The sequence below is a fragment of the Streptomyces sp. NPDC001851 genome, assembly GCF_040297165.1.
Taxonomy (GTDB): Bacteria; Actinomycetota; Actinomycetes; order Streptomycetales; family Streptomycetaceae; genus Streptomyces.
The window spans coordinates 56672-112846 of sequence record NZ_JBEOYR010000006.1; the positions used below are offsets into that span (position 1 = coordinate 56672).

Annotated in this window: 53 protein-coding genes (2 of these 53 only partly in view); 28 read left to right on the forward strand and 25 right to left on the reverse strand. The window is 69.5% G+C overall.

The window, feature by feature from the left end; genetic code table 11:
• From pheA to ABT171_RS10290, 3 genes are all read left to right on the forward strand, one after another.
• Positions 1–446: the 3' portion of a prephenate dehydratase gene (pheA, locus tag ABT171_RS10280; RefSeq protein ID WP_351241875.1), read on the forward strand. Its footprint begins 490 nt before the window's first position; 446 of the gene's 936 nt are visible here — the last part of the coding sequence; its start codon lies beyond the left edge, outside the window; its stop codon occupies positions 444–446.
• A gap of 527 nt (positions 447–973) precedes the next feature.
• Positions 974–2251, forward strand: coding sequence for a serine--tRNA ligase (gene serS / locus ABT171_RS10285; protein WP_351241877.1), 1278 nt, complete (start codon positions 974–976; stop codon positions 2249–2251).
• Complete coding sequence (locus tag ABT171_RS10290) at positions 2248–3051, forward strand: HAD family hydrolase (RefSeq protein WP_351241879.1); 804 nt, start codon at positions 2248–2250, stop codon at positions 3049–3051. The genes serS and ABT171_RS10290 overlap by 4 nt, the downstream gene beginning before the upstream one ends.
• Positions 3052–3548: 497 nt before the next feature.
• Here the strand turns inward: ABT171_RS10290 and ABT171_RS10295 are convergent, their stop codons facing one another.
• The 5 genes from ABT171_RS10295 to ABT171_RS10315 form a co-directional block, all read right to left on the reverse strand.
• The gene (locus tag ABT171_RS10295) at positions 3549–3800 is read right to left on the reverse strand and encodes an SGM_3592 family protein (protein WP_351241881.1); all 252 of its coding nucleotides are present in this window, start codon (positions 3798–3800) and stop codon (positions 3549–3551) included.
• Positions 3801–3876: 76 nt separating this feature from the next.
• Positions 3877–4596, reverse strand: coding sequence for an ABC transporter permease (locus ABT171_RS10300; protein WP_351241883.1), 720 nt, complete (start codon positions 4594–4596; stop codon positions 3877–3879).
• Between the two features lie 10 nt (positions 4597–4606).
• Positions 4607–5518, reverse strand: coding sequence for an ABC transporter ATP-binding protein (locus ABT171_RS10305; protein WP_351241885.1), 912 nt, complete (start codon positions 5516–5518; stop codon positions 4607–4609).
• Complete coding sequence (locus tag ABT171_RS10310) at positions 5515–6423, reverse strand: ABC transporter permease (RefSeq protein ID WP_351241887.1); 909 nt, start codon at positions 6421–6423, stop codon at positions 5515–5517. Before ABT171_RS10310 ends, ABT171_RS10305 begins: the two co-directional genes overlap by 4 nt.
• Positions 6413–7396, reverse strand: coding sequence for an ABC transporter ATP-binding protein (locus ABT171_RS10315; RefSeq protein WP_351242337.1), 984 nt, complete (start codon positions 7394–7396; stop codon positions 6413–6415). The genes ABT171_RS10310 and ABT171_RS10315 overlap by 11 nt, the downstream gene beginning before the upstream one ends.
• A 252-nt stretch (positions 7397–7648) precedes the next feature.
• Here ABT171_RS10315 and ABT171_RS10320 point away from each other — a divergent pair, with 252 nt between their 5' ends.
• From ABT171_RS10320 to ABT171_RS10350, 7 genes are all read left to right on the forward strand, one after another.
• Positions 7649–8494 carry a M24 family metallopeptidase gene (locus ABT171_RS10320; RefSeq protein WP_351241889.1) on the forward strand — a complete coding sequence of 282 codons (846 nt, stop codon included), beginning with the start codon at positions 7649–7651 and terminating at the stop codon, positions 8492–8494.
• Positions 8491–10245, forward strand: coding sequence for an SDR family oxidoreductase (locus tag ABT171_RS10325; protein WP_351241891.1), 1755 nt, complete (start codon positions 8491–8493; stop codon positions 10243–10245). Before ABT171_RS10320 ends, ABT171_RS10325 begins: the two co-directional genes overlap by 4 nt.
• Before the next feature lies 1 nt (position 10246).
• The gene (locus ABT171_RS10330; protein ID WP_351241893.1) at positions 10247–11194 is read left to right on the forward strand and encodes a MerR family transcriptional regulator; all 948 of its coding nucleotides are present in this window, start codon (positions 10247–10249) and stop codon (positions 11192–11194) included.
• Positions 11195–11314: 120 nt separating this feature from the next.
• Positions 11315–11875 (forward strand): RNA 2'-phosphotransferase, encoded by a 561-nt coding sequence (locus ABT171_RS10335; RefSeq protein WP_351241895.1) that lies wholly within the window; start codon positions 11315–11317, stop codon positions 11873–11875.
• Positions 11876–11909: 34 nt separating this feature from the next.
• Positions 11910–12368 (forward strand): hypothetical protein, encoded by a 459-nt coding sequence (locus tag ABT171_RS10340; protein WP_351241897.1) that lies wholly within the window; start codon positions 11910–11912, stop codon positions 12366–12368.
• A 42-nt stretch (positions 12369–12410) separates the two neighbouring features.
• Positions 12411–13313 (forward strand): LLM class flavin-dependent oxidoreductase, encoded by a 903-nt coding sequence (locus ABT171_RS10345; protein WP_351241899.1) that lies wholly within the window; start codon positions 12411–12413, stop codon positions 13311–13313.
• Between the two features lie 76 nt (positions 13314–13389).
• Positions 13390–14277: a Cof-type HAD-IIB family hydrolase gene (locus tag ABT171_RS10350; RefSeq protein WP_351241901.1), complete on the forward strand. Its 888-nt coding sequence runs from the start codon at positions 13390–13392 to the stop codon at positions 14275–14277.
• Positions 14278–14308: 31 nt separating this feature from the next.
• Here the strand turns inward: ABT171_RS10350 and cydD are convergent, their stop codons facing one another.
• Genes cydD through ABT171_RS10365 form a run of 3 tightly spaced genes read right to left on the reverse strand, consistent with a single transcriptional unit; the run spans position 14309 to position 20487 of the window.
• Complete coding sequence (gene cydD, locus ABT171_RS10355; protein WP_351241903.1) at positions 14309–17887, reverse strand: thiol reductant ABC exporter subunit CydD; 3579 nt, start codon at positions 17885–17887, stop codon at positions 14309–14311.
• 59 nt (positions 17888–17946) lie between these two features.
• Positions 17947–18963, reverse strand: coding sequence for a cytochrome d ubiquinol oxidase subunit II (gene cydB / locus ABT171_RS10360; RefSeq protein ID WP_351241905.1), 1017 nt, complete (start codon positions 18961–18963; stop codon positions 17947–17949).
• 15 nt (positions 18964–18978) lie between these two features.
• Positions 18979–20487, reverse strand: coding sequence for a cytochrome ubiquinol oxidase subunit I (locus ABT171_RS10365; protein ID WP_351241907.1), 1509 nt, complete (start codon positions 20485–20487; stop codon positions 18979–18981).
• Positions 20488–20695: 208 nt separating this feature from the next.
• On the opposite strand from ABT171_RS10365, the gene ABT171_RS10370 reads away from it, so the two are divergent.
• The gene (locus tag ABT171_RS10370) at positions 20696–21073 is read left to right on the forward strand and encodes a cyclophilin-like fold protein (RefSeq protein WP_351241909.1); all 378 of its coding nucleotides are present in this window, start codon (positions 20696–20698) and stop codon (positions 21071–21073) included.
• Positions 21074–21085: 12 nt separating this feature from the next.
• On the opposite strand, the gene hisC is transcribed toward ABT171_RS10370, so the two are convergent.
• Complete coding sequence (gene hisC / locus ABT171_RS10375) at positions 21086–22165, reverse strand: histidinol-phosphate transaminase (protein WP_351241911.1); 1080 nt, start codon at positions 22163–22165, stop codon at positions 21086–21088.
• Between the two features lie 442 nt (positions 22166–22607).
• On the opposite strand from hisC, the gene ABT171_RS10380 reads away from it, so the two are divergent.
• The 3 genes from ABT171_RS10380 to ABT171_RS10390 all read left to right on the forward strand — a co-directional run bounded on the left by ABT171_RS10380 (position 22608) and on the right by ABT171_RS10390 (position 26123).
• Positions 22608–23720: a LacI family DNA-binding transcriptional regulator gene (locus ABT171_RS10380; protein WP_351241913.1), complete on the forward strand. Its 1113-nt coding sequence runs from the start codon at positions 22608–22610 to the stop codon at positions 23718–23720.
• A gap of 282 nt (positions 23721–24002) precedes the next feature.
• Entirely contained in the window at positions 24003–25082 is a 1080-nt protein-coding gene (locus tag ABT171_RS10385) for a metallophosphoesterase (protein WP_351241915.1), read from the forward strand.
• Positions 25083–25262: 180 nt separating this feature from the next.
• A complete protein-coding gene (locus tag ABT171_RS10390) occupies positions 25263–26123 on the forward strand; it encodes a hypothetical protein (protein WP_351241917.1) in 861 nt (286 codons plus the stop codon).
• Positions 26124–26280: 157 nt separating this feature from the next.
• Here ABT171_RS10390 and thiC read toward each other — a convergent pair whose 3' ends face one another.
• Positions 26281–28065, reverse strand: a complete 1785-nt coding sequence (gene thiC / locus ABT171_RS10395) for a phosphomethylpyrimidine synthase ThiC (protein WP_351241919.1) — start codon at positions 28063–28065, stop codon at positions 26281–26283.
• A gap of 250 nt (positions 28066–28315) precedes the next feature.
• On the opposite strand from thiC, the gene ABT171_RS10400 reads away from it, so the two are divergent.
• A complete protein-coding gene (locus ABT171_RS10400; RefSeq protein WP_351242339.1) occupies positions 28316–29794 on the forward strand; it encodes a YibE/F family protein in 1479 nt (492 codons plus the stop codon).
• Positions 29795–29893: 99 nt separating this feature from the next.
• On the opposite strand, the gene ABT171_RS10405 is transcribed toward ABT171_RS10400, so the two are convergent.
• The 4 genes from ABT171_RS10405 to ABT171_RS10420 form a co-directional block, all read right to left on the reverse strand.
• Positions 29894–30331: an SsgA family sporulation/cell division regulator gene (locus ABT171_RS10405; RefSeq protein WP_351241921.1), complete on the reverse strand. Its 438-nt coding sequence runs from the start codon at positions 30329–30331 to the stop codon at positions 29894–29896.
• Between the two features lie 99 nt (positions 30332–30430).
• Positions 30431–31372: an IclR family transcriptional regulator gene (locus ABT171_RS10410; RefSeq protein ID WP_503074678.1), complete on the reverse strand. Its 942-nt coding sequence runs from the start codon at positions 31370–31372 to the stop codon at positions 30431–30433.
• Positions 31373–31591: 219 nt separating this feature from the next.
• The gene (locus tag ABT171_RS10415) at positions 31592–31804 is read right to left on the reverse strand and encodes a DUF5326 family protein (RefSeq protein ID WP_351241925.1); all 213 of its coding nucleotides are present in this window, start codon (positions 31802–31804) and stop codon (positions 31592–31594) included.
• A 151-nt stretch (positions 31805–31955) separates the two neighbouring features.
• Positions 31956–32273 (reverse strand): cupin domain-containing protein, encoded by a 318-nt coding sequence (locus ABT171_RS10420; protein ID WP_023548672.1) that lies wholly within the window; start codon positions 32271–32273, stop codon positions 31956–31958.
• Between the two features lie 60 nt (positions 32274–32333).
• Between ABT171_RS10420 and ABT171_RS10425 the strand changes: the two genes are divergently transcribed.
• The 5 genes from ABT171_RS10425 to ABT171_RS10445 all read left to right on the forward strand — a co-directional run bounded on the left by ABT171_RS10425 (position 32334) and on the right by ABT171_RS10445 (position 36049).
• Positions 32334–32711, forward strand: coding sequence for a phage holin family protein (locus tag ABT171_RS10425; protein WP_351241927.1), 378 nt, complete (start codon positions 32334–32336; stop codon positions 32709–32711).
• A gap of 7 nt (positions 32712–32718) precedes the next feature.
• Positions 32719–33210: a low molecular weight protein-tyrosine-phosphatase gene (locus tag ABT171_RS10430; RefSeq protein ID WP_351241929.1), complete on the forward strand. Its 492-nt coding sequence runs from the start codon at positions 32719–32721 to the stop codon at positions 33208–33210.
• The gene (locus ABT171_RS10435) at positions 33207–34355 is read left to right on the forward strand and encodes a cystathionine gamma-lyase (protein WP_351241931.1); all 1149 of its coding nucleotides are present in this window, start codon (positions 33207–33209) and stop codon (positions 34353–34355) included. The genes ABT171_RS10430 and ABT171_RS10435 overlap by 4 nt, the downstream gene beginning before the upstream one ends.
• 218 nt (positions 34356–34573) lie before the next feature.
• Complete coding sequence (locus ABT171_RS10440; protein WP_351241933.1) at positions 34574–35479, forward strand: LysR family transcriptional regulator; 906 nt, start codon at positions 34574–34576, stop codon at positions 35477–35479.
• 87 nt (positions 35480–35566) lie between these two features.
• Positions 35567–36049 carry an NUDIX domain-containing protein gene (locus ABT171_RS10445; RefSeq protein ID WP_076089889.1) on the forward strand — a complete coding sequence of 161 codons (483 nt, stop codon included), beginning with the start codon at positions 35567–35569 and terminating at the stop codon, positions 36047–36049.
• A 30-nt stretch (positions 36050–36079) separates the two neighbouring features.
• Here the strand turns inward: ABT171_RS10445 and ABT171_RS10450 are convergent, their stop codons facing one another.
• Positions 36080–36715, reverse strand: coding sequence for an HAD family hydrolase (locus ABT171_RS10450; protein WP_351241935.1), 636 nt, complete (start codon positions 36713–36715; stop codon positions 36080–36082).
• Between the two features lie 150 nt (positions 36716–36865).
• Between ABT171_RS10450 and ABT171_RS10455 the strand changes: the two genes are divergently transcribed.
• A complete protein-coding gene (locus tag ABT171_RS10455; protein ID WP_351241937.1) occupies positions 36866–37732 on the forward strand; it encodes a GNAT family N-acetyltransferase in 867 nt (288 codons plus the stop codon).
• A 73-nt stretch (positions 37733–37805) separates the two neighbouring features.
• Here the strand turns inward: ABT171_RS10455 and ABT171_RS10460 are convergent, their stop codons facing one another.
• Together ABT171_RS10460 and ABT171_RS10465 are read right to left on the reverse strand one after the other, a co-directional pair.
• Positions 37806–38225, reverse strand: a complete 420-nt coding sequence (locus tag ABT171_RS10460; RefSeq protein ID WP_351241939.1) for a GlcG/HbpS family heme-binding protein — start codon at positions 38223–38225, stop codon at positions 37806–37808.
• Between the two features lie 116 nt (positions 38226–38341).
• Positions 38342–39550 carry an MFS transporter gene (locus ABT171_RS10465; RefSeq protein ID WP_351241941.1) on the reverse strand — a complete coding sequence of 403 codons (1209 nt, stop codon included), beginning with the start codon at positions 39548–39550 and terminating at the stop codon, positions 38342–38344.
• A gap of 141 nt (positions 39551–39691) precedes the next feature.
• Here ABT171_RS10465 and ABT171_RS10470 point away from each other — a divergent pair, with 141 nt between their 5' ends.
• Entirely contained in the window at positions 39692–40180 is a 489-nt protein-coding gene (locus tag ABT171_RS10470) for a MarR family winged helix-turn-helix transcriptional regulator (RefSeq protein WP_351241943.1), read from the forward strand.
• A 53-nt stretch (positions 40181–40233) separates the two neighbouring features.
• Here ABT171_RS10470 and ABT171_RS10475 read toward each other — a convergent pair whose 3' ends face one another.
• A complete protein-coding gene (locus ABT171_RS10475) occupies positions 40234–41622 on the reverse strand; it encodes a serine hydrolase domain-containing protein (protein WP_351241945.1) in 1389 nt (462 codons plus the stop codon).
• A 117-nt stretch (positions 41623–41739) separates the two neighbouring features.
• Positions 41740–43218, reverse strand: a complete 1479-nt coding sequence (gene dnaB, locus ABT171_RS10480; protein WP_351241947.1) for a replicative DNA helicase — start codon at positions 43216–43218, stop codon at positions 41740–41742.
• 482 nt (positions 43219–43700) lie between these two features.
• Between dnaB and ABT171_RS10485 the strand changes: the two genes are divergently transcribed.
• Positions 43701–45038 (forward strand): MATE family efflux transporter, encoded by a 1338-nt coding sequence (locus tag ABT171_RS10485; RefSeq protein ID WP_351241949.1) that lies wholly within the window; start codon positions 43701–43703, stop codon positions 45036–45038.
• Positions 45039–45197: 159 nt separating this feature from the next.
• Here the strand turns inward: ABT171_RS10485 and rplI are convergent, their stop codons facing one another.
• From rplI to rpsF, 4 genes are all read right to left on the reverse strand, one after another.
• The gene (gene rplI / locus ABT171_RS10490; protein WP_067000461.1) at positions 45198–45644 is read right to left on the reverse strand and encodes a 50S ribosomal protein L9; all 447 of its coding nucleotides are present in this window, start codon (positions 45642–45644) and stop codon (positions 45198–45200) included.
• An 18-nt stretch (positions 45645–45662) separates the two neighbouring features.
• Positions 45663–45899, reverse strand: coding sequence for a 30S ribosomal protein S18 (rpsR, locus tag ABT171_RS10495; protein WP_003949403.1), 237 nt, complete (start codon positions 45897–45899; stop codon positions 45663–45665).
• Positions 45900–45956: 57 nt separating this feature from the next.
• Positions 45957–46535, reverse strand: a complete 579-nt coding sequence (locus ABT171_RS10500; RefSeq protein WP_351241952.1) for a single-stranded DNA-binding protein — start codon at positions 46533–46535, stop codon at positions 45957–45959.
• 75 nt (positions 46536–46610) lie between these two features.
• Positions 46611–46901: a 30S ribosomal protein S6 gene (gene rpsF / locus ABT171_RS10505; RefSeq protein ID WP_014673750.1), complete on the reverse strand. Its 291-nt coding sequence runs from the start codon at positions 46899–46901 to the stop codon at positions 46611–46613.
• Between the two features lie 272 nt (positions 46902–47173).
• On the opposite strand from rpsF, the gene ABT171_RS10510 reads away from it, so the two are divergent.
• The 3 genes from ABT171_RS10510 to ABT171_RS10520 all read left to right on the forward strand — a co-directional run bounded on the left by ABT171_RS10510 (position 47174) and on the right by ABT171_RS10520 (position 49905).
• Complete coding sequence (locus ABT171_RS10510) at positions 47174–47491, forward strand: hypothetical protein (RefSeq protein WP_351242341.1); 318 nt, start codon at positions 47174–47176, stop codon at positions 47489–47491.
• Between the two features lie 177 nt (positions 47492–47668).
• Positions 47669–48790, forward strand: coding sequence for a peptidoglycan bridge formation glycyltransferase FemX (gene femX / locus ABT171_RS10515; protein ID WP_069779853.1), 1122 nt, complete (start codon positions 47669–47671; stop codon positions 48788–48790).
• A gap of 83 nt (positions 48791–48873) precedes the next feature.
• Positions 48874–49905 (forward strand): alanine racemase, encoded by a 1032-nt coding sequence (locus tag ABT171_RS10520; RefSeq protein WP_351241955.1) that lies wholly within the window; start codon positions 48874–48876, stop codon positions 49903–49905.
• Between the two features lie 78 nt (positions 49906–49983).
• On the opposite strand, the gene ABT171_RS10525 is transcribed toward ABT171_RS10520, so the two are convergent.
• Together ABT171_RS10525 and ABT171_RS10530 are read right to left on the reverse strand one after the other, a co-directional pair.
• Complete coding sequence (locus ABT171_RS10525; RefSeq protein WP_351241957.1) at positions 49984–51516, reverse strand: glycosyltransferase family 87 protein; 1533 nt, start codon at positions 51514–51516, stop codon at positions 49984–49986.
• A 129-nt stretch (positions 51517–51645) separates the two neighbouring features.
• On the reverse strand, positions 51646–53937 hold the full coding sequence (locus ABT171_RS10530) for a transglycosylase domain-containing protein (protein ID WP_351242343.1): 2292 nt from the start codon (positions 53935–53937) through the stop codon (positions 51646–51648).
• A 787-nt stretch (positions 53938–54724) separates the two neighbouring features.
• Between ABT171_RS10530 and ABT171_RS10535 the strand changes: the two genes are divergently transcribed.
• Positions 54725–55408 carry a PadR family transcriptional regulator gene (locus tag ABT171_RS10535; RefSeq protein ID WP_351241959.1) on the forward strand — a complete coding sequence of 228 codons (684 nt, stop codon included), beginning with the start codon at positions 54725–54727 and terminating at the stop codon, positions 55406–55408.
• A 43-nt stretch (positions 55409–55451) separates the two neighbouring features.
• Positions 55452–56175 carry the 5' portion of an inositol-3-phosphate synthase gene (locus tag ABT171_RS10540; RefSeq protein ID WP_351241961.1) on the forward strand. The gene runs 359 nt beyond the window's last position, so 724 of the gene's 1083 nt are visible here — the first part of the coding sequence; it begins with the start codon at positions 55452–55454; its stop codon lies beyond the right edge, outside the window.

Consider the following 56175-nt stretch of genomic DNA (forward strand, 5'->3'; position numbering starts at 1 on the left):
AGACCGGGATCCACGACTTCCCGGAGACCGCGCAGACCCGGTTCGTGCTGGTCGGCCGCCCGGCCCGGCCCGCCGCGCCGTCCGGTGCCGACAAGACCTCGGTGGTGCTGTGGCAGCGCGACGACCACCCCGGTGCCCTGCGGGACCTGCTGGGTGAGTTCGCCTCGCGCGGGATCAACCTGATGCTGCTGCAGTCCCGGCCGACCGGCGCCGGCATCGGCAACTACTGCTTCTGCATAGACGCCGAGGGCCATATCTCCGACCGGCGCATGGCGGAGGCGCTGATGGGGCTGAAGCGGATCTGTCTCCAGGTGCGTTTCCTCGGCTCCTATCCGCGTGCGGACATCAACCCGGACGGGGCTCCGGCGACGCGGCCGGGGACCTCGGACGAGGAGTTCATGGCGGCGGCGGACTGGGTGGCGCGCTGCCAGGACGGCCGGTTCTAGCCAGTCCTACCTGCATACCATCGTTATCCACAGAGGTTATCCACAGGTGCCCTTCTCGACCTGGGGACAAGTCGACAGACGAGGGTGACCGGGTCGACAAATCGCCCTGCAGCCCCTAGATCGGGTCACCGTCGCATGGGTCACCCTTCGCCCATCCGTTTCCTTTGGTTCATCTTTTAGGGCGACCGTTTTCCACCCGAAAGCAGGTGTCGAGGCGGTTTGACCCGGGAATTCTTCCCTCCGTTCCTCACTACCGGAGTGATCAATTCCGAAGTCCACAGACCTTCCACACAGCCTGTGGATAACTCTTCGGAGGGTGCGGATTCCTGTGGACAACCGAGCCGCCAAGTCCCCTTCTCCACAAGGGAATCCGGTCAACCCGAGGCCCAGGGCATGCCCCGTCCCAGGGAGTGAGACACTTTTCCTTGACACGCTCGGCAATTACCGCATAACGGACCGTAAGCCGCGAATCGGAACGCTCGGAATAGATTCGTGAGCGGCAACCCGGCACCGGTAGCCTTGGCCCCGTGATTGACCTTCGCCTGCTCCGTGAGGACCCCGACCGTGTGCGCGCGTCCCAGCGCGCCCGTGGAGAGGACGTCGCGCTCGTCGACTCCCTCCTGTCTGCCGACGAGCGGCGCAGGTCCTCCGGCGTCCGCTTCGACGAGCTGCGTGCCGAGCAGAAGCAGCTCGGCAAGCTCATCCCCAAGGCCACCGGCGACGAGAAGGCCGAGCTGCTGAAGCGGGCGAGCCAGCTCGCCGCCGACGTCAAGGCCGCCGACGCCGAGCGCGACGCGGCCGACGCCGAGACCCAGGAGCTGCTGCTCCGGCTCGGCAACCTCGTCCACCCCGACGTGCCCGTCGGCGGCGAGGAGGACTTCGCCACGCTGGAGACGCACGGCACGATCCGCGACTTCGGCGCCGAGGGCTTCGAGCCCAAGGACCACCTGGAGCTCGGCCAGCTGCTCGGTGCCATCGACGTCGAGCGCGGCGCCAAGGTCTCCGGCTCCCGCTTCTACTTCCTCACCGGCGTCGGCGCCCTGCTGGAACTCGCCCTGGTGAACGCGGCGATCGCCCAGGCCACCGCGGCCGGCTTCACGCCCATGCTCACCCCGGCCCTGGTCCGGCCCCAGTCCATGGCGGGCACCGGCTTCCTCGGCCAGGCCGCCCAGGACGTCTACCACCTCGACAAGGACGACCTGTACCTGGTCGGCACCTCCGAGGTGCCGCTGGCGGCCTACCACATGGACGAGATCATCGACGCCGACAGGCTGCCGCTGCGGTACGCGGGCTTCTCGCCCTGCTTCCGCCGCGAGGCCGGCTCGCACGGCAAGGACACGCGGGGCATCTTCCGTGTGCACCAGTTCGACAAGGTCGAGATGTTCTCCTACGTCGCGCCGGAGGACTCCCAGGCCGAGCACCAGCGGCTGCTGGAGTGGGAGAAGCAGTGGCTGACCTCGCTGGAGCTGCCGTTCCGCGTCATCGACGTCGCCAGTGGTGACCTCGGCTCCTCGGCCGCCCGCAAGTTCGACTGCGAGGCGTGGATCCCGACCCAGGGCAAGTACCGCGAGCTGACCTCGACCTCGGACTGCACCGAGTTCCAGTCCCGCCGGCTGTCGATCCGGGTCCGCGACGGCAAGCAGGTCAAGCCGCTCGCCACGCTCAACGGCACGCTGTGCGCCGTACCGCGCACGATCGTGGCGATCCTGGAGAACCACCAGCAGGCCGACGGCTCCGTCCGGGTCCCCGAGGTGCTGCGCCCGTACCTGGGCGGCCGGGAGGTCCTGGAGCCGGTCGCGAAGTGAGCGCCGGTTTCCCGTACCGCCTGATCGCCACCGACCTCGACGGAACGCTCCTGCGCTCCGACGAGTCGGTCTCGCAGCGCACCCGTGACGCGCTCGCCGCGGCCACCGCGGCGGGCGCGGCCCACATCGTCGTCACCGGCCGCGCGGTCCCGTGGACCCGGCACATCCTGGACGACCTCGGCTACGACGGCCTCGCCGTCTGCGGCCAGGGCGCGCAGGTCTACGACGCCGGCGCGCACCGCCTGCTGACGTCCGTGACCCTGGACCGGCAGCTGGCGGGCGTGGCCCTGGCCAAGATCGAGGCCGAGGTGGGCCCGCTGTACCTGGCGGCCAGCCGGGACGGTCTGGACGGCGAGGTGCTGGTGGGGCCGGGGTACGCGGTCACCGGCAGCCTCCCGGCCACCCCGTTCACGGACGCGTCCGACCTCTGGACGGCCCCGCTGGGCAAGATCTACCTGCAGCATCCGACGATGGGCGACGACGAGCTCGCGGAGGCCGCCCGGCAGGCTGCCGGAGGCTTCGTCACGGTCGCCATGGCGGGCGAGGGCATCGTGGAACTGCTCCCGCTGGGCCTGTCCAAGGCCACGGGCCTGTCCCTCGCCGCCCGCCGTCTCGGCCTGAAGGCCGCGGACACGATCGCCTTCGGCGACATGCCGAACGACATCCCGATGTTCGCCTGGGCCGCCCACGGGGTGGCCATGGGAGACGCCCACGAGGAACTCCGCGCGGTGGCCGACGAGGTGACCCTGTCCAACGAGCAGGACGGGATCGCGGTGGTGCTGGAGCGTTTCCTGGCCTAGCCGGAGGGGTCCCGCCGTGGGCCCCTGTCCGTCGCCGGGTGCGGGACCGTTGTGGTTGATCGCGCGGTTCCCCGCGCCCCTGGGGGTTGCAGTGCGGCTGTCTGCGAAGTCCACGCAGCCGCGGGCAGTCGTGCCGCTGGGGCGGCGCGGGTGGGCGCTGGGGGTGCCCCCTCTGGGAGAGGAACCTCATGGCACCGAGTTGCGCGACTCATCCGGCCGCCCCAGCGCGGGTGCCCTCTTCGCAGGAGAGGGCCACAGGGAAGGCGGCCCACGCAAGCGCAGCGCTCACGTGCTCGAAGCGGCCGCCCCGGGCTGCCCCTCAGGGCTCGACGGTGGGGTAACTACACCGGAGCCGGCCTCGGGCCGCCCTGTCGGGAGCTGGGCGTACTGCCGTGCATGGACATCGCCCACCTCCACTCCCAGAACATGGCGCCGGGACGTTCCCGGCGGAAGGGGCACAACCACTCTGCCCCGCCGCCGAGTTGGACGCCACCGAATTACCGGCGGCGCCACCTGCGGCGCCGCGCCCTGCTGAAGAACCAGCCCGCCGGCGGCTCCTCGGAGCGCCACGGCTGCGGCTCCGGTTCCTCGGCCCGCCAGCGGGCGGCGAGCATCCGGGCCCGGGCGGACGGCTCGGCGGTCCCGGCGGCGCGTATGAAGTCCTCGTCCAGGACCAGCCCGTCCCAGACGTCACCCTCGGGCCGCCCGCGCCCCGCGTTCGGCGCGTTCCCCGGTATCTCCTCTGCCATGAGCGGCCTCCTGCCGTCCTTCCGCTGTGCCCGGTCCGCCCGGACCGGCGTGCACTCCCGTCGAGCCGCCGGAGGCCTACTCCTCGCCCGCCAGCTTCAGCGTCCGCAGCTTCTGCCCGGCGTACCAGGTGGCCAGCACGGTGACCGCCACCAGCAGCACGGTGGCCGTCGGCAGGCCCACTTCCGAGGTGACCAGGTCGCCCCCGGTGATCTTGTGGGCGACGGCCAGCGACCACTGCTGGACGCTCAGCGTGCGCGCACCGGGCACAAGGGAGCCGAAGAGGGCCTCCCAGACGAGTGCATAGACCAGTCCGAAGACCACCGCGTGCCGGGACACGGTGCCGAGGAGCAGGAAGAGCGCGGAGTACGCGATGGAGGAGACCAGTGCGGCCACCGTGTAGGCGACGGCGATCTGCTGGCCGTTGCCGTTGAGGATCAGGCCCGCGATCAGGGTCGGTACCGCCGAGAAGACCATGGTCACGGCGATGGCGACGATCAGCTTGGTGAAGATGATCGCGGACCGCTTCAGCGGCTTGGACAGCAGATAGACGACGGAGCCGTCGTCTATCTCCGGCCCGATGGCGCCCGTACCGGCGATGACGCCGATGATCGGCACCATGGTGGCGATCGCGAAGCCGCCGAGCACATTGGCGGCGGTCTGGTCGTCGGCTCCGGTCAGGCCGCGCACGGCCACCGAGAGCACGATCAGCAGCAGCGGCAGCGCGCCCAGGATGAGGGCCCGACGGCGGCCGAGCAGGGCCCGGTAGGTGAGCCGGGCGACGGTGGGGTCGTACATCTTCGGCCTCCTACGCCGCGACCAGATACGAGAAGACGGACTCCAGGGACTCGTCCGACGGCGAGACCGTGAGCAGCCGGATGCCGTGGTCCCGGGCGACCTTCGGCAGCAGGGCGGTGAAGCGGCCGAAGTCGACGGCCTGGACACGCAGCGCGCCCTCGGTCAGGTCGACCTCGATGCCGGCCGTCGAGGGGTCCGCGATCAGTGCGGCCGCCAGGGCGCGGTCGTCGCTGGAGCGGACCAGATAGCGGTGCGGGCGGTCGGTCATCAGCCGGCGGATCCTGCGGAAGTCGCCGCTGGCGGCGTGCCTCCCGGCGACGACGACCTCGATGTGCCGGGCGAGCTGTTCGACCTCTTCGAGGATGTGCGAGGAGAACAGCACGGTGCGGCCCTCGTCGCCCATCTTGCGCAGCAGGTCCATCAGTTGCATGCGCTGGCGGGGGTCCATGCCGTTGAACGGCTCGTCGAGCAGGAGCAGCGACGGATCGTGGACCAGCGCGCTCGCCATCTTCACGCGCTGCCGCATGCCCTTGGAGTACGTGGAGATCTTCCGGTCCTGCGCGTACTCCATCTCGACCGTGGCGAGGGCGCGTTGGGCCGCCTTGTCGCCCAGTCCGTGCAGTTCGGCGTTGGCGACGACGAATTCGCGGCCGGTGAGGAAGTCGTACATCGCCTCGCGTTCGGGGACGATGCCGATGTGCTGGTAGATCTGCTCGTTGCGCCACACCGGCTGTCCGTCGAGGGTGACGGTGCCGGTGGACGGGGCGAGGAAGCCGCCCATCATGTTGATCAGGGTGGACTTTCCGGCGCCGTTGGGGCCGAGCAGGCCGGTGACGCCGGGGCCGATGGTCATGGTGATGTCGTTGACGGCGACCACGTTGCCGAACCAGCGGGAGACGTGGTCGATGGAGAGCGTGGTCACAGGCCCACCTTCTTGTAGCGGCGCATCAGCAGGCCGTAGCTGCCGGCGATCAGGGCGAGCACGACCAGGACGTAGACCACGCCCTGACCGGCCGAGGGATCGACGGCCCCGGGGTTGCGGGCGGTCGCGCCCAGGAAGGCCGACTGGACGCCGTCGACGAGCGTGACGGGCGAGAACAGGCCGATCCACGGGATGGCGCTGGAGTGGTTCTGCACGTCGGCGATGGCCTGGAGTGTGCTGACCGCGCCGTAGGAGATGATCATCACGGCGATCACCGCGGCGATGCCGAAGCCCCGGCGCGGGGTGACGGCGGCGATGACCAGGCCGATGCCGGCGAAGAGCAGGGAGAGCAGGGCCACGGAGACCAGTCCCTCGGCGAATTCCTTCGTCTGGTGGGCGAAGCCCAGCTTGGACAGCAGCGCGCCCACGTACATCACGAGCAGGGGAGCCGCGGTGAGGATGAAGATCGCCGAGGCGAGCGCGGCGAACTTGGCGCGTACGTAGTCGGCGGTCTCGATCGGCCGCGAGAAGTACAGCGGTACGGTCTTGAAGCGCAGGTCGCGGGAGACGGCCTGGGGTGCCTGCGCTGCGACGTACAGGCTGATCACGGCCTGCATCATGATCGCGTAGCGGGTGTAGGCCACCGGCAGTTCATGCGCCTTGGTGAAGACCGCGACGGCCACCATGATGGCCGCGGGCACGCACATCACCGCGAACAGCAGCATCGGCAGCACCTTGGTCTTGGCCGAGCGGCCGAGTCCGTAGGCACCGCGCAGGGACTGCGCGTACAGCGAGCGGCGGGCGTAGGCGCGGCCGAGGCGGGGGCCGTCGTAGCCGCGGTAGCCGATGTCGTGGATGCGGGTCTGGTGACCCGCGGGGGAGGTCAGGGGCTGGTCAACCGCCATGGCCGACGGCCTCCTTCCGTTGGTCGTCGTTGCTGTTCCGCTCGTCGCCGCTGGTGAACACCTCGGAGATGTGGTGCCGGCGCTGCTCCATGCGGACCAGACCTAGCCCGAGGTCGGCGACGACGTCGCGGATCACGTCGTAGGTCTGCTCGCCTTGGGCGGTCAGCAGCAGGATGTGTCCGGCGCCGGGCAGACCGGCGCCCTCGCTCTCGGTGACCACGCCGCGCGCGTGGAGCGCCTCGCGGACCGCGCGGGTGCCGTCGGGGTGGGTGTCGCTGTCCGTGACCTCGATCGCGAGGGTGGTCGTGGTCTGGGTGAAGTCGGTGGTGGAGCTGGAGCGCAGCAGCTTGCCGCCGTCGATGACGACGACGTGGTCGCAGGTGCGTTCCAGTTCGCCGAGGAGGTGGGAGGTGACCAGGACCGAGATGCCGAACTCGGTGTGGATGCGGCGGATCAGGCCCAGCATCTCGTCCCGGCCGACCGGGTCGAGACCGTTGGTCGGCTCGTCCAGGAACACCAGCTGCGGGTCGTGCACCAGCGCCTGGGCGAGCTTCACGCGCTGCTTCATGCCGGTCGAGTAGCCGCCGATGGGGCGGTAGCGCTCCTCGTACAGGCCGACATGGCGCAGGGTGTCCGCGGTGCGCTCGCGCGCGGCGGTGGGCGGCAGACCGGACATGCGCGCCATGTGCACGACGAACTCGGTGGCCGAGACGTCGGGGGGCAGGCAGTCGTGCTCCGGCATGTAGCCGACGCGCTCGCGGATGGCGCCGCCCTCGGTGGCGACGTCGAGGCCGAGCACCTCGGCGCGGCCCTCGCTCGCGGGGGACAGACCCAGCAGGATCTTGATCAGGGTGGACTTGCCGGCGCCGTTGGCTCCGACGAGTCCGGTCACACCGGGCCCGATGTCCACGGACAGCCGGTCGAGCGCGGTCACCCGGGGGAACCGCTTGCTCAGGCTTTCGGTCGCGATCACAGTCACGTCTACCACGGTAGTGATCCGGGCCACGCCGGTCGTCAGACCTCAGAGCCGTCTTCGCGTCAGACCCAGGTATTACGGGGCCCTAGGGGTGCCCTGCCTCAGGGCTACCGCGCGTTGTCCACAGCCTGGGCCAGCCTATTGACGTCGCCTCTAACAACTGTCACATTCACCAGTGTCAAGTTACGGACGCGTACCGCGGTCGACCGGACGAGTGGACGAGTCGACGGCACGACGGGACGGGGCGGCATGACGACGACGGCAGCGAGCAGCCAACTCCTGGGGAAACTGGGCGGGTTCCGGCGGGTGCAGCGCCTCGCCTACGAGTGCGCGGAGGCGGTCGCGGCGCGGCTGGAGCCGGGGGTGACCGAGCGCGAGGCGGCGCGGATGCAGCGGGAGTGGCTGCGCGAGCGCGGGGTGCGGGACTGGTTCCACCTGCCCTTCGCCTGGTTCGGCGACCGCACGGCGTTCACGGGCTTCCGCATCCCGCTGCAGTTCTTCCCCACCGACCGCGCCCTGGAGCCCGGGATGCCGTTCATCCTGGACATGGCGCCGGTGTACGGGGGGTGCACGGCGGACATCGGCTACTCGGGCTCGCTCGGCGTGAACCCGGTGCAGGACCGGCTGATGGCCGACCTGGAGGCGCACCGGGAGCTGATCCTGCGCGAGGTGCGCGAGCGGCGCCCGCTGCGCGAGATCTACGAGGACGTGGACCGGCTCATGGTCCGCCAGGGCTACGCCAACCGCCACCGCGCGTACCCGTTCGGCGTGATCGCCCACAAGGTGGACCGTGTGAAGCAGCGCCGCTTCTCCCCCCACCTCTTCGGCTTCGGTACGCAGTCCCTGAAGGGCCTGGCCGCCGACGCGCTGCACGGCCACCGCGAGGGCTGGTCGCCGCTGTGGTCGCCGTACCGCTTCTCGGACCACCCGCCGCAGCCGGGCCTGTGGGCGGTCGAACCACACCTCGGCTTCCGGGGGACGGGCGCGAAGTTCGAGGAGATCCTCGTGGTCACGGACTCGAAGGACCCCGGGGAGAGCGCCTTCTGGCTGGACGACGATCTGCCGCACGTGCGGCGCTGGGCGGAGGAGAAATGACACTGGAAGGCGCGCGGGAGCGCCGGGTGGCGACCGGCGGGGTCGAGCTGTGCGTGGCCGAGCTGGGCGACCCGGAGCAGCCGACGGTGGTGCTGGTGCACGGCTACCCGGACAGCAAGGAGGTCTGGTCGGAGGTCGCCGTCCGCCTCGCAGACCGCTTCCACGTGGTCCTGTACGACGTCCGGGGCCACGGCCGCTCGACGGCTCCCCAGCCGCTGCGCGGCGGCTTCACCCTGGCCAAGCTCACCGACGACTTCCTGGCCGTCGCGGACGCGGTCAGCCCGGACCGCCCGGTCCACCTGGTCGGACACGACTGGGGGTCGGTTCAGTCCTGGGAGTTCGTCACGGTGGGCCGCACGGAGGGCCGTATCGCCTCCTTCACGTCGATGTCCGGGCCGTCCCTGGACCACTTCGGACACTGGATCAACGCGCGCGTGAAGCGCCCGACGCCCCGCCGGGTGGGCCAGCTCCTCGGCCAGGGCGCCAAGTCCTGGTACGTGTACCTGCTGCACACACCGGTCCTGCCCGAGCTGGCCTGGCGCGGCCCGCTCGGCAAGCGCTGGCCGAAGATCCTCCAGCGGGTCGAGAAGGTGCCCGCCGACGGCTATCCGACCTCCTCACTGCCCACCGACGCGGCACACGGCGCCTGGCTGTACCGCGACAACGTCCGCGCCCGGCTGACGAGGCCCCGCCCCGACGCGTACGCGCACGCGCCCGTGCAGCTCATCACGCCCCAAGGGGACGCGTTCCTCTCGGAGCGGCTGTACGACGACCTGGAACAGTGGGTGCCCCGGCTGACCCGGCGCACGCTGTCCGCCAGGCACTGGATCCCGCGCACCCGCCCGGACCAGCTCGCCTCCTGGATCGGGGAGTTCATCATGTCGGTGGAAGGCGGCCGACCGGAGCCGACGGCCACCGGCCGCCACGCCGACCGGTTCGGCGGCCAGTTGGTGCTGGTCACCGGCGCGGGCAGCGGCATCGGGCGGGCCACGGCGTTCGCGTTCGCGGAGGCCGGCGCGCGCGTGGTGGCCGTCGACCGCGACACCGAGGCCGCGGCCCGCACCGCCGAGCTGTCCCGGCTGGCCGGCGCGCCCGAGGCCTGGGCGGAGACGGCCGACGTCTCCGACGAGCAGGCGATGGAGAAGCTCGCCGAGAAGGTGCACCGCGCGTACGGCGTGCCGGACGTGCTGGTCAACAACGCGGGCATCGGCCTGTCGGGCTCGTTCTTCGCCACCACGTCCGACGACTGGCGCAAGGTCCTCGACGTGAACCTGTGGGGCGTGATCCACGGCTGCCGGCTCTTCGGCGGCCGGATGGCCGAGCGCGGCCAGGGCGGCCACATCGTCAACATCGCCTCGGCGGCGGCCTTCCAGCCCTCCCGGGCCCTGCCCGCCTACAGCACCTCCAAGGCGGCGGTGCTGATGCTCTCCGAGTGCCTGCGCGCCGAACTCGCCGGGCGGGGCATCGGTGTCACCGCGATCTGCCCCGGTTTCGTCAACACCAACATCACCTCGACGGCCCGCTTCGCCGGTGTGGACGAGGCGGAGGAGCGCCGCCGCCAGAAGAACTCGGCCCGCCTGTACGGCATGCGCAACTACCCGCCGGAGAAGGTGGCCGAGGCGATCCTGGACGCGGTGGCCCGCAACCGGGCGGTCGTCCCGGTGACCCCGGAGGCCCGCGGCGCCCACCTCATGTCCCGTTTCCTGCCAGGGGCGTTGCGGCGGATCGCGCGCGTGGAGCCGAGGCTGTGACATGACCGGCCCACCGCCCCGGCGCACCTACCGCATCGAGGACCTCGCGCACCACACCGCCACCACGGTCCGGACCATCCGCGCCTACCAGGACCGCGGTCTGCTCCCCCGGCCCGAGCGCCGGGGCCGGGCCAACGTCTACTCCGAGGCGCATGTCACCCGGCTCCACCAGATCGCCCACCTCCTCGACCGCGGCTACACCCTGGCCTCGATCAAGGAACTGCTGGACGCCTGGGACACCGGCCGTGGCCTGGGCGGCGTGCTCGGCCTGGTCACCGAGGTGGAGGGGCCGTGGACGGACGAGCGCCCCGACCGTGTCACGCGCGCCGAGCTGGACGCCCGCTTCGGCGGCACGCCCGACGACGACGCCGTGAGCGAGGCGGTCGAACTCGGGGTGCTGGAGCGGGTCGACGATGATCCAGACGCGTTCCTCGTGCCAAGCCCCCAAGAGCTGTCCGTGGCCGTGGAGTTGCATGCCGCCGGGGTTCCGCTCTCCGCGATCTCGGGCCATCTGCGGGAGTTGAGGGGGCAGGTCGAGCACATCGCCGCCCGCTTCCTGGAGTTCACCACCGAGCACGTCTTCGCACGCTACCTGGACGATCCGGAGCGCCACACGGACGCGCACGCGGCGGAGGCAGCCTCGCTCGTGCGCCGGCTGCGGCCGCTGGCCCAGCAGACGATGGACGCCGAACTGGCCCGGGCCATGCGCTCCTTGGCGACCCGGCACCTGCGTACGCGTCTCGGTGCGGAGCAGCCCCGGGAAGAGCAGCCCGGCACCCGCTCGGTCGCCCTTCCCGCCAAGACGATCGACGCCGTGGAACGGCTCGTTGGGAGCGGGCACGTGTCCGAGTTCATCGCACTGGCCGCCGAACGCGAGGTGATGGCACGCGATTTGGATGAGCTTGCCGCAGATGGCGTGACTGCCAGGCAAGTTGACGAACCGCCCTAAAAGGGGCAGCACTTGTCCACAGATTCGTCAATTCGCCTGTGGATAACTCCACTTGGTTGTGGATCAAACCTACGAACAAAAAAACCTGCGCGATGCACACCCCTCCCGCATGCTGAGCGTATGAGCGGGCCATACGACGAAAGACGCACCGTGAGGGTGTCGAAGTACCTCTCCAGGCATCTGCGCCACCAGCCGGAGCTGATCGGGATCACGCTGGATCCCGGCGGCTGGGTGGAGATCGACACGCTGATCGCCGCGGCCACCGCGCACGGCTTCCGGTTCACACGCGAGGAACTGGACCACGTGGTGGCCACCAACGACAAGCGGCGCTTCGCGATCGAGGGCAGCAGGATCCGGGCCAGCCAGGGCCACAGCGTCGAGGTCGACCTCGACCTGCCCCCGGCGGTCCCGCCGCCGTACCTCTACCACGGGACCGTCGCCCGGAACCTGGACGCGATCCGCGCCGACGGCCTCAGGCCCATGAGCCGGCACGACGTCCACCTCTCCGCCGACCGCGAGACCGCCGCCCGGGTCGGTGCCCGCCGTGGCCGCCCCGTGGTACTCGCCGTCGACGCCGGCGCCATGCACCGCGACGGCCACCTCTTCCGCGTCAGCGCCAACGGAGTCTGGCTGACGAACGCCGTACCACCGCGCTACCTGCGCTTTCCGCAGCCCCACTGACACAGGGCACCGGCCAACGGCGATGATCGGTGGTATGGACCACTCGCACGAGCACTTGCCGACCACCGAGGCCGCCGTCGCCGCGCTGCGCGTCCTTGCCGCCCGCTACGCGCGCGAGATCGAGGTGACCCACGACATCGGCGCCGACCAGACCTCCCGCCGCAGCGCCGCGGGCATCGGGGCGGTCACGGACCCCGACGGGTCCCTGCCGCACGAGGCGTACGCCGAGTTCGGCGGCGTACCCCGGGTGAGCGTGCGGCTCTACCCGGAGGACGATGCGCTGATCGAGGTCGAGGGCATCGAGTGCCACGACATCCGGCGCGACGACGTGCCCGCCTTCCTCCGCTCCGTCTTCGACGGCCTCGCCCACGTCAGGGCGCGCCGCTTCCCGCCCGGCTACCGCCTGGTCGTCCCCCTGCCCGGCGACCGCGCCCACAAGGAGTACGTCCCGATGACCCTGCTCACTCCGTGGCTGAGCAGCCGCGTTCGGTGACCGTTTGGTCCGTTGTCCATGGGTCCGCTTACTCTCGAACGCATGACTCTGCGCCTGAGCACCGTGATCCTTCCCTACCGCCGCTGGAGCGAAGGCGGCCGTTCGGCCTGGGTGCGGGCCGAGCAGCTGGGCTTCCACACCGCGTACACCTACGACCACCTGTCCTGGCGCAGCTTCCGTGACGGGCCCTGGTTCGGCGCGGTCCCGACCCTGACGGCCGCCGCCGGCGCCACCGAGCGGCTGCGCCTCGGCACGCTGGTGACCTCGCCGAACTTCCGGCACCCGGTGACCCTCGCCAAGGAGCTGATCTCCCTGGACGACATCTCCGGCGGCCGGATCACCCTCGGCATCGGCGCCGGCGGCACCGGTTTCGACGCCACCGCGCTGGGCCAGGAGCCGTGGAGCCCGCGTGAGCGCGCCGACCGGTTCGCCGAGTTCGTGCCGCTGCTGGACCGGCTGCTCACCGAGGACGCGGTGACGCACGAGGGCCGCTTCTACTCGGCGCACGAGGCCCGGAACATCCCGGGCTGTGTGCAGCGGCCCCGGCTGCCGTTCGCGGTGGCGGCCACCGGCCCGCGCGGCCTGAAGCTCGCCGCGCGGTACGGGCAGGCCTGGGTGACCACCGGCGACCCGAAGCTGTACGAGTCCGGCACGCCGGAGCAGTCCGTCGAGGCCCTGCGCGGGCAGATCACCAAGCTGTCCGCGGCCTGCGCGGACGCCGGGCGGGATGCGGCCGGCCTGGAGAAGACCCTGCTCACGGGTTTCACCCCGGACCGCGCCCGGCCGCTGCAGTCCCTGGACGCCTTCGTGGACTTCGCGGGCCGCCACCATGAGCTGGGCTTCACCGAGATCGTGATCCACTGGCCCATCCCGGACTCCGACTTCGCCGCGGAAGAGAAGATCTTCGAGCAGATCGCGATGGAGGCCGTGGCTCAGCTGAGCTGACGGGCGGCTGGACTGACGGGCGCTGAGCGTCATCTGTGTCTCATCTGTGCGGAGTCCCGCACGGCCGTGCTGGCATATGCGTGAGAATGGCCGGGTGACCTCAGCGACCAGACAGCCCGGAACTCCCGCCGCCGCCGTACGACCGCGGCTGATCGCCACCGACCTCGACGGCACACTGCTGCGCGACGACAAGTCGGTCTCACCCCGCACGGTCGCCGCGCTGGCCGCCGCGGAGGAGGCGGGCATCGAGGTCTTCTTCGTCACCGGCCGCCCGGCCCGCTGGATGGACGTCGTCAGCGCCCATGTCCACGGCCACGGCCTGGCGATCTGCGGCAACGGCGCCGCCGTGGTCGACCTGCACGGCGGCCCCGGCGCCCACCGCTTCGTCAAGGTGCGCGAACTGGCCCGCGAGAACGCCCTGGACGCCGTACGACTGCTCCGCGAGGCGGCACCCGGCACGGTGTTCGCGGTCGAGCAGACCTACGGCTTCCACCAGGAGCCGGACTATCCCAAGCTGCACATGGAGATACCGGACAACCTGCTGCCCGCCGAGCAACTCCTCGCCCCCCAGGGCCCGGACGCCGACCAGCCCGTGCTCAAGATCCTGGCCTACCACCCGGACCTCGACCCGGACGCCTTCCTCGCGCTCGCCCGGCTCGCGATCGGCGACCGCGCCAACGTCACCCGCTCCAGCCCCAGCGCCCTGCTCGAACTGAGCGGCCCCGAGGTCTCCAAGGCCAGCACCCTCGCTCTGTGCTGCGCGGAGCGCGGTATCTCGCACGAGGAGGTCGTCGCCTTCGGCGACATGCCCAATGACGTCGAGATGCTGACGTGGGCCGGCCACTCGTACGCGATGGGCAACGCCCACCCGGACGTCCTCGCCGCCGCGTCGGGCCGTACGGTCGCCAACAACGAGGACGGCGTCGCGGTCGTCATCGAACAGCTGCTGGCGGAGACCTTCTGACCATACCCGTCACTGGTACCGGCGCCTCCGGTCAGCCCGCCGCCACCAACGACGCCGCCTCCGCCTCCCGTCGTGCCAGTTCCCGCAACGGCCCGTCCGCCGCGAGCAGTTGTGCGTACGTGCCCCGCTGCACCACCCGGCCAGCGTCGAGGACGATCACCTCGTCCACCGCCTCCAGACCGGCCAGTCGATGGGTGATCAGCAGCGTCGTACGGCCCTGAGTGGCGGCCAGCAGATCGGCGGTCAGCGCGTCGGCCGTCGGCAGGTCCAGATGCTCGGCGGGCTCGTCGAGGACCAGGACGGGGAAGTCGGCCAGCAGCGCACGGGCCAGCGCCAGCCGTTGCCGCTGGCCCCCGGACAGCCGCGCTCCGTGCTCCCCGACGAGCGTGTCCAGACCGTCGGGCAGCCCGTCCACCCAGTCCAGCAAGCGGGCCCGGTCCAGCGCCCGGCGCAGCTCGGCCTCGGTGGCGTCCTTCCTGGCCAGCAGCAGGTTCTCGCGTACCGAGCTGTCGAAGAGATGCGCGTCCTGCGCACACAGTCCGACAAGCCGCCGTACGTCGTCACCGGCCAGCGCACGGGCGTCCACACCGGCGAGCGTGTACGAGCCCCGCCGCGGGTCGAGGAAGCGCAGCAGCACCTGGGCGAGGGTGGTCTTGCCGGACCCCGACGCCCCGACCACAGCGATGCGCCGCCCCTCCTCCAGGGTGAGACCGAAGCCGGCCAGCGCTTCCTTCCGCTGCCCCTCATACCGTGCGGCCAGCTCCTTGACCACCAGCGGGAACGGCGAGGCGGGCGCCTGGCGGGGCCGCTCGGGCTCGCGCACGGGCTCCGGAGCGTCGAGCACCTCGTGGACACGCTCGGCGCTCCGCCGCACCCGCTGCCGGTAGCGCACGGCGAGCGGCAACCCCAGTACGGCCTCGAAGGCGGCCAGCGGAGTGAGGACGACCACGGCCATCGCCACACCGTGGAGCCGGCCGGCGGCCACCGCCTGGACGCCGAACAGCGCGGTCGCCGTGACCGTCAGGCCCGAGATCAGCGCGGTCAGCCCGTCGCCGAGCGCTGTCACGGCGGCGGCCCGCGAGGCGATCCGGGTGAGGGTGCCGTCGGCTCGCCGGGCCGCCCCCGTACGGGCGGGTAGGGCACCGGCGACGGTCAGCTCGGCGGTCCCGGTGAGCAGGTCGGTGACGCGGGTGGCGAGGGCACCCCGGGCAGGAGCCAGCCGTCGTTCGGTCCGCCGGGCCACGGTCGCGGTGACGAGGGGGACACCGACACCGGCGGCCACAAGGCCCGCCGCGAGGGCGGCACCGGCCTCGGGCAGCAGCCAGGCCGTGAACCCGACGGAGCCGGCCGACACGGCCACGGCGACCGAGGCGGGCAGCATCCAGCGCAGCCAGTAGTCCTGGAGCGCATCGACGTCCGCGACCAGCCGGGTCAGCAGATCGCCTCGGCGGACGGTCCGCAGTCCGGCGGGTGCCAGCCGCTCCAGACGCCGATAAACGGCGACCCGGGTGTCGGCCAGCATCCGCAGCACGGCGTCGTGCGACACCAGCCGCTCGGCGTACCGGAAGACGGCCCGCCCGATCCCGAAGGCCCGCGTGGCCGTCACGGCCACCATGAGATACAGCACGGGAGGATGCTGCGAGGCCCGCGAAATGAGCCACCCGGAGGTCGCCATCAGCCCCACGGCACTACCGAGCGCCAGACACCTCGACACCACGGCCAGCGCCAACCGCCCCCGGCGGGCCCCGCCAAGCCCCCGAACCCGCGCAAGCACCCGCCCCGAACCCCCGTCCGCCGCCCCGCTCCCACCCCGCCGAGCCCGGGAGACCGAGGCGTCACCTTCCAGTCCACCGAGTCGGGACCCAGCCGAGCCCTGCCCCGCCGGGGTCAGCCCCGCACGGTTGGTGGGTGGGCAAAGGCGGGGGTCCAGCGGGCGGAGCCCCCTGGCAGGTTCGCCGTCGCACCGGTGCGCCACCGGCTCCGCGTCCTCCAGCCGTACCACTCGATCGGCCACCGACAACAACGCCGGCCGATGCACGACGAGCAGCACCGTCCGGCCGGCGGCCAGCCTCCGCACCGCCGCGACGACCTCCGCCTCCGTCGCCCCGTCCAGCGCAGCCGTCGGCTCATCCAGCAACAGCACAGGCCGATCCGCGAGAAACGCCCGAGCCAGAGCCAACCGCTGCCGCTGCCCCGCCGACAGCCCGGCCCCGTCCTCGCCGAGCACGGTCTCGACCCCGTCGGGCAGCGCGTCCACGAACTCCAGCGCACCCGCATCCCGCAGCGCCCGGCGTACGGCACCGTCGTCCGCGTCCGGCCGGGCCAACCGCACGTTCTCCGCGATGGTCCCGGCATACAGATGCGGCCGCTGCGGCACCCACGCGACCCGCGACCGCCACTCCTCCAGGTCGAGGTCCGCGAGATCCGCTCCCCCGATCCGCACCCGCCCCTCGATCGGCCGGACGAACCCGAGCAGCACGTTCAACAGCGTCGACTTGCCCGCTCCGCTCGGCCCGACCAGCGCAACCGTCTCGCCGGGCTCGACACGGAACGACACCTCTGCCACGGCGTCCAGGGAGCGCCCGGGGTAGCGGACGGTGACCCCGTCGAAGGTCACCGCACCCTCGGGTACCGCACTGGTACCCGACGCCGGAACCGGCGTCTCCAGCACACCGAAGATCTCCTCCGCAGCGGCGAGCCCCTCCGCCGCCGCGTGATACTGCGCGCCCACCTGGCGCAGCGGCAGGTAGGCCTCGGGTGCCAGCACCAGAATCACCAGGCCGATGTACAGATCCATGTCGCCGTGCACGAGCCGCATGCCGATCGTCACCGCGACCAGGGCGACCGACAGCGTGGCGAGCAACTCCAGCGCGAAGGAGGAGAGGAAGGCGATCCGCAGGGTCCGCAGGGTGGCCAGGCGGTAGTCGCCGGTGATCCGGCGGATGGATTCGGCCTGTGCCTTGGCCCGGCCGAAGACCTTCAGCGTGGGCAGTCCGGCGACCACGTCCAGGAAGTGTCCGGACAGCCGTGACAGCAGCCGCCACTGACGGTCCATCCGGGACTGGGTGGCCCAGCCGATCAGCATCATGAAGAGCGGGATGAGGGGCAGGGTGCCGACGATGATCACCGCTGACACCCAGTCCTCGGTGACGATCCGCGCCAGCACCGCCACCGGCACCACCACCGCGAGGCCCAGCTGCGGCAGGTAACGCGAGAAGTAGTCGTCCAGGGCGTCGACCCCGCGCGTGGCCAGCGTGACCAGGGAACCGGTGCGCTGCCCGGCCAGCCACCCGGGACCGAGCGCCGCCGCCCGGTCGAGAAGCCGTCCCCGCAGTTCGGACTTCACCGCCGCGCTCGCCCGGTGGGCGGCGAGTTCGGTGAGCCAGGCGACAACCGACCGCCCCACGGCCACCGCGGCCAGCAGCAGTAGGGGAGTACGCAGTCCCGCGACGGGCTCCCCCCGCTGGAACGCTCCGACGACAATCTCTGCGATGAGCATCGCCTGAGCGATGACCAGCCCCGCGCCGACGGCTCCCAGGCCGACGACCGCCACCAGGAAGAGCCGGGTGGCGCGGGCGTAGCGCAGAAGGCGAGGATCGATTGGTTTCACGTGAAACGCGTCCTTCGGTCCAGAGGGTGTGTTTCACGTGAAACACACCCTCGGCGGACTCAGTGTGCGGCGCTGGCAGCGTCGGGGGCGATGTGCTGCGTACCGATCCGCTTGCGGAACACCCAGTAGGTCCAGCCCTGGTAGAGCAGGACGAGCGGCGTGGCGATGGCCGCCAGCCACGTCATGATCTTCAGGGTGTACGGGCTCGACGAGGCGTTGGTGACCGTCAGACTCCAGTCCCCGTTGAGCGTCGACGGCATGACATTCGGGAAGAGCGACAGGAAGAGCATCGCCACGGCGGCCACGATGGTGAGGCCGGACAGCGTGAACGCCCATCCCTCACGGCCGAGTTGGTTGGCCGCCAGAGCGGCCGCCAGGGCGGCGACCGCCACAACGAGGGCCACCAGGCTCTTGCCGTCACCGCTGTCGGCCTGCGTCCACAGCAGGAAGCCGAGCGCCACGACGGCCGTGGCGACGCCGACCCGCAGGGCCAGCTTCCGTGCCCGTACCCGGATGTCCCCCACGGTCTTGAGCGCGGTGAAGACCGCTCCGTGGAAGGTGAACAGCGTGAGCGTCACCAGGCCGCCGAGCAGGGCGTAGGGGTTGAGCAGGTCCCAGACGCTGCCGACGTACTCGAAGTGCCGGTCGATCTTCACGCCCCGCACGATGTTCCCGAAGGCCACGCCCCACAGGAACGCGGGGATCAGCGAGGTCCAGAAGATCGCTGTCTCCCAGTTGCGCTGCCAGCTCTCCTCGGGACGCTTCGCCCGGTACTCGAAGGCGACGCCCCGGACGATCAGACAGACCAGGATGATCAGCAGTGGCAGGTAGAAGCCGGAGAAAAGGGTGGCGTACCACTCCGGGAACGCGGCGAAGGTCGCGCCGCCGGCCGTGAGCAGCCACACCTCGTTGCCGTCCCAGACGGGCCCGATGGTGTTGATCAGCACCCGCCGCTCCGGCCGGTTGCGGGCCAGCAGCTTGGTGAGGATGCCGACCCCGAAGTCGAACCCCTCCAGGAAGAAGTAGCCGGTCCACAGGACGGCGATCAGGACGAACCAGACGTCGTGAAGTTCCATGACTGTTCCCCCGGCCTAGTACGAGAAGGCCATCGGCTTGTCGGCGTCACGGGTGTCGCCGCCGATCTTCGTGGGCGGATTGAGGTCGGCCTCGGTCAGCTCGGGCGGGCCGGCCTTGACGTACTTGGCGAGCAGCTTGACCTCGACCACGGCGAGAATCGCGTACAGCGAAGTGAAGACGATCATCGAGGTGATGACCTCGCCCTGGGAGACACCGGGTGAGACCGCATGCCGGGTCTGCAGGACGCCGTAGACGACCCACGGCTGGCGGCCCATCTCCGTGAAGATCCAGCCCCACGAGTTGGCGATCAGCGGGAAGGCCAGCGTCAAGGTGGCGATGCGCCAGTACCAGAGCGTCAGCTGGGGGCTGAGCGCCTTGTTCTTGAACAGCACCAGATGCGGCACCTCGTCCTCGCCGACCCGCAGATGCTGCGGCAGCATGAACTTCTTACGGGTCAGCCACAGTCCGGCCAGGCCGATGGCGAAGGACGCCATGCCGAAGCCGATCATCCAGCGGAAGCCCCAGAAGGCGACCGGGATGTTGGGCCGGTAGTCACCCGGCCCGAACTTCTGCTGCTCGGCCTTGTTGACGTCGTTGATGCCGGGGACGTACGAGGAGAAGTCGTCGTTGGCGAGGAAGGACAGCACGCCCGGGATCTCGATCGCGACGGTGTTGTGGCCCTTCTCCACATCGCCGTAGGCGAAGATCGAGAACGGCGCCGGCTTCTGCCCGTCCCACAGCGCCTCGGCGGCGGCCATCTTCATCGGCTGCTGCTTGAACATGACCTTGCCGAGGGTGTCCCCGCTGATCGCGGTGAGCAGACCCGCGATGACCACGGTGACCAGACCGAGCCGCAGCGAGGTCTTCATCTCACGGATGTGCTTCTTGCGGGCCAGGTGGTAGGCGGCGATGCCCACCATGAAGGCCCCCCCGGTCAGGAAGGCGGCCGACAGGGTGTGGAAGGCCTGGCTCAGCGCGGTGTTCTGAGTCAGCACGGCCCAGAAGTCGGTCAGCTCGGCGCGCCCCTTCGCCTTGTCGATCCTGTAGCCGACCGGGTGCTGCATCCATGAGTTGGCGGCGAGGATGAAGTACGCCGACAGGATCGTGCCGATCGAGACCATCCATATGCAGGCGAGGTGGATCTTCTTGGGGAGCTTGTCCCAGCCGAAGATCCACAGGCCGATGAAGGTGGACTCGAAGAAGAACGCGATCAGGGCCTCGAAGGCGAGCGGTGCGCCGAAGATGTCGCCGACGAAGCGCGAGTAGTCGGACCAGTTCATGCCGAACTGGAACTCCTGCACGATGCCGGTGACCACACCCATGGCGATGTTGATCAGGAAGAGCTTGCCCCAGAACTTCGTCGCCCGGAGGTACTTCTCCTTCTCCGTGCGCACCCACGCCGTCTGCAGCCCGGCCGTGAGGGCGGCCAGGGAGATGGTCAGCGGGACGAACAGGAAGTGGTAGACGGTGGTAATGCCGAACTGCCAGCGCGCCAGTGTCTCCGGCGCCAGAGCCAGGTCCACGTCGTCACTCTCCTTACTACGCCGTGGTACAGCGGCGGTTTGCCCCGTTTATCGCGCACATACAGGGCAATCGGGACGCGCTTGTGAACGCGTTCACATTCACAAGCTATTATGACGCACTGATTTTCGGCAATGAACAGGGGGTCCCCCCTTCGCCTTGACGTCAAGGCCTTGGCAGCGACTTCAACATCTTGTTGAATTGCGCGCCATGCAGATACGCATCTCCTGGCCCGCGGGGAACATCACCGCGACCCTCGACGCCGACACACCGACCACGCAGGCCCTCGCCAAGGCGCTGCCGCTCACCTCCAGCGCCCGCACATGGGGCGAGGAGGTCTATTTCGACACAGGAGTCTCTGTTTCACGTGAAACGGACGCCCGGCAGGTCGTGGAGCCGGGCACGGTGGCCTTCTGGACGGACGGCGATGCACTCGCCCTGCCCTACGGCCCGACGCCGATCTCGCGAGGCGATGAGTGCCGCCTCGCGAGCCCGTGCAATGTCCTCGGAAGTCTGGACGGGGACGCCCGCGCTCTGGCGACCGTACGAAACGGCGACCCCGTCCGAGTGGAACTGATCGACGAGTAGAGCCCCCGCCGGCTACAGCTCCTTGCGGAACGCCTCCGCCGCCTTCAGGAAGATGTCGTTCGCCTCGGTCTCTCCGATCGTCACCCGCACACCCTCGCCCGGGAACGGCCGGACGACCACACCGTGCTGCTCACAGGCCTGCGCGAACGCGACCGTACGCTCCCCCAGCCGCAGCCAGACGAAGTTCGCCTGGGTCTCCGGCACCGTCCAGCCCTGGGCGCGCAGTGCGTCGACCACGCGCTTGCGCTCACACACAAGAGAGCCGACCCGGCCGAGCAACTCGTCCTCGGCCCGCAGCGACGCGATCGCCGCTTCCTGCGCGAGCTGGCTGACCCCGAAGGGCACCGCCGTCTTGCGCAGCGCCGCCGCGACCGGCTCATGGGCGATCGCGAAACCGACGCGCAGCCCGGCGAGCCCATAGGCCTTCGAGAAGGTACGCAGGACGCAGACGTTGGGCCGGTTCCGGTACAGCTCGACACCGTCGGGCACCTCCGGGTCGCGGATGAACTCGCGGTAGGCCTCGTCCAGCACCACCAGGACATCGCCGGGCACCCGGTCGAGGAACCGCTCCAGCTCGGCCCGCCGCACCACCGTGCCGGTCGGGTTGTTGGGATTGCAGACGAAGATCAGACGCGTCCGGTCGGTGATCGCGTCCGCCATCGCGTCCAGGTCGTGCACCTCGCCGGACGTGAGCGGCACCTGCACCGACCGGGCACCGCTGACCTGCGTGATGATCGGGTACGCCTCGAAGGACCGCCAGGCGTAGATCACCTCGTCGCCGGGACCGCTGGTGGCCTGGATGAGCTGCTGGGCGACGCCCACCGAGCCGGTGCCGGTGGCCAGGTGGGAGAGCGGGACACCGAAGCGTTCGGACAGCTCCTCCATCAGCCCTGTGCAGGCCATGTCCGGGTAGCGGTTGAAGTTGCAGGCGGCCGCCGTGACGCTCTCCATCACGCCGGGCAGCGGCGGGTACGGGTTCTCGTTGGAGGACAGTTTGTAGGCGACCGGCCCGCCGGCCGCGGCCGGCTTGCCCGGCTTGTAGGTGGGGATACCCTCCAGCTCGCCGCGCAGCTTGGGGCTCGTCTCGCTCACCGCAGTCCTCCTCGCGATCACCGGCGGACCGTCGACGCCGCCGGCTTCCAATACTCCTCACCTTATGAGGATTCGGCCCCGGTGCGTACAGGTGCGGGCCGGTAATACGCGAACCGCATCCGGCCCGCTGCCATCACGGGCGTCCATCACGGGCATCCCCGTACGAAGGCGTACGTTCAGGGGGGCGCGTCGTACATATATCTATGCGCCGGTGGCTCGCGCCGTGGCGCGCATCCCCCGTGCAGGTGAGTTGAGACCTCTTCGAGACATCGGGCCCTCGGCAGGCCCATGCGCGTTGACACGTCACGTCTTACCGCTGGATCGCTTAACTGCCTTTATTTCAAAGGGCGTTGATACCTAGCGACCATGCAGAAACGTGCCTGTCAACGCGTGCATATGCGTCCGCACTACCCCACCGTATGAGCCCTACTATCGGCTCGCCATGACAGCAGCAGGGAAGCACCAGGTGAGCCGCGCGGAAACCTCACGTCGAGGCAGTCGGCCGGGCCGGGCGGGCATCAGAGACGTGGCCGCCGCCGCCGGGGTCTCCATCACGACCGTCTCCGACGCTCTCAACGGCAAGGGCAGGCTCCCGGATGCCACCCGCCGCCATGTCCGCGAGGTCGCCGACCGACTGGGGTACCGCCCCTCGGCCGCCGCCCGCACGCTCCGTACCGGCAAGTCCGGTCTGATCGGCCTGACCGTGACGACATACGGGGATGAACCTTTCACCTTCACCGAGTTCGCGTACTTCGCCGAGATGGCCCGGGCCGCCACCTCGGCCGCGCTCGCCCGCGGCTACGCCCTCGTCATCCTGCCCGCGACCTCCCGCCACGACGTGTGGTCGAACGTCGCCCTGGACGGCACGGTCGTCATCGACCCGTCCGACCAGGACCCGGTGGTCAGCGAGCTGGTCCGGCAGGGGCTGCCGGTCGTCTCCGACGGCCGCCCGGCCGGCTCGCTGCCGGTCACCGCCTGGGTCGACAACGACCACGAGGCCGCCGTACTCGGCATCCTCGACCACCTCGCGGCCGCCGGCGCCCGCCGTATCGGCCTGCTCACCGGCACGACGACGGACACGTACACCCATCTGTCGACCACCGCCTACCTGCGCTGGTGCGAGCGCGTCGGCCAGGACCCGGTCTACGAGGCCTATCCCGCGCACGACCCGTGCGCCGGCGCCGTCGCCGCCGACCGGCTCCTCGCCCGCCCCGACCGGCCCGACGCGGTCTACGGACTGTTCGACCCCAACGGCACGGACCTGCTGGCCGCCGCCCGCCGCTACGGGCTCCGTGTCCCCGACGACCTGCTGCTCGTGTGCTGCAGCGAGTCCATGGGGTACGCCAGCACCGAGCCGCCCATCACCACGCTCTCCCTCAAACCCCGCCGCATCGGCACCGCGGTGGTCCAGCTCCTCATCGACGCCATCGAGGGCGTGGAGTCGAACCAGCCGGTCGAGCAGGTGATACCGACCGAGCTGATCGTGCGCACCTCCTCCCAGCGGCGTCCGCCGCGCACGACGGTCAGCCCACCGCGGTCGCCGGACGGGAAATAGCGCCGGGAAGCGGGGCGCTCACCCCGCACAGCCGTCAGCCGGTGGCGGGGGCAGGGCGGGCCGGCGACCGGCGAGCCGCGGTGTTCGGTCGACGCAAAGCCGGCCGAACACCTGCCCAAACGGGGCGAAAGCCGCGGTGAACTGGAGTCTTGTTCCGATTCACCACCCCTGGGTCATCACACGGCGCGACGCGCATTCCTATGATGGGCCCACGACACCGCGGACCGCTGCGACCAGGCAGTCCGAAGCGGTGCAGCTGCGGCGCGATGGTGGAGGGGTCTGATGACTCAGGGGGCCGGTCAGGGACCCGAAGTGGAGCGGACGGCGACGCTGCGCGACTTCCGGGTGCCGGCGTACGTCCACGAGACCGGTCCGTACGTCCGCACCGCCCATCCGGGCGACACCGGGTCGCCCGTCGACGAGGCGTACCCCGACGGCTACACGCCCACCCAGCGCGACCTCCCTGTCATCACCCGGTCGGAGACGCTCCAGGTCCCCGTCGAACCGGCACCCGCGCCCCCTGCCCCGCAGCCCGCGTCCGGGCCCGGACCGCTGTTCGTCGTCGGAGACGTCCACGGATACCTCGACGAACTGATGACCGCCCTGCGGGAACAGGGCCTGATCGACGCCTCGGGCCAGTGGTGCGCCGGTACCGCCCGGCTGTGGTTCCTCGGAGACTTCACCGACCGCGGGCCGGACGGCATCGGTGTCATCGATCTCGTGATGCGGCTGTCCGCCGAGGCCGCGGCGGCCGGCGGCTACTGCAAGGCCCTCATGGGCAACCACGAACTGCTGCTGCTCGGCGCCAAGCGGTTCGGCGACACGCCCGTCAACTCAGGTGCGGGCACCGCCACCTTCCAGGCGGCCTGGCTGCTCAACGGCGGCCAGAAGACCGACATGGACCGCCTCCAGGACCACCATCTGCAGTGGATGGCCCGTCTCGACGCCGTCGAGGAGGTCGACGGCTATCTGCTCGTGCACTCGGACACCACCGCCTATCTCGACTACGGCGACTCGATCGAGGCGGTCAACGACACCGTCCGCGAGACCCTCACCCGTAATGACGCGGACGAGTGCTGGGATCTGTTCCGCAAGTTCACCAAGCGCTTCTCCTTCCGCGACGAGGGCGGCGCCGACGCCGTGCGCTCCCTCCTCGATACGTACGGCGGCACTCGCATCGTTCACGGCCACAGCCCGATCCCCTACCTCCTCGGCGAGGTCGGCTCCGAGGACGGCGAGGAGGGCACCGGCCCGGCCGTGGAGGGCCCGCACGTCTACGCCGACGGGCTCGCCATCGCGATGGACGGCGGGGTGACCATGGCCGGAAAGCTACTGGTCCGGCAACTCCCTCTGACTACCTGACCGTCCCGCGGGCAGGCGTCCTCCGGCGAAGCACACGCACGCGGGGGGCAATTTCCGGCAACCCCCTGTCACCGTGTGCCGTCACGGCTCTACCATCGGCTTATCCGTAGCAGGCTCCCCTCCGTTTCTGCCCGACGGCTCGCCGGCGTGCGAGCCCCAAGCCCTACGGAGCATCGGGGGATGCACATGAACAGCGTTCCGCAGCACCTGCAGAGCGAGGACCGCCAGGAATTCGAGCGGCTCCTCAATGAGGCGCTGCGCTCCGCACCGCACCGGCCGGAACTGGCCGCTGTCGGACAGCGGCTCAATCCGGAACAACTGCGCACCATGGCACTCGACGCCAGCGCCCTGATCACGGCCGCCGCGGCAGCCGAATACCAGCACTATGTGAGGGTCCGCCAGGAACTGCGCCACCCGGCCATGGCCCCGTCGGCCGCCGCCGACTCCGCCGCCGCGGACCCTGGTTCGGCCACGACCGGGCTCGTCACCACCCTCGGCGAGGGCGCCGAGAGCACCGGTGCGGGCGCCATCGCGGTCATCGCCGTCCTGGCTCCTGTCCTGTCCGGAACCGCCGCGGCGATCTTCCTGCTCGTCGGCTACATCCTGAAGACGCTCAGCCCCGGACACGCCTTCGCGCGGACCATGCTCACCGCCGGCTGGGTGTTCGGCGCGGTGACCGCGGCCTCGGTCCTGGTCGCCGCCGTCGGCCTGCTCCTCACCGCGCTGCGCAACAACAGCTCGCCCCAGGCCCAGGCACTGGACGCGGCGCACAGGGAGCTGGACAGGGCCAGGGAGGCCTGGCGCGACGCCCTGCTGGAGCGGGGCATCCTGCCGTTCCTGCGCGAGGCGCTCGCCGAGCCCGGACCGGCCGCACTGCACCGCACGACGCCGCCCGCCCCGAGCGGCCGCATGCCCCGCCTCGGGTACGGCCGCCCCGGCTTCAGCAGCCCCGACGACGGCACCGACTCCAGCCGCCCGAACTTCACCAGCCCGGACTACACCAGCCCGGACTTCGGCGGCCCGGAGCACCAGCCCGACTGACCCGCACCAGCGCCCGGACGCCCCGGCTCGCGCTCCCGCCCGCGGGGCCCGGCCGGGCGGACCGAGCGGCCAACCGGTGTGGCGTCACCGCCCGGTCCCCCGACCCCACCGGCCGCCTCAAGGGGCGACGCGGCGCGGCGAGTTGCTCCCGTCTGTCTCAGTCGGCGATCGGCAGGTACACCCGGTTGCCGCTCGCCGCGAACTCCTTCGACTTCTGGGCCATGCCCTCCTCGATCTCGGCCCGGCTGCCGCCGTGTTCGCGGCGGATGTCCTGCGAGATCTTCATGCTGCAGAACTTCGGCCCGCACATGGAGCAGAAGTGGGCCGTCTTGGCGGGCTCGGCCGGCAGGGTCTCGTCGTGGAACTCCCGTGCCGTGTCCGGGTCCAGGGCGAGGTTGAACTGGTCCTCCCACCGGAACTCGAAGCGGGCGTCGGACAGCGCGTCGTCCCACTCCTGGGCTCCCGGGTGCCCCTTGGCGAGATCGGCCGCGTGCGCGGCGATCTTGTAAGTGATGACGCCGGTCTTGACGTCGTCCCGGTTGGGCAGGCCGAGGTGCTCCTTGGGCGTGACGTAGCAGAGCATCGCCGTGCCCCACCAGGCGATCATCGCAGCGCCGATGCCGGAGGTGATGTGGTCGTACGCCGGCGCGATGTCCGTGGTCAGCGGGCCGAGCGTATAGAACGGAGCTTCATCGCAGATCTCCTGCTGAAGGTCGATGTTCTCCTTGATCTTGTGCATCGGGACGTGTCCCGGGCCCTCGATCATCGTCTGTACGTTGAAACGCTTCGCGATCCGGTTGAGTTCCCCGAGCGTGCGCAGTTCGGCGAACTGGGCCTCGTCGTTGGCGTCCGCGATCGAGCCCGGCCGGAGACCGTCGCCCAGCGAGTACGTGACGTCGTAGGCGGCGAGGATCTCGCACAGCTCCTCGAAGTTCTCGTACAGGAACGACTCCTTGTGGTGCGCCAGGCACCACGCGGCCATGATCGAACCGCCGCGCGAGACGATGCCGGTCTTGCGGTTGGCGGTGAGCGGGACGTACGGCAGCCGCACGCCCGCGTGGACCGTCATGTAGTCCACGCCCTGCTCGGCCTGCTCGATGACGGTGTCCTTGTAGATCTCCCAGGTCAGTTCCTCGGCCCTGCCGTCGACCTTCTCCAGTGCCTGGTAGAGCGGCACCGTGCCGATGGGGACGGGGGAGTTGCGCAGCACCCACTCACGCGTCGTGTGGATGTTGCGGCCGGTGGAGAGGTCCATGACCGTGTCGGCGCCCCAGCGGGTCGCCCAGGTCATCTTCTCCACCTCCTCCTCGATGGAGGAGGTCACCGCGGAGTTGCCGATGTTGGCGTTGACCTTCACCAGGAACCGCTTGCCGATGATCATCGGCTCGATCTCCGGGTGGTTGACGTTGGCCGGCAGCACCGCCCGGCCCGCCGCGATCTCCTCGCGGACAACCTCCGGAGACACGTTCTCCCGGATGGCCACGTACTCCATCTCGGGGGTGATCTCTCCCCGGCGTGCATACGCGAGCTGCGTCACCGCCTGGCCACTGCGACCCCGGCGCGGCTGGCGCGGGCGTCCGGGGAAGACCGCGTCCAGGTTGCGCAGCCCGCCACGCGGCGACGTGTGCTTGATCCCGTCGTCCTCGGGACGGACGGGGCGGCCCGCGTACTCCTCGGTGTCGCCGCGGGTGATGATCCAGTTCTCCCGCAACGGCGGCAGGCCCCTGCGGACATCGGTATCAACGAGCGGATCGGTGTACGGGCCCGAGGTGTCGTACAGCGTGACCGACTGCCCGTTGGTGAGGTGCACCTGGCGGACCGGCACGCGCACGTCGGGGCGCGAACCCTCGACGTACGCCTTGTGCCAGCCGATGGACTTCCCGGCCTCCTGGGACTTCTCGTCCTGAGCGGAGGCAGGCGTGCGTGCGTCCTTGTTGGTCATGAGACCTACTCCCTACGCCGGCATTACCCGGTAACAGGTTCGGCGGTCGACGCAGCGGTGTCCGTCTGCCGACGTTTCCTGCGGAACATCGCCTGTTCCACGTGAAACATCGGGTGTACGGAGGTCAGCGCCCTCTCAGCCCGGTGCTCCGAGCTCCCGCGTGTGCAAAGGTGCCTCCACGCTAGCGTCATATGTGGCGCGGTGAACAGTGGGCCCCCACCGTTCTTGCAATGATCGGGCGGTGACCAGGATGGATCAGTACCCCTATCAGCCGCCGGAGCCACGCCAACGAGAGGGCTCGGAGCAGGGGGCCGGCTTCGGCGGAGGCGGCGGCCAGGGTCCCGAGCGGGGATCCGGTGGGGACGACGGCCGCGGTCACAGCCGTGGCCACGGCCGCGGTCGCACGCACGACCACGGCCACAGCCACAGCCACAGCCACAGCCACAGCCACAGCCACGGTCCCGCTGCCCCGGTCTCCCAGCACCTGCGCAAGGTCATCGCCGCGATCCTGGTCCCGTTCACCGCGGCGGTCATCGTGGGGCTGCTGGTGCTCTGGCCCGGGGGAGCCCCGTCCCACAAGCGCACCGGCGTCGGCTTCGACCGGGAGACACAGCAGGCCACGGTCACCGTGGTCGTCGAGGTGAGCTGCCGGTCGGTGAACGCGTCCGGTGACACCCCGACCGGCGACACCTCCACCGCCGAGGGCACTTCGGCGCAACAGGAGGCTAAGGGAACCTGCAAGAAGGCGACCGTCCGGGTCGACACCGGCAAGGACAAGGGGCGTACGTTCACCGAGATCGTGCAGCCGGACCAGCCCCGGCAGCTGCACCAGGGCGACGAGGTGGTGGCCGCCTACGAGCCCTCGGCACCGAAGGACCTGCAGTACTCGGTGGCCGACGTGAACCGGAAGTTCCCCATGACGCTGCTCGCGGGGATCTTCGCGCTCGCGGTGGTGGTGGTCGGCCGGCTGCGTGGCGTCATGGCGCTCGTCGCGCTGGCCGTGAGCTTCCTCGTGCTGACCCTGTTCATCCTGCCCGCGATCCTCCAGGGTTCGAACCCGCTGCTCGTCGCGGTGGTCGGGGCGAGCGCCATCATGCTGATCGCCCTGTACATGTGCCACGGCCTGTCGGCGCGGACCTCGGTGGCGGTGCTCGGCACGCTGATCTCCCTGTCTCTGATCGGCGTACTCGGCTCCCTCTTCATCGGCTGGGCCGCCCTGACCGGCAACACGGACGACAACACCGGTCTGATCCACGGCCTTTATCCGTCGATCGACATGAGCGGCCTGCTGCTGGCCGGCGTCATCATCGGCTCGCTCGGTGTCCTGGACGACGTGACCGTGACGCAGACGTCATCCGTCTGGGAGTTGCACGAGGCCAATCCGTCGATGGGCTGGCGCGGGCTGTACCGGGCCGGCATCCGTATCGGCCGCGACCACATCGCCTCCGTGGTCAACACCCTTGTCCTCGCCTATGCCGGTGCCGCACTACCATTGCTGCTGCTGTTCTCGATCGCGCAGAGCAGTGTCGGGACCGTGGCCAACAGCGAACTGGTGGCCGAGGAGATCGTGCGCACGCTGGTGGGCTCGATCGGTCTCGTCGCCTCGGTCCCGGTCACCACCGCGCTCGCCGCCCTGGTGGTCTCGGCCGACCGGCCCGGGCCGCACACCCCGGCTCCGGCACCGCCCGTTACGGCACACGGCGGCCGCGGCCGACGCCGGAAGCGGTGAGCCCGGGCTGAACGGTCCCGGGCAGGGCACCACGCAGAAGCGTTCCTGCATGCGTCCACGCGGCATGGCGCAGCGCCCGGCGACCCGTGCCGTAACGCTTCAGCCCGCGCTCTGCTCCTCGGCCAGGATGCGGTCAAGGGCCTCGTCCAGATGGGCGTCGAAGTCGGCCAGGGCACCCTCCTGGCCCAGCGGCACGAGCTTGTCCGTGCGGTCCAGGAAGGCCACGAGCGGAGGTGTGGAGGAACGGAACAGGGCCTGGTCGCAGCCGACCTGAAGCCTGATCAGCACCTCACCCAGCACATCGGAACTGACGGGAGCGATGTGCACATCCCCCTCCCCGCACGGCCGGCCGACGCCGTCGATCAGCAGCTCACGCCCGAACGCCCACGTCACCGGGGCGTCACCGGGCAGATGAAAGGTGAGTCGCACGGCATAGGGATCACTGGTCTCGTAGCGCAACTCCACCGGGATACGGAAGGAGAGCTCCTCCGAAACGAGAAAGCTCATCATGACCTCTGCCTGTACGGACTCGCGCATCGTCCATCCCGTCATATGACATCGACTGGCCGGGATTGCTCCCTGTAACCGTGGTCAAATCTTGCTGAACGTACACGGGAGATCACAAGGAGTAAGTTTTCAGATACTGATAGAGAGGGTGAGCGTCCCCAGATGCCGTCCGATCTCCGCCTGCAGCCGACGGGCCGCGGGCAGCAGCCGGTCGGCCTGGTCTGCGGGCAGTGACATGGCCATCGTGGCCACGGTCGTGCCGACCGTGATCGGCACCGCCGCGCAGACCGTCCCGAGCGCGTACTCCTGACGCTCCACCACCGGCTCCATGCGCGGCATCCGGGCCAGCCGCCGCAGCAGGGCGTCGTTGTCGCGCACGGTGTACGGCGTGAGGGACTGGACGGGATAGCGGGCAAGGTGGTCGCGGCGGGCGTCCTCGTCCAGCTGGGAGAGCAGACACTGCCCGATGGCGTGCGCGTGGCCGGTCTCGCGGAAGTCGGCCCACTCCTCGACCGCCGGCGCCCCGGGGGAGTCGGAGACGCACATGACCTCGATCTCGCCGTCCCGGTACATCGCGTAGTACACCGGCACCCCGATGGAATCGCGCCAGTGGGCGAGGGTGTCGGCCACCGCGCTGCGACGTTTCTGCTGTGCTCCGCTGCTGCCCAGCCGCTCAGCCGCCTCGCCGAGGAAGAACAGCCCTTTCTCTCGGCGCAGATAGCCCTCGTGCACCAGGGTGCGCAGCAAGTGGTACGTCGTCGGCAGGGCCAGGCCCGTCTCGCGGGCGAGTTGCTTGGCGGGGGCGCCGCAGCCGTGTGCGGCCACGGTCTCCAGCAGGCGCATGGCGCGCTGGACGGACCCGATGAGCGTCGCGGCGGCCGGGGGTCCAGGGGCGTCGGCGGGGTGCGGTGGCGCTGGGGCGCCGGTGCGGTGCAGCGGGCCCGAGGCGCCGCTGGGGTGCGGTTGTTCGGGGACCGCGACGGCCGGCGGCCGTTGGGAGGGAGGTGCGCAGGTGCGCGGTGGGACGGGGGGTCCGTGGGGCTCTGCCGGTGTGGTGTCAACCGTGGCCAAGGGGTTACTCCCGGAGCGCGAGGGGCAGCCCGTGCGAGGAGGAGCACGGAGGGGATCTGCGCCGCCCGCGGGGCCGGTCCCCGCGGGAGTTCCGGACTCTAATCGTCCGCCCCCGACCACAGACGGCCTCCCGGGGAAACTTCCCTCCCCCGAGGGAAACCGGTGATCACCTTGCCGGCAACGGGTGATCCCGTGAGCGGTCACCCGTGCCCACGTCCGTCACCAGTCGCTGCGCGACGAGGAGCCCGCCATGAACTTGCGCACGACGTAGATGAGTCCGCCGACCAGGGCCACGAAGACCAGGGCCTTGAACAGCAGGCCGATCACGAATCCGACCACGGTCGCTATCAGGCCGCCGAACACGACCAGGGCGATGACCGGCACCGCGACCCACTTCACCCACCACGGCAGTCCCGCGAAGATCTCTCGCATAGCCCTCGTCCTTTGCCTTCTCGTACGTCTGTGTTCTCGGGTACAGCGTCTGTGTTCTGCACTCGATGCTAGGGCCGGCAAGGGGCCCGGCGGGGGCCTCGCGTCCCTTGTCCTCCCCTGATCCGTCCCCTAGGGAACCGGCGGTGCGGGCTCACGCCTCGGGCGGAGAGAAGACGACGAGAACCCTCAGGTCCTCGCTGATGTGGTGGAACTTGTGGGCGACGCCCGCCGGCACGTAGACGACGCTGCCGCGCGCCACCTCGGTCGTCTCCAGCCCGACCGTGATCGACGCCCGGCCGCTCACGACGAAGTACACCTCGTCCTGGTTGTGCGGCTTCTGCGGGTCGTGCTCGCCCGCGTTGAGGGCGTACAGGCCGACGGACATGTTCCGCTCACGCAGGAACTGAAGGTAGGCCCCCTCGTTGGCGGCGCGCTCCGCCTCCAGTTCGTCCAGCCGGAATGCCTTCATCGCCGTTGTCCGCCCTTGCCACTCTGCTCGTCGTCGTTCTGGTCTGCCACGATCAGACACATGAAGAATTTCGTAGTCAAGACGATCGCCAACGCGGGCGCCCTGGCGGTCGCCGTGTGGCTGCTGGACAAGATCACTCTCACGGGTGACAGCACAGCCAGGAAGGCCGGCACGCTGATCGTCGTCGCGTTGGTCTTCGGCCTGGTGAACTGGCTGGTCAAGCCGATCGTGAAGGTGCTCACCTTCCCGTTGTTCATCCTGACCCTGGGCCTGATCACCCTGGTCGTGAACGCGCTGATGCTGCTGCTGACCTCCTGGGTGTGCGGCAAGCTCGATCTGAGCTTCCATGTGGAAGGCTTCTGGACGGCCGTGGTCGGCGGTCTGATCGTCTCGGTCGTCTCCTGGGCCCTGCACATGGTCCTGCCCGACGAGGACTGAGCGCGCCATGACCTACCGCGTCTGCTTCGTGTGCACCGGCAACATCTGCCGCTCCCCGATGGCCGAATCCGTCTTCCGCGCCCGCGTGGCGGAGTCCGGCCTCAACGACCGGGTGGAGGTCGACAGCGCCGGCACCGGCGGCTGGCACGAGGGCGAACCCGCCGACCCCAGAACCGTCTCGGTCCTCGAAGAGCACGGCTACGACAGTGATCACGTCGCCCGCCAGTTCCAGCCGTCGTGGTTCTCCCGCCTCGATCTCGTGATCGCTCTAGACACCGGCCACCTCAAGGCCCTGCGCCGCCTCGCGCCCACCGAGGAGGACGCGCACAAGATCCGCCTCCTGCGCTCGTACGACTCCGCCGCGGGCGACGACCTCGACGTACCGGATCCGTACTACGGCCAGCGGAACGGCTTCGAGGAGTGTCTTGAGATGGTGGAGACGGCGAGCGTCGGCCTGCTCGCCGCCGTACGCGAGCAGCTGGAAGGACGAGCCGCATGAGCGACACCGCCGAGGACCGGGGTCGTTGCGGCGACGGCACGCGCGCGGTACGCGCCGGACTGCCCGAGCCGGTCAAGCACGAGCCGACCCTTCCCGGACCGGTGTTCGCGGCACACTTCCACCTGCCCGGCGAGGTGACGGGCCCGTACGCGTACGGCCGTGACGACAACCCGACCTGGACGCTCCTGGAGCGGGCCATCGGCGAGCTGGAGGCACCCGGGCGGGATGGCGCCGAGACCCTGGTCTTCGCCTCCGGCATGGCGGCGACCTCCTCCGTGCTGTTCTCCCAGCTGCGCGCGGGGGACGCGGTCGTACTGCCCTCCGACGGCTATCAGGTGCTGCCGCTGGTCCGCGCCCAGCTGGAGGCGTACGGCATCGAGGTACGCACCGCACCCACCGGCGGCGACGCCCAGCTGGAGGCCCTCGACGGAGCCCGGCTGCTGTGGATCGAGTCCCCGGCGAACCCGGGGCTCGACGTGTGCGACATCCGGCGGCTGGTGGCGGCGGCCCACGCGCAGGGCGCCCTGGTGGCCGTCGACAACACCCTCGCCACCCCGCTCGGCCAGCGCCCGCTGGAGCTCGGCGCCGACTTCTCCGTGGCCAGTGGCACCAAGCAGCTCACCGGCCACGGCGACGTGCTGCTGGGCTACGTCACCGGCCGCGACGCCGAGGCGATGGCCGCCGTACGGCGCTGGCGCAAGATCGCCGGGGCGATCTGCGGGCCCATGGAGGCCTGGCTCGCGCACCGGTCCATCGCGACGCTCCAGCTGCGCGTCGAACGGCAGAACGCCACCGCCCTCGCGGTCGCCAAGGTCCTCAAGGAACGGCCCGAGGTGTCACACCTGCGCTATCCCGGGCTGCCCGACGACCCCTCGCACAAGATCGCCTCGGGTCAGATGCGCCGTTACGGCTGCGTGGTCTCCTTCACGCTGCCCACACGCGCGCGTGCCGAGCGTTTCCTTCAGGCCCTGCACCTCGTCGAGGACGCGACGAGCTTCGGGGGCGTGCGTTCCACCGCCGAGCGCCGCCGTCGCTGGGGCGGGGACGACGTCCCGGAGGGGTTCATCCGGATGTCCGTGGGCGCCGAGGATCCCGAGGACCTGATCGCCGACCTGTTGCGTGCCCTGGACGAGTCCGCCGAGTGAACCCGTCCCCTTCCGCCCGCTGATGTCGCGGGACGGTCCGAGCCTCCCCCCTCGTGGCTCGGACCGTCATCGGTTCCGCATGCGAAGAACCGCGCGCACAAGGCTAGTTGACTCTGTGTCAGTGTCCAATCACGCTAGCGACAGAGACCTATCGACTTATTTATAGTTGGGGCCTGCCTGGGGGACCGAGGGAGGGCAGGGATAGGGGAGGGCACACCATGGACCTGGCCTTGCTGCGCACCTTCGTCACGGTGCACCGGGCTGGTTCCTTCACCCGCGCCGCCGCTCTGCTCGGCCTGTCCCAGCCCGCCGTCACCTCTCAGATCCGCACGCTGGAACGACAGCTGGGCAGACCCCTCTTCCTTCGTCAGGCGCGCGGAGTGACCCCGACGACCATCGGTGACGAACTCGCGCACAAGGCCGCACCCCATCTCGACGCCCTGGTGGAGATAGCCGAGAGAGGCCTGGACGACGAGTCCTCGCTCAGAACCCTGCACCTCGCCGGCCCGCCCGAGTTCACCGCCGAGCGTGCCCTGCCCGCCCTGACGGAGCTGACCGGCGACGACGGCCAGGGCTTCGCACTCCGCGCTTCCTTCGGCACGGCGGAGGAAACGCTGGAGGGGCTGGCCGCCGGACACCATGATCTGGCCATCAGCACGGCGCGACCGCGCGGTGCTCTGCTCACCGCGACTCCGCTCTGCGACGAGGAACACGTACTGGTCGCCGCCCCTCGCTGGGTCGAGCGGATCGATGGGGACGCGCTGCGTCTGAAGGGGGCGCCCGCGCTGGAGAATCTCCCCGTCGTCGAGGTCCACGAGTCACTGCCCTTCGTCTCCCGCTACTGGGCCTCCGTCTTCGACTCCCGCCCCGCCGCCTCGGGTACGGTCATCGTCCCTGATTTACGGGCCGTGCTCGCCTGCGCGGCCTCGGGTGCCGGACTCGCGGTGCTGCCCCGCTATCTGTGCGCTGCGGCTCTCGGCGACGGCACGGTCGCAGCCCTGCACGACCCGGTGGTACCGCCGCTGCGCACGTACTTCCTGGTGGTGCGGACCGGGACCCTCGCCATGCCCCATATAGCGCGGGCTCACGAATGGCTTCTGCGGGCGGCCACGAGCTGGTGGTGAGCCCTCGGGCCCAGGGTGCACGTACGGCGGTCGTGCGGTGACGCTTTGCGATGTTTCACGTGGAACCAGCCGGGCCACATTTCTCCCATGACCGTCCGACCCGTGGTCAAGCGCACCGCCCGTGCCGTTCTGCTGGACGGTGACGACCTGATCTTGATCAAGCGCACCAAGCCCGGCGTCGATCCCTACTGGGTCACCCCCGGCGGCGGGGTCGAGCCCGGGGATCCGACCGTCGTGGACGCCCTGCACCGAGAAGTGTCCGAGGAACTCGGCGCCAAGATCACCGACGTGGTCCCGTGTTTTGTTGACACGGTGGAGCACATCGGCGAGGACGGCGGTGCGACCGGCGTGAAGGTGCAGCACTTCTTCGTCTGCCGACTGGAGTCCATGGATCCGGCCCTGCGACACGGCCCCGAAGTGGACGAACCGGCCGGTGAGTACGAGATCGTCCGCGTCCCCTTCACCCGCGTCGGCATCGCCTCCGTCCACCTGGTCCCGCTGTCGCTGCGCCACTATCTGGACGGCAATATCGAGGGCGTACGCGCCATGCACGCCCCCGACCTCGGTTGACGCTCTCAGCTCCCGACCGCAGCATGCCCGTCACCTATCGGGCAGGGCGACCAGCTCATAGGCATCCCACAGATCGCGTCCCGCATAGGAGTGGGTCGCGAGCCCGGCCAGGTGGGCGTCCGCATTGACCGCCACCGAAACCGGTACGGCAGCAAACAGATCCTTGTCGGACATGGAGTCGCCGTACGCCACGCAGTCCGCCCGCGCGACGCCGAACTCCATGCAGAGCCGGTCCGCGATGGTCACCTTGGCCGCAGCGCTGAGCACCCCGGACGGATCGACGGGCTCGGTGAACGGCACGGCCGGGAAGCGGGATCCATACGCCGCATGGGCGCCCCAGTCGAGAAGGCGTTCCACGAAGAAGGACGGCGAGAGCGACACCACCGCGCAGTATTCACCCGCGTTTCTGATCTCCACCCAGACCTCACGGATGCGGGCCAGCCAAGGAGCCCCCGCGAACGCGGCGCTGACGTGTGCCTCGGTCAGATCGGACCACAGGTCGTACACCTGCGCCGCGTACTCCGGCGGACCGATCCGTCCCTCCGCGATCGCGCGGTCCAGTGCCACGGTCTCCGCTTCCAGCCCCAGCTGACGAGAAATCTCCACCGGTGCGGTGCTGCCGTGCAGCAACGTGCCGTCAAGGTCGAAGAGATGAAGTCTCGCCATGGCCGGGAGGCTAACCGGCTGCCGGTGTTTCACGTGAAACACCGGCAGCCGTCCACGGGCTGTGCATAGGGCCACGGCATGGCCAAAAGCACGTGTGTCTGTGTCGAAACGGGTGGACGCCGAGGGCGCCGGTCGGCCAGCCTGACCTGCGTGTCGACTCCTTCCCTCGCCGCTCTGCCCATCCGTCGCCTGACGCTTCGCGATCTCACCGCCTGCGCCGACTTGTCCGAAGACCGGGGGTGGCCACGCGAGGAACACAAATGGGGGTTCCTCCTCGCGGCCGGGAAGGGCTTCGGCATCGACGATCCCCAGGGTGGTCTTGTCGCCGCATGCGTCGTCACGGAGTACGGCTCATGGAACCGCCCGGACCTCGGCGCCATCGGCATGGTTCTGGTGGCCGAACGCCATGCCCGTCAGGGCGTCGGACGCCGCCTGATGCGTCATGTCGTCTCCACCATGGGGACCACCCCGCTCACCCTGCACGCCACGCCCAACGGCCGTCCCCTGTACGAGGAGCTGGGTTTCAAGGTGACGGGCCAGGCGGAGATGCTAATGGGCCGCTTCGCTCCCGGCGGGCCGGAATCCGGCGTCCTCACCCGCGCGGCCACCGCCGAGGACCTTCCGGCGATCCTGCGCCTCGACGAGGAGGTCTTCGGCGCCGACCGCACTCCCCTGATCACCCGGCTGCCCGCCTTCGCCGACCAGTTGCGGGTAGCCGAGGAGGACGGCCGGGTCATCGGCTACACGGCCGCGTGGCCCAACATGGACACCCACGTCGTCGGTCCGCTGATCGCCCGGGACACCGAGACCGCCCAGGCTCTCCTCGGCTCGCTGGCGGCCCGTACGGACCGTCCGCTGCGCACCGACATCGACGTGCGCCATGAGGAGTTGCTGGCGTGGGTGAAGGCACGAGGGCTGGCTTCCGTGGCCTTCAACGCGGTGATGACCTACGGCATCACGGAACTCCCGGGGGACTGGACCCGGCGGTTCGCGCCCCTGACCGTGGCCGCGGGCTGAGCCCTCGTACGACGCGTGCCGGCCCCGCCGCGTCGTGCGGCCGGGCCGGCGTTGTCCGTCCGGGGCCGGGTGATCAGACGAGCGCCCGCACGGCTGCGGTGGCGAAGCCGTGGTCCTGCTCCGGCGCACCGCCGCCGACACCGATCGCACCGATCAGCCGGCCGTCCCGGTGGACGGGCACACCGCCCGCGATGAACAGCAGGGGCCGGTCGAGGGCTGTGGGCAGCGTGTGGAACAGGCCGCCGGGCTGAACGGCGTCGACCAGGTCGGCGGTGGGTGCGTTCAGCTGGAGGGCGGTGTATGCCTTACGGGTGCTGGTCTCGCCGGAGATCAGCACGGCCCGGTCGTCCCGGCGGAAGGCGAGCAGATGGCCGCCGGCGTCCAGGACGGTGACGCTGACCGTGACCCCGGCGTCCTCGGCCGCGCGGCGGGCCGTGGCGACGAGCAGTTCGGCGTCCTCGATGGACAGCGGGGCGACGGCGGTGGTGCTCATGGACGTTATCTCCTCGCGTGTTGCGGTGATGGGGGCTTGCCGTACCGGGGGGGTGTCGTCCCCCGGCACGGAGGCCTGCGGATACGAATGGTGAGGCGTCCTGGGGCCCCAGCGGCTCAGTGGTGGACCGGCGTCCGCTGCCCAGCGGGCGTCCCGGAGGCGACCACGGTGCTGCGGGCACCGTCGCGCCGCTCCAGCGCCGCCGAGAGCACAGCGAGTACCAGGGCGGCCGCTGCGAGGGCGGCACCGACCCAGTTGGGGGACGTGTAGCCGAAGCCGGCCGCGATCACGGTGCCGCCGAGCCAGGCGGACAGCGCGTTGCCCAGGTTGAAGGCGCCGATGTTCACGGCCGACGCGAGCGTCGGAGCTCCGTGCGCCTGGTCGAGCACGCGCTTCTGCAGCGGCGGCACGGTCGCGAAGCCCAGCGCGCCGATCAGGGTGATCGTCACGGCAGCCGCGATCTTGTTGTGGGCGGTGAGCGTGAAGAGGGCCAGGACCAGGGCCAGGGCGCCCAGGGAGACGTACAGCATCGGCATCAGGGCGCGGTCGGCGAACCTGCCGCCGAGGAGGTTGCCGCCGACCATGCCGAGGCCGAACAGGACCAGCAGCCAGGTGACCGAGCCGTCGGCGAAGCCGGTGACGTGGGTCATCATCGGCGCGATGTAGGTGATGGCCGCGAAGACGCCGCCGAAGCCGAGGACGGTCATCGCCATGGCCAGCAGGACCTGGGCGTTCTTGAACGCGGCCAGTTCGTGCCGCAGGTGCACGCCCTCCGGCCGCGGCATCTCGGGCACCAGCTTGGCGACGCCGGCGAGACCGATGACTCCGAGGACGGCGACGAGGCCGAAGGTGACGCGCCAGCCGACGTGCTGGCCGATGAGCGTGCCCAGCGGAACGCCCACGACATTGGCGACGGTCAGGCCGGTGAACATCATGGCGATGGCGCCGGCCTTCTTGTGGGGCGCCACCAGCTCGGCCGCCACAACCGAGCCGATGCCGAAGAAGGCACCGTGCGCGAGCGAGGCGATCACGCGTCCGATCAGCATGATCGCGAAGGCGGGTGCCACGGCGGAGAGCAGGTTCCCGACGATGAAGAGAACCATCAGCAGCATCAGCATCCGCTTGCGCGCGACCTTGGTGCCGAGCACGGTCATCAGCGGGGCGCCGATGACCACGCCGAGCGCGTAGCCCGTGACCAGCAGGCCCGCCGTAGGGATGGAGACCCCGAAGTCGCCCGCGGCCTGGGGCAGCAAGCCCATGATCACAAACTCGGTCGTTCCGATTCCGAAGGCCCCGATCGCGAGGGCCAGAAGCGCGAGAGGCATGAAGGGTTACACCTTCCAAACGATTGCAGGAGCGCTTTGCGTGCGTCCACAATAGTTGCAGACGCCCGTTAATTGCAAACGCGCACTATTGCAGGCTTGCTCTACTCTTGTTTGCAGCCGCTCCGGGACGGAGGAAACGCCATGACAGCGACGGACCCCGCGCTCACCGCCCTCGCGCAGGGCTGGTGCGCCCTCTCTGCGCTGCACGGAAGGATCGAGGCGCACATCGAGCGCGCCCTGCAGGCACGGCACGACCTGAGCGTGCGCGAGTACTCCCTGCTCGATGTGCTGAGCCGCCAGCACGACGGCGATGGCGGCCATCTGCAGATGAAGCAGGTCGCCGACGCGGTCGTGCTCAGCCAGAGCGCCACCACACGCCTGGTGACCCGGCTGGAGGACCGCGGCCTGCTGGAGCGCTACCTCTGCCCCACCGACCGGCGCGGTATCTACACCAACGTCACCGAGGCGGGCCTGCGGCTGCTGGAGGAGGCGCGGCCGACCAATGACGCCGCCCTCCGGGAGGCTCTGGACGAGGCCTCCAGGAACCCCGAACTGGCCCCGCTGGTGCGGGTCGTGGAGTCCCTGAAGGTACCGGCACAGGGCGCGGGCGCGGGAGCCCCTTCCCGCTGATCGAACAGGTGATCCACCCTCTCGCTCAGGGCCTGGCGGAGATCGCTCAGGGCCTAGCGGAGACCGCGCCACCCCTCCGGGTCCACTCCACCGGGAATCGGCGCCTCGGGGTCGTAGGGCTGCCGTGTGAACACGAACGAGCCGAGGTCGAGGTGGCTCACGGCCCCATCCGGGCGGCGTACGGGCCGTAGCAGCTCGCCGGCGAAGTAACCCTCCAGGCCCGTCCAGGTGCCGTCCCCGTTCGAGCGGAAGCGAGCGCGCCGGCCGCTGCCGGTCAGCGGGCCGAGCGCGAGCAGACCGTCAGCAGTCACCCGCAGGCCGAAGGCGTTGGTCCCCCAGTACCACTGCCCCGCCAGCTCCAGGACCGCCGGGTCGACCTCGCGCAGCGGCCGCCAGGGTTCCGGGATCCGCGGCTCCGCCTCGGCGACGATCCGGACGAGATCCGCGGCGACCGCTTGGAGCAGCGGTCCACTCGTGCAGTTGGCGAGCACCACTGCCGCCACGTCGTCCTCCACGCTGAGGGTGAGGTTCGCCAGGAAGCCCGGCAGTGAACCGGAGTGCCCCACCAGCAGCCGGCCGTCGCGGCGCTGGATCTGCAGACCGAGGCCATAGGTGGCCCCGTCCAGCACGTCGGCGGCCTCGGCGGGCGCCGCAGGCGTACGCATCTCCCGCACCGACTCCGCACTCAGTACCCGGTCGTCCCCCGCGGCCAGAAACGCGGCGAACCGCGCCAGATCTCCCGTGGTCGACCACAGCTGACCGGCCGGAGCCATCCTGCCCAGGTCCTCCAGCGGCTCCGGCAGCATCGCGTCCGCCCACGGATGCACGGCCCAGCCGCCGGCGTGCGGTGCCTCGGGCCGCGTGCCGGTGCGGTGCAGACCGAGAGGTTCGAGGATCTCGCTGCGCAGCACTTCCTCCCAGGGAGCACCGCGCAGCTCCTCCACCAGCGCGCCGAGCAGCGTGTAGCCGGGGTTGGAGTAGTGGTGCCGTCGGCCGACGGGGTGCAGCAGGGGCTGCTCGCCCAGCACATCGGCCAGTTCCGGGCGGAGGGTGCCCGGGGTCCGCTCCCACCAGGGGGCGGGTGACTCGGCCGCCAGTCCCGCGGTGTGCGCGAGCAGGTCCGCGATCGTCGCCTCGCCCGCGCCGGTGCCCGGAAGATGCTTCTCCAGGAGATCACCGAGGTCGAGCAGGCCCTCGTCGCGCAGCCGCATCACCAGGACGGCCGTGAAGGTCTTGGTGATGGAGCCGATCCGGTACTGCACATTCTCGTCCGGACCGTGGCCGTCCACCGAGGTTCGCGCTCCGTGCCACACGGCCCGGCCGTCCCGCACGACGGCCGCGACCAGCGAGGGCGACCGTCCCTCGGCCTGCGCGACGGCGATCCGGTGCAGCAGGGCTCGCCGGGTCGTGGGCAGCAGCAGCTCTTCCTGGGGTGTCGTCATGGCCCCAGTCCACCCCGTGGAACAACGGCCGTCGAGTTCATTTCGCGGACGGCGTCCGAGGAGCACGCGCTCGGACCGGCTGATCGTCCGAGCGCCCGGGCTCACCCGGTCGGGCGATCACGTCTGGGCCATGTCCACGAAGCGGGAGTAGTGGCCCTGGAAGGCGACCGTGATCGTGGCGGTGGGGCCGTTTCGGTGCTTGGCCACGATCAGGTCGGCCTCGCCCGCGCGCGGGGACTCCTTCTCGTACGCGTCCTCACGGTGCAGCAGGATGACCATGTCGGCGTCCTGCTCGATGGAGCCCGACTCACGCAGGTCGGAGACCATCGGCTTCTTGTCGGTGCGCTGCTCGGGGCCACGGTTGAGCTGCGAGAGCGCGATGACCGGGATCTCCAGCTCCTTGGCGAGCAGCTTGAGGTTACGGGACATGTCCGAGACCTCCTGCTGCCGGCTCTCGGCGCGCTTGGAGCCGCCGGACTGCATCAGCTGGAGGTAGTCGATGACGACCAGCTTCAGGTCGTTGCGCTGCTTCAGGCGCCGGCACTTGGCCCTGATCTCCATCATCGACAGGTTGGGCGAGTCGTCGATGTAGAGCGGTGCGGCCGACACGTCCGGCATGCGGCGGGCGAGCCTGGTCCAGTCCTCGTCGGTCATCGTGCCGGACCGCATGTGGTGCAGGGCGACCCGGGCCTCGGCGGAGAGCAGACGCATCGCGATCTCGTTGCGGCCCATTTCGAGCGAGAAGATGACGCTCGGCAGGTTGTGCTTGATCGAGGCGGCCCGCGCGAAGTCCAGCGCGAGTGTCGACTTACCCATGGCGGGACGAGCCGCGATGACGATCATCTGGCCCGGGTGCAGACCGTTCGTCAGCGAGTCGAAGTCGGTGAAGCCGGTCGGCACACCGGTCATCTCACCGCTGCGCGAGCCGATCGCCTCGATCTCGTCGAGGGCGCCTTCCATGATGTCGCCGAGCGGGAGATAGTCCTCGCTGGTGCGCTGCTCGGTGACGGCGTAGATCTCGGCCTGGGCGCGGTTGACGATCTCGTCCACGTCGCCGTCGGCCGCGTATCCCATCTGTGTGATGCGCGTACCGGCTTCGACCAGGCGGCGCAGCACGGCCCGCTCATGGACGATCTCCGCGTAGTACTCGGCGTTGGCCGCCGTCGGTACGGTCTGGACGAGGCTGTGCAGATAGGCGGCCCCGCCGACCTTGTTGATCTCGCCGCGCTTGGTGAGCTCGGCTGCGATGGTGATCGGGTCGGCCGGCTCGCCCTTGGCGTAGACGTCCAGGATCGCCTGGTAGATCGTCTCGTGTGCGGGCTTGTAGAAGTCGTGGCCCTTGAGGATCTCGACGACGTCGGCGATGGCGTCCTTCGACAGCAGCATGCCGCCCAGTACCGACTGCTCGGCGTCGAGGTCCTGTGGCGGCACGCGCTCGAAGGAGGAGCCCCCGCCGTCCCAGGAGTCGTTCTCCCGGCCCCTGTCGTGCTGTTCCTCGCGGCTGCGGCCGCCGTCACTGCGTCGCCGGGAGGCCGGCAGACGATCACTGGGTCCGGCATCGGCCCACGGATCGTCCAAGGGCTCGGAAATGCTCACCGAGCCACCTCCTCCCCGTCCGCAGGGCGGACCTCGCCGTGTCCTCTTTTGTACGGCACGGCACTGACAAATGAGAGGCCCAACTCCGGTTCTGGCGCGTCGGGTTTGTGACGATTCCAGGGCCGAGGGAAGGACGCTTCCCGGGCCTGGGGAAGGAGTGGGCGCCGGACCACGGTAGGCCTGTCGGCAGCGTCAGCCAATCTGGTTATCCACAGGCCATGTGGACGACGGCCCGTATGCTGTGGAGAACTCGCCGAAACCTGTGCACGACCCGGTGGACAGCCCTGTGAACAAGCCCTCCCTCGCACCCATCAGACCGCACTGACCTGCACCTTTACCGTCCACCGGCTGTGCAGAAGAAAAACTTCCCCAGTCGGACCAAGATCCGGTCGAACGGTGCGCCGAAGCACACACCCGGAGAGCAGAAGTAAGGGGCACTAGGGAGTTGTATCACTTACCTGTGGACGATTAGATTAGTGCCCATGACACAGGCTCCCGCGATACCCAAGGTCACCCGTCGGCGGCACGACCGAGAGATCGTCGCGCTGGCCGTCCCGGCCTTCGGCGCGCTCGTCGCCGAGCCTCTCTTCGTCATGGCGGACAGTGCCATCGTCGGCCATCTCGGGACCGCACAGCTCGCCGGCCTCGGCGTTGCCGCGGCACTCCTCACCACCGCGGTGAGCGTCTTCGTCTTCCTCGCTTACGCGACCACCGCCGCCGTGGCCCGGCGCGTCGGCGCCGGCGATCTGCAGGCGGCCATTCGCCAGGGCATGGACGGCATCTGGCTGGCGCTGCTGCTCGGCACCGCCGTCATCGCCGTCGTACTTCCGCTGGCACCCGGCATCGTGGACCTCTTCGGCGCCTCCACAACCGCGGCGCCTTACGCCACGACGTATCTGCGCGTCTCCTCACTGGGCATCCCCGCCATGCTCATCGTCCTCGCCGCCACGGGAGTACTCCGCGGACTGCAGGACACCAGGACCCCGCTCCGCGTCGCCGGCGCGGGCTTCGTCGCCAACGGCGCGCTCAATGCAGGACTCGTTTACGGCGCCGGGCTCGGCATCGCCGGTTCGGCCTGGGGCACGGTGATCGCTCAGTTCGGTATGGCAACCGTCTATCTGACCGTGGTCGTCCGCGGGGCCCGTCGGCACAAGGCATCGCTTCGCCCGGATGCCGCCGGCATCCGGGCCTCGGCTCAGGCAGGCGTTCCGCTCCTGGTCCGCACGCTGTCCCTGCGGGCGATCCTGATGATCGCCACGGCGGTCGCAGCTCATCTCGGCGACGCCGATATCGCTGCCCACCAGATCATCCTGTCCCTGTGGAGTCTGCTGGCCTTCGCTCTCGACGCCATTGCGATCGCGGGTCAGGCCATCATCGGCCGCTACCTCGGCGCGGACGACGCGCAAGGAGCACGTGACGCCTGCCGCCGCATGGTCCAGTGGGGCATCGCTACCGGGGTGATTCTCGGCCTGCTCGTGGTGGCCGCCCGGCCGCTCTTCCTGCCCCTGTTCACCAACGACTCGGTGGTCAAGGACACTGCACTGCCCGCGCTGCTGATGGTGGCGCTTTCGCAACCCGTCTGCGGAATCGTCTTCGTGCTGGACGGGGTACTGATGGGCGCGGGTGACGGACCGTACCTGGCGTGGGCGATGATCGTCACGCTAGCGGTGTTCGCTCCCCTCGCGCTGCTCGTCCCCACACTCGGCGGCGGCCTCACCGCACTGTGGGCTGCGATGACACTCATGATGGCCATTCGCATGCTGACCCTGTGGCTGCGCACCCGCTCGGGTCGCTGGGTCGTCACGGGAGCCACTCGCTGACCGTTTCACGTGAAACAAGCCGGCTGCCGTGTTTCACGTGAAACACCCGTTCTTCTCCACGCTGTGCCGGTGCTATTCCAACCCAGCACATGCGAAAGGGGCCGCGCCGGTGATGGCGCGGCCCCTTTCAGAGCTGCTCAATCAAGCAGAGCGCAGCGATCAGGCCGCGACGACCTCGATGTTGACCTTGGCGGCCACCTCGGGGTGCAGACGCACGGACGTCTCGTGGGCGCCCAGAGTCTTGATCGGGGCGGACAGCTCGATGCGGCGCTTGTCGACCTCGGGGCCACCGGAAGCCTTGATCGCGGACGCGATGTCGGCCGGGGTGACGGAACCGAAGAGACGACCGGCGTCGCCGGAGCGGACGGCCAGGCGGACCTTGACGCCCTCAAGCTGGGCCTTCACAGCGTTGGCCTGCTCGATGGTCTGGATCTCGTGGATCTTGCGAGCGCGACGGATCTGCTCGACGTCCTTCTCGCCACCCTTGGTCCAGCGGATAGCGAACTTCCGCGGGATCAGGTAGTTGCGAGCGTAACCGTCCTTGACGTCGACGACGTCGCCAGCGGCACCGAGGCCGGAGACCTCGTGGGTGAGGATGATCTTCATGAGTCGGTCACCCTTCCCTTAGCGCGCGGTGGACGTGTAGGGCAGCAGCGCCATCTCACGGCTGTTCTTCACGGCCGTGGCGACGTCACGCTGGTGCTGCGTGCAGTTGCCGGTCACGCGGCGGGCACGGATCTTGCCGCGGTCGGAAATGAACTTCCGCAGCATGTTCGTGTCCTTGTAGTCCACGTACGTGACCTTGTCCTTGCAGAAAGCGCAGACCTTCTTCTTCGGCTTGCGCACAGGCGGCTTCGCCATGGTGTTTCTCCTGTGTGATCAAGAAGTTGGGGTACGACCCACCCTTGGTCCGAGGACCTAGAAGGGGGGCTCGTCCGAGTAGCCGCCACCGCCGCCGGAGCCTCCGCCCCAGCCGCCGCCGCCCTGGTTGCCACCGGCGGGAGCGCCGGTCGCCCACGGGTCGTCAGCCGGAGCGCCGCCGCCCTGCTGGCCGCCGCCGGAGCTTCCGCCCCAGCCGCCGCCACCCTGGTTGCCACCGCCGCCGTAACCGCCCTGGCCACCGCGAGCGCCACCGGCGGTCTTGGTGACCTTGGCCGTGGCGTTGCGCAGGCTGGGGCCGACTTCCTCGACGTCCAGCTCGTAGACCGTGCGCTTGACGCCCTCACGGTCCTCGTACGACCGCTGCTTCAGCCGGCCCTGCACGATGACGCGCATGCCTCGCTGGAGCGACTCGGCGACGTTCTCCGCCGCCTGACGCCAGACCGAGCAGGTCAGGAAGAGGCTCTCGCCGTCCTTCCACTCGTTCGTCTGGCGGTCGAAGGTGCGGGGAGTGGACGCGACGCGGAACTTCGCGACCGCCGCACCGGACGGGGTGAAGCGCAGCTCGGGGTCGTCGACAAGATTGCCGATGACCGTGATGACGGTCTCGCCTGCCATGGGGGAACCTCTCGGCGGGTTTGCTGCTGGCTGCTTGCTGCTACTCGAATCCCGAGATCAGCTGAGCGGGAGAGCTCAGTGGGTCTCGGGACGGAGGACCTTGGTCCGGAGGACCGACTCGTTCAGGTTCATCTGGCGGTCGAGCTCCTTGACGACCGCAGGCTCGGCCTGCAGGTCGATGACCGAGTAGATGCCCTCGGGCTTCTTCTTGATCTCGTAGGCGAGACGACGACGGCCCCAGGTGTCGACCTTCTCAACCTTGCCGCCACCGTCACGGACGACGGACAGGAAGTTCTCGATCAGCGGGGAGACAGCACGCTCCTCGAGATCGGGGTCGAGGATGACCATCACCTCGTAGTGACGCATGTGGAACCCACCTCCTTTGGACTCAGCGGCCACGGTCGTTCCGTGGCAGGAGGGTTGTGATGCGTACGCAACGGTATCGGCCGCCACTGACAATCGGGGGCCTTGAGGGATCCCTGCAGTGTTACCTGGGCAGGCGTGGGCAGACACCAATGCAGACGGTACAGACTACCCGCACACCCGCTTCCGGTTGAAATCCGGGCGTGCAGACCGTCACCCTGTACACGTCGGGTGTGTACGGCGCTACTATGCGCCGCCTTCCGCAGGAGGTGCCCATGGCACAGACATTGCATCCCAACGTCGCCGGTTCCCTCTTCGCCACGGACGGCAAGGCTCGTCCGCTTCAGGACACCCTGATGGCGGTGACCTTCGTCCTCGGCGTGCTGTCCTTCGTCACGTCCTTCTTCCACGGCCTCCACCTGCTCAGCTCCTGGACAGGTCTGGTGGGCCTTGCCGTCGGCATCTACGGGCAGTGGATCTCGGTGACCACTCGGGAGCGCTTCGTTCTGATCCTGGGTCTCGGCGCTGCGGGAGTGGGTTTCCTGATCAGCATGGCGCACGGTGGACTGTTCGGCGGGCTCATCGGCAGCTGACCGCCGGACGCCGTCCGACACGCCTTTTCGAACACCGCGGACCGCCCCGGCCGCCCGTCCGACCGGGGTTAAGGCCCATACGCCCAGTCGGGGCGTTCGCAAGGCGCAGTAGGCTTCGGCGCTAGAGCCGGAGCCCCTGTACCCATGGGGACACACCAGCCCGAGGAGCGCCCCGACATGAGCCTGACCCTGAGGACCATCAGCCGCGAGCAGCATCTGGCCTACATCCAGAGCCTGCCGGCGGCGAGCCACATGCAGGTCCCGGCCTGGGCCGATGTGAAGGCGGAGTGGCGTTCGGAGAACCTCGGCTGGTTCGACGACCGCACCGGCGAGATGGTCGGTGCCGGCCTGGTCCTCTACCGCCAGCTGCCCAAGATCAAGCGCTACCTCGCCTATCTCCCCGAGGGCCCGGTCATCAACTGGTTCGCGCCCAACCTGGACGACTGGATCCAGCCGATGCTGGCGCATCTGAAGCAGCAGGGCGCCTTCTCGGTGAAGATGGGGCCGCCGGTGATCATCCGGCGCTGGAACGCCGAGACGATCAAGAAGGGCATCCAGGACCAGGACGTCAAGCGGCTGCGCGACCTGGAGGCCGACTTCATCGAGCCGCGTGCCTTCGAGGTGGCGGACAAGCTGCGCCGCATGGGCTGGCAGCAGGGCGAGGACGGCGGCGCCGGTTTCGGTGACGTCCAGCCGCGCTACGTCTACCAGGTGCCGTTGGCCAACCGCTCCCTGGAAGAGGTCCACAAGAACTTCAACCAGCTGTGGCGGCGCAACATCAAGAAGGCCGAGAAGGCCGGCGTCGAGGTCGTACAGGGCGGCTACCAGGACCTGGCAGAGTGGCAGCGGCTGTACGAGATCACGGCGGTGCGCGACCACTTCCGGCCCCGCCCGCTGTCGTACTTCCAGCGCATGTGGACGGCCCTCAACACCGAGGACCCCAACCGTATGCGGCTGTACTTCGCCCGCCACAACGGTGTGAACCTGTCCGCGGCGACGATGCTGATCGTCGGTGGCCACGTCTGGTACTCCTACGGCGCCTCCGACAACATCGGCCGTGAGGTCCGGCCCTCGAACGCGATGCAGTGGCGGATGCTGCGCGACGCCTACGCGCTCGGCGCCACCGTCTACGACCTGCGGGGCATCTCCGACTCGCTGGACGAGACGGACCACCTCTTCGGTCTGATCCAGTTCAAGGTGGGCACCGGCGGGCAGGCCGCCGAGTACCTCGGCGAGTGGGACTTCCCGCTGAACAAGCTGCTGCACAAGGCGCTCGACATCTACATGTCGCGCCGCTGAGCCGCGGGCGTTTGATTCCATAGGCTTCACAGCCTGCACACCTCTGATCCACCGCAGCCACGAGAAAGGTTCCGGGTCCGGCCATGGCGCTCACGCTCTACGTCGACACCGCGCGCTGGCGGGCGCACCACAAGCACGTGCACGAGCAGTTCCCTGGGCTGGTCCCGGTCTGCAAGGGCAACGGCTACGGCTTCGGGCACGAACGGCTGGCGGAGGAGGCGACGCGGCTGGGCGCGGACCTGCTCGCGGTCGGCACGACGTACGAGGCCGCACGCATCAAGGACTTCTTCAGCGGTGACCTGCTGGTGCTGACGCCGTACCGGCGTGGCGAGGAGCCCGTGCCGCTGCCCGACCGGGTGGTGCGCTCGGTGTCGTCGGTCGACGGTGTGTACGGTCTCGTCGGCGCGCGGGTGGTCATCGAGGTGATGTCGTCGATGAAGCGCCACGGCATCAGCGAGCAGGACCTGCCCCAGCTGCACCAGGCCATCGAGAACGTCCGGCTGGAGGGCTTCGCCATCCATCTGCCGCTGGACCGCACCGACGGCTCGGACGCGGTCGAGGAGGTCATCGGCTGGATGGACCGGCTGCGCGCGGCCCGGCTGCCGCTGCACACGATGTTCGTCAGCCACCTCAAGGCCGATGAACTGGCCCGGCTGCAGCAGCAGTTCCCGCAGACACGGTTCCGCGCCCGCATCGGCACGCGGCTGTGGCTGGGGGACCACGAGGCGACCGAGTACCGCGGCGCCGTCCTGGACGTCACGCGTGTGGCCAAGGGCGACCGGTTCGGCTACCGGCAGCAGAAGGCGGCCTCCGACGGCTACCTGGTGGTCGTGGCGGGCGGTACGTCGCACGGCGTGGGCCTGGAGGCCCCGAAGGCCCTGCACGGCGTCATGCCGCGCGCCAAGGGCGTCGCACGGGCCGGCCTCGCCACGGTCAACCGGAACCTTTCTCCGTTCGTCTGGGGCGGCAAGCAGCGCTGGTTCGCCGAGCCGCCGCACATGCAGGTGTCGATCCTGTTCGTCCCGTCGGACGCTCCGGAGCCGAAGGTCGGTGACGAGCTGGTGGCCCATCTTCGGCACACCACCACGCAGTTCGACCGGCTCGTGGACCGCTGAGCCGGCCAGGACGGCAGAAGGCCGTACACGCAGTGCGCGTGTACGGCCTCCTTCATGGCCTTCTGCTGGGGCGTTCGCTCAGAGCGAACGGTCCTCGGGGGACGGCGTGACGGGCCTGCCCCAGTCCACCTGAGGCCCCTCGAAGTGTGCGGCGTGCCGCGGCGGATGGGCTGCCGCGCCGAACACGAAGACGTCCCGCGCGCCGTCGAGCACTCCGCCCGACGGGTCGTCGTCGCCCGAGCGGCGCACCACGTCCCGGTCGGGCATCAGGATGTCGCGCACGACGACGGCGCAGAGATACAGCGTGCCCACCAGATGCAGCGCGATCGCCCAGTGATAGCCGTGCGGCGGCAGACCCTTGTGGGCTTCTCCGCTGGTCGTGTAGGCGAGATACATCCAGATCCCCAGGAAGTACGCCACCTCGCAGGCCTGCCAGATCAGGAAGTCGCGCCACTTGGGCCGGGCCAGGACCGCCAGCGGCACCAGCCACAGGACGTACTGCGGTGAGTAGACCTTGTTGGTGAGGATGAACGCCGCCACCATCAGGAAGGCCAGCTGCGCGAAGCGCGGCCGGCGCGGGGCGGTGAACGTCAGCGCAGCGATGCCGAGGAAGCACAGCACCACCAGCACCAGGGCAGCGGTGTTCACAAAGCCGATACCGGGCGGGTTGCTGGAGTTCTGCGCCCAGATCAGCCAGAACGAGCCGAAGTCGACGCCCCGTTCCTGGCTGAAGGTGTAGAACTTCGACCAGCCCTGGAAGGCGAAGAGCATCACCGGCAGGTTCACCACCAGCCAGGCGATCGCCGCGCCGCAGAAGGCCTGGCTGTACTCCCGCCACTTGCCGGCCCGCCAGCACAGCACGAACAGCGGAGCGAGCAGGAACACGGGGTAGAGCTTGGCGGCCGTGGCGAGACCCAGGAGAACGCCGAAGGCAAGGGGACGGCTCCGGGACCACATCAGCATCGCGGCGGCCGTGAGCGCCACGGCCAGCAGGTCCCAGTTGATGGTCGCGGTGAGCACGAAAGCAGGCGACAGGGCGACCAGCAGACCGTCCCAGGGACGCCGGCGGTGGGTGCGGACCACGCAGACCGCGATGACGGCCGCGCAGACCATCAGCATCCCGGCGTTGACGAACCAGTACCACTGCTCCTGGTGCTGGATGCTGCCGCTGTGCGGGGTCAGCCAGGATGCCACCTCCATGAACACACCGGTCAGGACCGGGTATTCGAGGTAGTCCATGTCGCCCGAGAGCTTGTCGAAGTACGGCACGAGATGATCGGCGAACCCACGCCCCTGGTAGAGGTGCGGGATGTCCGAGTAGCAGGCGTGCGTGTACTGACTGCTCGCACCGAAGAACCAGCCACTGTGATAGCAGGGTGCCTTCTGGACCAGGCCGAGGGCGAACATGCCGATCGCCACGAGCACGACGACCCGTAGGGGGGTCCACCAGGAGGTCCCGAGCAGGGCGCGCCGCCCCAGCGGGCCACCGATCAGCTCACTGCCTGCCCGGGCGATCTCGTCCTCGCCGGTCGGCCGCACCGGTTCTGCCGTGGTGTGCCGCACGGGCTCGGGCTCGGGCATGCTCGCGGGCGTCATCTCTGCACTGGGCATGGGCCACATCCTGCCGTACCTGTCTGGGAAAGCGCCGAGGGCCGCCGCACCTCGAAGGTGCGGCGGCCCCTGTTTCACGTGAAACACCTGCGGCGGACGAAATGGCCACTCATCGGCCATGTCCGGCGGCTAGCCGGTCGGGCCCGCGAAGATGCCTCCGTTGCCGTTGCCGTTGCCGTTGCCACGCGTGTTTCCGCCGGTCCCGGTCGTGTCGGTGACGGTCGGTGCCGGCGAGGTGCCTCCGTCCACGCCACCCGTGTCCGCGCCACCGTTGCCGTTTCCGTTGCCGTTGCAGCCGTTGCCCCAGTTCCACTGGCAGGTGTCGCTGGCCGACGGGGACGGAGACGGAGACGTGGCGCTGGGCGACGGGCTCGGCGAGTCGCTCGGCGACGGGCTCGGCGTGATGCTGACGGTCGGGGTCGGGGACGGGGCACCGGCCTCGTCCTGGACCTTGCCGATCTCGGTGGCATCCGGGAAGCCGGGGTCGTTCTTGCCCTGCAGCGCGGCCTTCATGTACTCGGTCCACACCGACGTCGGGATATCACCACCGTGGATCGACGGGACGCCGGCCGTACCGTTCATGGACAGCAGCTCGTGGTCCTTCGGGTTCTCACGGAACATCGCCACCGAGGTGGACAGCTGCTGGGTGTAGCCGACGAACCAGGCCGACTTGTTGCTGTCGGTGGTACCGGTCTTGCCCGCCGCCGTACGGCCCAGGGCCTTGGCGTTGAAACCCGTACCGTTCTGGATCACGTTCTCCAGGACATCCGTGACGTTGTTCGCCACGTTGGCCGGCATCGCCGTGGTGACCTGCGGCTTGGTGAAGCCCTGCACCTCCTCGCCGTCCTTCTTCACGGAGGTCACCGAGTACGGGTCCGCGTGCTTGCCGGACGCCGCGAAGGTCGCGTACGCGTCGGCCATGCGGATCGCGCTCGGGGTCGAGGTGCCGATGGCGAAGGACGGGTTGAGGTCCTGCGACATGCTGTCGCTGAGGATGCCGGCCGACCTGGCCACGTCTCGGACGTGCGTCATCCCCACATCGACGCCGAGCTGCACGAACGGCGTGTTGATGGACTGCTCCATCGCCTTGCGGAGGGAGATGTATCCCCAGCGGCGAGGAGACTCGTTGTTCTGGTAGAAGGTCGAGTTGTCCTTGTTCAGGTAATAGGAGCCATCCGGCTTCATGACCTTGAGATGGTCGTTGCCGTTGTACTTGCTCAGGGGGGAGATTCCCTGCCCCCCGGACCTGTACGTCCCGTACTCCATGGCCGCGGCCAGAACGAACGGCTTCCACGTCGAACCGACCGGGACACCGGAGGTGTCGGCGTTGTTCGTGAAGTGGCCGTTCTCGTAGCCGTCGCCGCCGTAGAGAGCGACGATCGCGCCGTTGTTGGGCCGCACCGACGCCGCGCCGAACTGGACGTACTTGTCCAGGTCACGGCGCTTGGGATCGATCCGCTCCTTCTGGATCTTCTTCACGGCCGCGCTCAGCTCGTTGACCTTGTCCTTCTCGAAGGTCGTCTTGATCTGGTAGCCGCCCCTGTCGAAATCCGCCTCCGTGATGTCGGAGTGGGCGAGGACGTACTTCTTCGCCGTGTCGACCAGGTAGCTGATCTGGCCGGTCATCCCCTTGGTCGCCTTGCGGCCGTCGGGCATGGGGTACTGCGCGATGGCTTTGCGGTAGTCGGCGTCACTGAGGTGGTGATCGTTGTGCATCTGCTCGAGGATCCACCGCCAGCGTTCCTGCGACCGCTTCTTGTTGGCCGTCGCGGTCGCCGAGGGGTCGAGATCCGCGTTGCCGGCGGGGTCGAAGTACGTCGGGCCCTTGAGCAGCGATGCGAGGACCGCGCACTGGCTCGGCGTCAGGTCCACCGCGTTCTTGCCGTAGTACGTCTGCGCAGCCGCCTGGATGCCGTACGCGCCTCGCCCGAAGTACGAGGTGTTGAGGTACCCCTGCAGAATCTGGCTCTTCTTGAGCTTCGTCCCCACCTTGATGGAGATGAACAGCTCCCTCAACTTACGGGTGACGGTCTGCTGCTGGCTCAGATACGTGTTCTTGACGTACTGCTGGGTGATCGTCGAACCACCCTGGGTCTGGCCGCCCCGCGCCATGTTGACCACGGCGCGCGCGATACCCATGGGGTCGACGCCCGAGTCCTGGTAGAAGCTCTTGTTCTCGGCCGAGATCACGGCCCACTGCATGGCATCGGGAATCTGGTCGATGCTGACGTTCTGCCGGTTGACGCCCGTGCCCGTGGCCACCATCTGCTTGCCGTCGGCCCAGTAGTAGACGTTGTTCTGGGACTTGGCGGCGACGTTCTCGTTGGGGATCGAGACCATCGCATAGCCCACGCCGACCAGCGCGACCAGGCTGCCGACGAAGCCGATGAAGAGACCGGAGACAAGCTTCCAGGAGGGCACCCAGCGACGCCAGCCGTACTTTCCGGCTCGGGGATAGTCGATGAACCGCTTCTTGCCGGGTGCGGTCGACGCACGGCCCCTGCCGCGCCCGGGACCGGTCGGGCCGCTGGGAGCGCCGCGCCGGCCGCCCGGGCCGGCGGTGTCCACGCCTCTGCGGCGGCTGCCTCTCTGCGCCGCCCGGCGGGCCTCGGCACGGCCACCGTAGGGACGCTCATCACCTCCCGGACCACTGGCACCCGGCCCATAGGAACTGGACCCATAGGAGTCGGCTGGGGACCCGGTGGCGCCCCGCGGTGCCGCACGGCGGCCGGAGGCCGAGCCGGACGGGTCGCGTCGGGCCGCGGCACGTCCGCCTCCCTGCGGCTGCGGCGGTTTGCGACGGTGCTCGCTCATCGAACGACTACTCCTCGGGCAGGCGCACCCGTGCGCCTGGAACGGCGGCTGGTTTCCGGTCCCCCCGAAGTACGGATGTGGTCGGTCCTGCATTCACCCGTACTGCACCGGGGACAACGACGCTCCCCGGGCGTCACTCGGTTCCCGGTGATGTGCATGCCGCACAGACTACGCATCCCCAAAACCTGCCGAGCCCTGAAGTTCACCCCAAAACGTGCAACTTGCATCGTATGAATCGGTGATGTGATCCCGTTCACCACCGCCACTCTTGTCGCCCGAGGAAGGCCGTTCTATCGTCGTGATGTATCGAGTCGATACATCAGCGCGAGATAAAGACGCTGAGAGGTACTGCGAGACCCGCGGGAGCGACCAGCGGGACCGAGAGGAGGCGACGATGAGCCGACGTTCCGGCATCCTTGAGTTCGCCGTGCTCGGCCTGCTGCGCGAGTCCCCGATGCACGGCTATGAGCTGCGCAAACGACTCAACACGTCCCTGGGTGTGTTCCGGGCGTTCAGCTACGGGACCCTGTATCCCTGCCTCAAGACGCTGGTCGCCAACGGCTGGTTGATCGAGGAACCGGGCAGCACTCACGAGGACGCCCTCGCCGCTCCACTCGCCGGACGCCGCGCCAAGATCGTCTATCGGCTGACGGCGGAAGGGAAGGAGCACTTCGAGGACCTGCTCTCGCAGACCGGCCCCGACGCGTATGAGGACGAGCACTTCGCCGCACGCTTCGCCTTCTTCGGGCAGACGTCGCGCGATGTGCGCATGCGGGTCCTGGAGGGCCGGCGCAGCCGTCTGGAGGAGCGCCTGGAGAAGATGCGCGCCTCCCTGGCACGCACGCGGGAACGCCTCGACGACTACACACTTGAGCTCCAGCGCCACGGGATGGAGTCCGTGGAGCGCGAAGTGCGCTGGCTGAACGAGCTCATCGAGAGCGAGCGGGCCGGACGGGACCTGAGGGGTTCCGCCTCCGGGGGGCCCGCTCAGCAGGACACCACCACTGGATCGACGGGCGGCCTGCCCCGTCGCGGGGACACCCCCCGCACGGATACGCCCGGCGACACCGCCACGTGAGTCCCACTCAGGGCCTCACTCGTACACACAGGGAGCAACCGGAATGGGTTCGGTTCGCGTAGCCATCGTCGGCGTGGGCAACTGCGCTGCGTCGCTCGTGCAGGGAGTCGAGTACTACAAGGACGCCGACCCGGCGTCCAAGGTCCCCGGCCTGATGCACGTGCAGTTCGGTGACTACCACGTGCGCGACATCGAGTTCGTCGCCGCGTTCGACGTCGACGCCAAGAAGGTCGGCCTCGACCTGGCGGACGCGATCGGCGCCTCCGAGAACAACACGATCAAGATCTGCGACGTGCCCACGTCCGGTGTCACCGTGCAGCGTGGCCACACCCTCGACGGCCTCGGCAAGTACTACCGCCAGACCATCGAGGAGTCCGCCGCCGAGCCGGTCGACGTCGTCCAGATCCTCAAGGACAAGCAGGTCGACGTCCTCGTCTGCTACCTGCCCGTCGGCTCCGAGGACGCGGCGAAGTTCTACGCCCAGTGCGCCATCGACGCCAAGGTCGCCTTCGTCAACGCCCTCCCGGTCTTCATCGCCGGCACCAAGGAGTGGGCGGACAAGTTCACGGAGGCGGGCGTCCCGATCGTCGGTGACGACATCAAGTCCCAGGTCGGCGCCACCATCACGCACCGCGTCATGGCGAAGCTGTTCGAGGACCGCGGTGTCATCCTCGACCGCACGATGCAGCTGAACGTCGGCGGCAACATGGACTTCAAGAACATGCTTGAGCGTGAGCGCCTGGAGTCCAAGAAGATCTCCAAGACGC

Excerpts from the sequence above, each read along its gene's own strand:
- ABT171_RS10295 (WP_351241881.1), bottom strand. The coding sequence starts at position 3,800 with ATGGCAGAGGAGATACCGGGGAACGCGCCGAACGCGGGGCGCGGGCGG.
- ABT171_RS10300 (WP_351241883.1), bottom strand. The coding sequence starts at position 4,596 with ATGTACGACCCCACCGTCGCCCGGCTCACCTACCGGGCCCTGCTCGGC.
- ABT171_RS10310 (WP_351241887.1), bottom strand. The coding sequence starts at position 6,423 with ATGGCGGTTGACCAGCCCCTGACCTCCCCCGCGGGTCACCAGACCCGC.
- ABT171_RS10320 (WP_351241889.1), top strand. The coding sequence starts at position 7,649 with ATGACGACGACGGCAGCGAGCAGCCAACTCCTGGGGAAACTGGGCGGG.
- ABT171_RS10325 (WP_351241891.1), top strand. The coding sequence starts at position 8,491 with ATGACACTGGAAGGCGCGCGGGAGCGCCGGGTGGCGACCGGCGGGGTC.
- ABT171_RS10330 (WP_351241893.1), top strand. The coding sequence starts at position 10,247 with ATGACCGGCCCACCGCCCCGGCGCACCTACCGCATCGAGGACCTCGCG.
- ABT171_RS10335 (WP_351241895.1), top strand. The coding sequence starts at position 11,315 with ATGAGCGGGCCATACGACGAAAGACGCACCGTGAGGGTGTCGAAGTAC.
- ABT171_RS10340 (WP_351241897.1), top strand. The coding sequence starts at position 11,910 with ATGGACCACTCGCACGAGCACTTGCCGACCACCGAGGCCGCCGTCGCC.
- ABT171_RS10345 (WP_351241899.1), top strand. The coding sequence starts at position 12,411 with ATGACTCTGCGCCTGAGCACCGTGATCCTTCCCTACCGCCGCTGGAGC.
- ABT171_RS10350 (WP_351241901.1), top strand. The coding sequence starts at position 13,390 with ATGCGTGAGAATGGCCGGGTGACCTCAGCGACCAGACAGCCCGGAACT.
- cydB (WP_351241905.1), bottom strand. The coding sequence starts at position 18,963 with ATGGAACTTCACGACGTCTGGTTCGTCCTGATCGCCGTCCTGTGGACC.
- ABT171_RS10370 (WP_351241909.1), top strand. The coding sequence starts at position 20,696 with ATGCAGATACGCATCTCCTGGCCCGCGGGGAACATCACCGCGACCCTC.
- ABT171_RS10380 (WP_351241913.1), top strand. The coding sequence starts at position 22,608 with ATGACAGCAGCAGGGAAGCACCAGGTGAGCCGCGCGGAAACCTCACGT.
- ABT171_RS10385 (WP_351241915.1), top strand. The coding sequence starts at position 24,003 with ATGACTCAGGGGGCCGGTCAGGGACCCGAAGTGGAGCGGACGGCGACG.
- ABT171_RS10390 (WP_351241917.1), top strand. The coding sequence starts at position 25,263 with ATGCACATGAACAGCGTTCCGCAGCACCTGCAGAGCGAGGACCGCCAG.
- thiC (WP_351241919.1), bottom strand. The coding sequence starts at position 28,065 with ATGACCAACAAGGACGCACGCACGCCTGCCTCCGCTCAGGACGAGAAG.
- ABT171_RS10400 (WP_351242339.1), top strand. The coding sequence starts at position 28,316 with ATGGATCAGTACCCCTATCAGCCGCCGGAGCCACGCCAACGAGAGGGC.
- ABT171_RS10405 (WP_351241921.1), bottom strand. The coding sequence starts at position 30,331 with ATGCGCGAGTCCGTACAGGCAGAGGTCATGATGAGCTTTCTCGTTTCG.
- ABT171_RS10415 (WP_351241925.1), bottom strand. The coding sequence starts at position 31,804 with ATGCGAGAGATCTTCGCGGGACTGCCGTGGTGGGTGAAGTGGGTCGCG.
- ABT171_RS10420 (WP_023548672.1), bottom strand. The coding sequence starts at position 32,273 with ATGAAGGCATTCCGGCTGGACGAACTGGAGGCGGAGCGCGCCGCCAAC.
- ABT171_RS10425 (WP_351241927.1), top strand. The coding sequence starts at position 32,334 with ATGAAGAATTTCGTAGTCAAGACGATCGCCAACGCGGGCGCCCTGGCG.
- ABT171_RS10430 (WP_351241929.1), top strand. The coding sequence starts at position 32,719 with ATGACCTACCGCGTCTGCTTCGTGTGCACCGGCAACATCTGCCGCTCC.
- ABT171_RS10435 (WP_351241931.1), top strand. The coding sequence starts at position 33,207 with ATGAGCGACACCGCCGAGGACCGGGGTCGTTGCGGCGACGGCACGCGC.
- ABT171_RS10440 (WP_351241933.1), top strand. The coding sequence starts at position 34,574 with ATGGACCTGGCCTTGCTGCGCACCTTCGTCACGGTGCACCGGGCTGGT.
- ABT171_RS10445 (WP_076089889.1), top strand. The coding sequence starts at position 35,567 with ATGACCGTCCGACCCGTGGTCAAGCGCACCGCCCGTGCCGTTCTGCTG.
- ABT171_RS10450 (WP_351241935.1), bottom strand. The coding sequence starts at position 36,715 with ATGGCGAGACTTCATCTCTTCGACCTTGACGGCACGTTGCTGCACGGC.
- ABT171_RS10460 (WP_351241939.1), bottom strand. The coding sequence starts at position 38,225 with ATGAGCACCACCGCCGTCGCCCCGCTGTCCATCGAGGACGCCGAACTG.
- ABT171_RS10465 (WP_351241941.1), bottom strand. The coding sequence starts at position 39,550 with ATGCCTCTCGCGCTTCTGGCCCTCGCGATCGGGGCCTTCGGAATCGGA.
- ABT171_RS10470 (WP_351241943.1), top strand. The coding sequence starts at position 39,692 with ATGACAGCGACGGACCCCGCGCTCACCGCCCTCGCGCAGGGCTGGTGC.
- ABT171_RS10475 (WP_351241945.1), bottom strand. The coding sequence starts at position 41,622 with ATGACGACACCCCAGGAAGAGCTGCTGCTGCCCACGACCCGGCGAGCC.
- ABT171_RS10485 (WP_351241949.1), top strand. The coding sequence starts at position 43,701 with ATGACACAGGCTCCCGCGATACCCAAGGTCACCCGTCGGCGGCACGAC.
- rplI (WP_067000461.1), bottom strand. The coding sequence starts at position 45,644 with ATGAAGATCATCCTCACCCACGAGGTCTCCGGCCTCGGTGCCGCTGGC.
- rpsR (WP_003949403.1), bottom strand. The coding sequence starts at position 45,899 with ATGGCGAAGCCGCCTGTGCGCAAGCCGAAGAAGAAGGTCTGCGCTTTC.
- ABT171_RS10500 (WP_351241952.1), bottom strand. The coding sequence starts at position 46,535 with ATGGCAGGCGAGACCGTCATCACGGTCATCGGCAATCTTGTCGACGAC.
- rpsF (WP_014673750.1), bottom strand. The coding sequence starts at position 46,901 with ATGCGTCACTACGAGGTGATGGTCATCCTCGACCCCGATCTCGAGGAG.
- ABT171_RS10510 (WP_351242341.1), top strand. The coding sequence starts at position 47,174 with ATGGCACAGACATTGCATCCCAACGTCGCCGGTTCCCTCTTCGCCACG.
- femX (WP_069779853.1), top strand. The coding sequence starts at position 47,669 with ATGAGCCTGACCCTGAGGACCATCAGCCGCGAGCAGCATCTGGCCTAC.
- ABT171_RS10520 (WP_351241955.1), top strand. The coding sequence starts at position 48,874 with ATGGCGCTCACGCTCTACGTCGACACCGCGCGCTGGCGGGCGCACCAC.
- ABT171_RS10525 (WP_351241957.1), bottom strand. The coding sequence starts at position 51,516 with ATGCCCAGTGCAGAGATGACGCCCGCGAGCATGCCCGAGCCCGAGCCC.
- ABT171_RS10535 (WP_351241959.1), top strand. The coding sequence starts at position 54,725 with ATGAGCCGACGTTCCGGCATCCTTGAGTTCGCCGTGCTCGGCCTGCTG.